At 49.5% G+C, this 57,671-nt stretch carries 50 protein-coding genes and 3 tRNA genes (2 of these 53 cut by a window edge); 13 read left to right on the forward strand and 40 right to left on the reverse strand.

What is annotated here, in order from left to right; genetic code table 11:
- From LPA26_RS09465 to LPA26_RS09475, 3 genes are all read right to left on the reverse strand, one after another.
- Window positions 1-3,071, reverse strand: partial view of a DUF2126 domain-containing protein gene (locus LPA26_RS09465; protein ID WP_229008113.1) — the 5' portion only. It extends 217 nt beyond the left edge of the window; the window shows 3,071 of its 3,288 coding nt (coding positions 1-3,071); its start codon is at window positions 3,069-3,071; the stop codon falls past the left edge of the window.
- A gap of 168 nt (window positions 3,072-3,239) precedes the next feature.
- The gene (locus LPA26_RS09470) at window positions 3,240-4,079 is read right to left on the reverse strand and encodes an SPFH domain-containing protein (RefSeq protein ID WP_055830386.1); all 840 of its coding nucleotides are present in this window, start codon (window positions 4,077-4,079) and stop codon (window positions 3,240-3,242) included.
- Between the two features lie 80 nt (window positions 4,080-4,159).
- Window positions 4,160-4,600: an NfeD family protein gene (locus tag LPA26_RS09475; protein WP_229008114.1), complete on the reverse strand. Its 441-nt coding sequence runs from the start codon at window positions 4,598-4,600 to the stop codon at window positions 4,160-4,162.
- Between the two features lie 176 nt (window positions 4,601-4,776).
- On the opposite strand from LPA26_RS09475, the gene LPA26_RS09480 reads away from it, so the two are divergent.
- The gene (locus tag LPA26_RS09480) at window positions 4,777-7,674 is read left to right on the forward strand and encodes a valine--tRNA ligase (RefSeq protein WP_229008115.1); all 2,898 of its coding nucleotides are present in this window, start codon (window positions 4,777-4,779) and stop codon (window positions 7,672-7,674) included.
- Between the two features lie 31 nt (window positions 7,675-7,705).
- On the opposite strand, the gene LPA26_RS09485 is transcribed toward LPA26_RS09480, so the two are convergent.
- Entirely contained in the window at window positions 7,706-8,728 is a 1,023-nt protein-coding gene (locus LPA26_RS09485) for a zinc ribbon domain-containing protein (RefSeq protein WP_229008116.1), read from the reverse strand.
- Between the two features lie 131 nt (window positions 8,729-8,859).
- Between LPA26_RS09485 and LPA26_RS09490 the strand changes: the two genes are divergently transcribed.
- Window positions 8,860-9,102, forward strand: a complete 243-nt coding sequence (locus tag LPA26_RS09490) for a (2Fe-2S)-binding protein (RefSeq protein ID WP_229008117.1) — start codon at window positions 8,860-8,862, stop codon at window positions 9,100-9,102.
- Here LPA26_RS09490 and LPA26_RS09495 read toward each other — a convergent pair.
- The 13 genes from LPA26_RS09495 to LPA26_RS09555 form a co-directional block, all read right to left on the reverse strand.
- Window positions 9,099-9,842, reverse strand: a complete 744-nt coding sequence (locus LPA26_RS09495; RefSeq protein ID WP_229008118.1) for a molybdopterin-synthase adenylyltransferase MoeB — start codon at window positions 9,840-9,842, stop codon at window positions 9,099-9,101. The genes LPA26_RS09490 and LPA26_RS09495 overlap by 4 nt on opposite strands.
- A 21-nt stretch (window positions 9,843-9,863) precedes the next feature.
- The gene (locus LPA26_RS09500; protein WP_229008119.1) at window positions 9,864-10,598 is read right to left on the reverse strand and encodes a type II secretion system protein; all 735 of its coding nucleotides are present in this window, start codon (window positions 10,596-10,598) and stop codon (window positions 9,864-9,866) included.
- 10 nt (window positions 10,599-10,608) lie between these two features.
- A complete protein-coding gene (locus LPA26_RS09505; RefSeq protein ID WP_229008120.1) occupies window positions 10,609-11,661 on the reverse strand; it encodes a hypothetical protein in 1,053 nt (350 codons plus the stop codon).
- 116 nt (window positions 11,662-11,777) lie between these two features.
- Window positions 11,778-12,395, reverse strand: coding sequence for a hypothetical protein (locus tag LPA26_RS09510; RefSeq protein ID WP_229008121.1), 618 nt, complete (start codon window positions 12,393-12,395; stop codon window positions 11,778-11,780).
- Window positions 12,392-13,888, reverse strand: a complete 1,497-nt coding sequence (locus LPA26_RS09515; protein WP_229008122.1) for a hypothetical protein — start codon at window positions 13,886-13,888, stop codon at window positions 12,392-12,394. The genes LPA26_RS09510 and LPA26_RS09515 overlap by 4 nt, the downstream gene beginning before the upstream one ends.
- 5 nt (window positions 13,889-13,893) lie before the next feature.
- Entirely contained in the window at window positions 13,894-15,090 is a 1,197-nt protein-coding gene (locus tag LPA26_RS09520) for a type II secretion system F family protein (protein ID WP_229008123.1), read from the reverse strand.
- The gene (locus tag LPA26_RS09525) at window positions 15,087-16,802 is read right to left on the reverse strand and encodes a GspE/PulE family protein (protein ID WP_229008124.1); all 1,716 of its coding nucleotides are present in this window, start codon (window positions 16,800-16,802) and stop codon (window positions 15,087-15,089) included. Before LPA26_RS09525 ends, LPA26_RS09520 begins: the two co-directional genes overlap by 4 nt.
- Before the next feature lie 2 nt (window positions 16,803-16,804).
- Complete coding sequence (locus LPA26_RS09530; protein WP_229008125.1) at window positions 16,805-17,491, reverse strand: hypothetical protein; 687 nt, start codon at window positions 17,489-17,491, stop codon at window positions 16,805-16,807.
- Entirely contained in the window at window positions 17,488-19,353 is a 1,866-nt protein-coding gene (locus tag LPA26_RS09535) for a secretin N-terminal domain-containing protein (RefSeq protein WP_229008126.1), read from the reverse strand. The genes LPA26_RS09530 and LPA26_RS09535 overlap by 4 nt, the downstream gene beginning before the upstream one ends.
- Window positions 19,354-19,538: 185 nt before the next feature.
- On the reverse strand, window positions 19,539-20,519 hold the full coding sequence (locus LPA26_RS09540; protein WP_229008127.1) for a GGDEF domain-containing protein: 981 nt from the start codon (window positions 20,517-20,519) through the stop codon (window positions 19,539-19,541).
- 142 nt (window positions 20,520-20,661) lie between these two features.
- Window positions 20,662-20,737, reverse strand: a tRNA-His gene (locus tag LPA26_RS09545).
- 16 nt (window positions 20,738-20,753) lie between these two features.
- A tRNA-Arg gene (locus tag LPA26_RS09550) sits at window positions 20,754-20,830 on the reverse strand.
- Between the two features lie 37 nt (window positions 20,831-20,867).
- A tRNA-Pro gene (locus LPA26_RS09555) sits at window positions 20,868-20,944 on the reverse strand.
- Between the two features lie 82 nt (window positions 20,945-21,026).
- Here LPA26_RS09555 and folD point away from each other — a divergent pair.
- Both folD and dksA read left to right on the forward strand, forming a co-directional pair.
- Window positions 21,027-21,884 (forward strand): bifunctional methylenetetrahydrofolate dehydrogenase/methenyltetrahydrofolate cyclohydrolase FolD, encoded by an 858-nt coding sequence (gene folD, locus LPA26_RS09560; RefSeq protein WP_055830412.1) that lies wholly within the window; start codon window positions 21,027-21,029, stop codon window positions 21,882-21,884.
- 139 nt (window positions 21,885-22,023) lie between these two features.
- Window positions 22,024-22,446, forward strand: a complete 423-nt coding sequence (gene dksA / locus LPA26_RS09565) for an RNA polymerase-binding protein DksA (RefSeq protein ID WP_229008128.1) — start codon at window positions 22,024-22,026, stop codon at window positions 22,444-22,446.
- Window positions 22,447-22,594: 148 nt separating this feature from the next.
- Here dksA and LPA26_RS09570 read toward each other — a convergent pair whose 3' ends face one another.
- The 8 genes from LPA26_RS09570 to LPA26_RS09605 all read right to left on the reverse strand — a co-directional run bounded on the left by LPA26_RS09570 (window position 22,595) and on the right by LPA26_RS09605 (window position 30,494).
- Window positions 22,595-23,716, reverse strand: coding sequence for a deoxyguanosinetriphosphate triphosphohydrolase (locus tag LPA26_RS09570; protein ID WP_229008129.1), 1,122 nt, complete (start codon window positions 23,714-23,716; stop codon window positions 22,595-22,597).
- A 24-nt stretch (window positions 23,717-23,740) separates the two neighbouring features.
- Window positions 23,741-24,820 (reverse strand): 3-dehydroquinate synthase, encoded by a 1,080-nt coding sequence (aroB, locus tag LPA26_RS09575; RefSeq protein ID WP_055868847.1) that lies wholly within the window; start codon window positions 24,818-24,820, stop codon window positions 23,741-23,743.
- Window positions 24,808-25,350, reverse strand: a complete 543-nt coding sequence (locus tag LPA26_RS09580) for a shikimate kinase (protein WP_229008130.1) — start codon at window positions 25,348-25,350, stop codon at window positions 24,808-24,810. Before LPA26_RS09580 ends, aroB begins: the two co-directional genes overlap by 13 nt.
- A gap of 81 nt (window positions 25,351-25,431) precedes the next feature.
- On the reverse strand, window positions 25,432-27,651 hold the full coding sequence (gene pilQ, locus LPA26_RS09585; protein ID WP_229008131.1) for a type IV pilus secretin family protein: 2,220 nt from the start codon (window positions 27,649-27,651) through the stop codon (window positions 25,432-25,434).
- The gene (locus LPA26_RS09590) at window positions 27,648-28,178 is read right to left on the reverse strand and encodes a pilus assembly protein PilP (protein WP_229008132.1); all 531 of its coding nucleotides are present in this window, start codon (window positions 28,176-28,178) and stop codon (window positions 27,648-27,650) included. The genes pilQ and LPA26_RS09590 overlap by 4 nt, the downstream gene beginning before the upstream one ends.
- The gene (locus LPA26_RS09595) at window positions 28,175-28,822 is read right to left on the reverse strand and encodes a type 4a pilus biogenesis protein PilO (protein WP_229008133.1); all 648 of its coding nucleotides are present in this window, start codon (window positions 28,820-28,822) and stop codon (window positions 28,175-28,177) included. The genes LPA26_RS09590 and LPA26_RS09595 overlap by 4 nt, the downstream gene beginning before the upstream one ends.
- An 8-nt stretch (window positions 28,823-28,830) precedes the next feature.
- Window positions 28,831-29,424 (reverse strand): PilN domain-containing protein, encoded by a 594-nt coding sequence (locus LPA26_RS09600; protein WP_055868840.1) that lies wholly within the window; start codon window positions 29,422-29,424, stop codon window positions 28,831-28,833.
- Window positions 29,421-30,494 (reverse strand): pilus assembly protein PilM, encoded by a 1,074-nt coding sequence (locus LPA26_RS09605; RefSeq protein WP_055830429.1) that lies wholly within the window; start codon window positions 30,492-30,494, stop codon window positions 29,421-29,423. The genes LPA26_RS09600 and LPA26_RS09605 overlap by 4 nt, the downstream gene beginning before the upstream one ends.
- 192 nt (window positions 30,495-30,686) lie before the next feature.
- Here LPA26_RS09605 and LPA26_RS09610 point away from each other — a divergent pair, with 192 nt between their 5' ends.
- Both LPA26_RS09610 and LPA26_RS09615 read left to right on the forward strand, forming a co-directional pair.
- Window positions 30,687-33,125: a penicillin-binding protein 1A gene (locus LPA26_RS09610; protein WP_229008134.1), complete on the forward strand. Its 2,439-nt coding sequence runs from the start codon at window positions 30,687-30,689 to the stop codon at window positions 33,123-33,125.
- 24 nt (window positions 33,126-33,149) lie between these two features.
- Window positions 33,150-33,806 (forward strand): hypothetical protein, encoded by a 657-nt coding sequence (locus LPA26_RS09615; RefSeq protein WP_229008135.1) that lies wholly within the window; start codon window positions 33,150-33,152, stop codon window positions 33,804-33,806.
- Between the two features lies 1 nt (window position 33,807).
- Here LPA26_RS09615 and LPA26_RS09620 read toward each other — a convergent pair whose 3' ends face one another.
- The 6 genes from LPA26_RS09620 to LPA26_RS09645 all read right to left on the reverse strand — a co-directional run bounded on the left by LPA26_RS09620 (window position 33,808) and on the right by LPA26_RS09645 (window position 41,521).
- Complete coding sequence (locus LPA26_RS09620; RefSeq protein WP_229008136.1) at window positions 33,808-35,541, reverse strand: TolC family protein; 1,734 nt, start codon at window positions 35,539-35,541, stop codon at window positions 33,808-33,810.
- Window positions 35,538-36,845: an HlyD family secretion protein gene (locus LPA26_RS09625; protein WP_229008137.1), complete on the reverse strand. Its 1,308-nt coding sequence runs from the start codon at window positions 36,843-36,845 to the stop codon at window positions 35,538-35,540. Before LPA26_RS09625 ends, LPA26_RS09620 begins: the two co-directional genes overlap by 4 nt.
- Window positions 36,835-38,529 (reverse strand): peptidase domain-containing ABC transporter, encoded by a 1,695-nt coding sequence (locus tag LPA26_RS09630; protein WP_055868831.1) that lies wholly within the window; start codon window positions 38,527-38,529, stop codon window positions 36,835-36,837. Before LPA26_RS09630 ends, LPA26_RS09625 begins: the two co-directional genes overlap by 11 nt.
- Before the next feature lie 144 nt (window positions 38,530-38,673).
- Window positions 38,674-40,119 carry an ammonium transporter gene (locus tag LPA26_RS09635; RefSeq protein ID WP_229008138.1) on the reverse strand — a complete coding sequence of 482 codons (1,446 nt, stop codon included), beginning with the start codon at window positions 40,117-40,119 and terminating at the stop codon, window positions 38,674-38,676.
- A 15-nt stretch (window positions 40,120-40,134) separates the two neighbouring features.
- On the reverse strand, window positions 40,135-40,473 hold the full coding sequence (gene glnK / locus LPA26_RS09640; protein WP_018986930.1) for a P-II family nitrogen regulator: 339 nt from the start codon (window positions 40,471-40,473) through the stop codon (window positions 40,135-40,137).
- Between the two features lie 76 nt (window positions 40,474-40,549).
- A complete protein-coding gene (locus LPA26_RS09645; protein ID WP_055830442.1) occupies window positions 40,550-41,521 on the reverse strand; it encodes a TorF family putative porin in 972 nt (323 codons plus the stop codon).
- 254 nt (window positions 41,522-41,775) lie between these two features.
- Here LPA26_RS09645 and LPA26_RS09650 point away from each other — a divergent pair, with 254 nt between their 5' ends.
- From LPA26_RS09650 to LPA26_RS09660, 3 genes are read left to right on the forward strand one after another with little or no spacing between them, the layout of a single operon-like run.
- The gene (locus LPA26_RS09650) at window positions 41,776-42,024 is read left to right on the forward strand and encodes an accessory factor UbiK family protein (protein ID WP_229008139.1); all 249 of its coding nucleotides are present in this window, start codon (window positions 41,776-41,778) and stop codon (window positions 42,022-42,024) included.
- Window positions 42,025-42,069: 45 nt separating this feature from the next.
- Complete coding sequence (locus LPA26_RS09655; protein WP_229008140.1) at window positions 42,070-43,569, forward strand: YifB family Mg chelatase-like AAA ATPase; 1,500 nt, start codon at window positions 42,070-42,072, stop codon at window positions 43,567-43,569.
- An 11-nt stretch (window positions 43,570-43,580) separates the two neighbouring features.
- The gene (locus LPA26_RS09660; RefSeq protein WP_229008141.1) at window positions 43,581-44,084 is read left to right on the forward strand and encodes a DUF1993 family protein; all 504 of its coding nucleotides are present in this window, start codon (window positions 43,581-43,583) and stop codon (window positions 44,082-44,084) included.
- 4 nt (window positions 44,085-44,088) lie between these two features.
- Here LPA26_RS09660 and LPA26_RS09665 read toward each other — a convergent pair whose 3' ends face one another.
- A complete protein-coding gene (locus LPA26_RS09665; RefSeq protein ID WP_229008142.1) occupies window positions 44,089-44,472 on the reverse strand; it encodes a hypothetical protein in 384 nt (127 codons plus the stop codon).
- A 284-nt stretch (window positions 44,473-44,756) separates the two neighbouring features.
- Between LPA26_RS09665 and LPA26_RS09670 the strand changes: the two genes are divergently transcribed.
- On the forward strand, window positions 44,757-44,912 hold the full coding sequence (locus tag LPA26_RS09670) for a hypothetical protein (protein ID WP_200934447.1): 156 nt from the start codon (window positions 44,757-44,759) through the stop codon (window positions 44,910-44,912).
- Window positions 44,913-45,276: 364 nt separating this feature from the next.
- Here the strand turns inward: LPA26_RS09670 and LPA26_RS09675 are convergent, their stop codons facing one another.
- The 6 genes from LPA26_RS09675 to LPA26_RS09700 are packed head-to-tail and all read right to left on the reverse strand — an operon-like array spanning window position 45,277 to window position 52,544.
- Entirely contained in the window at window positions 45,277-49,332 is a 4,056-nt protein-coding gene (locus tag LPA26_RS09675; RefSeq protein WP_229008143.1) for a pilus assembly protein, read from the reverse strand.
- A 13-nt stretch (window positions 49,333-49,345) separates the two neighbouring features.
- Window positions 49,346-50,029, reverse strand: a complete 684-nt coding sequence (locus tag LPA26_RS09680; protein WP_229008144.1) for a pilus assembly PilX N-terminal domain-containing protein — start codon at window positions 50,027-50,029, stop codon at window positions 49,346-49,348.
- Complete coding sequence (locus tag LPA26_RS09685) at window positions 50,019-51,125, reverse strand: PilW family protein (protein WP_229008145.1); 1,107 nt, start codon at window positions 51,123-51,125, stop codon at window positions 50,019-50,021. Before LPA26_RS09685 ends, LPA26_RS09680 begins: the two co-directional genes overlap by 11 nt.
- Before the next feature lie 56 nt (window positions 51,126-51,181).
- On the reverse strand, window positions 51,182-51,595 hold the full coding sequence (locus LPA26_RS09690) for a hypothetical protein (protein WP_229008146.1): 414 nt from the start codon (window positions 51,593-51,595) through the stop codon (window positions 51,182-51,184).
- Window positions 51,589-52,128: a GspH/FimT family pseudopilin gene (locus LPA26_RS09695; protein ID WP_229008147.1), complete on the reverse strand. Its 540-nt coding sequence runs from the start codon at window positions 52,126-52,128 to the stop codon at window positions 51,589-51,591. Before LPA26_RS09695 ends, LPA26_RS09690 begins: the two co-directional genes overlap by 7 nt.
- Before the next feature lie 2 nt (window positions 52,129-52,130).
- Window positions 52,131-52,544: a type IV pilin protein gene (locus LPA26_RS09700; protein ID WP_229008148.1), complete on the reverse strand. Its 414-nt coding sequence runs from the start codon at window positions 52,542-52,544 to the stop codon at window positions 52,131-52,133.
- Window positions 52,545-52,711: 167 nt separating this feature from the next.
- On the opposite strand from LPA26_RS09700, the gene LPA26_RS09705 reads away from it, so the two are divergent.
- Window positions 52,712-52,849, forward strand: coding sequence for a lipoprotein (locus tag LPA26_RS09705; RefSeq protein ID WP_229008149.1), 138 nt, complete (start codon window positions 52,712-52,714; stop codon window positions 52,847-52,849).
- The gene (gene lysA / locus LPA26_RS09710; protein ID WP_229008150.1) at window positions 52,846-54,090 is read left to right on the forward strand and encodes a diaminopimelate decarboxylase; all 1,245 of its coding nucleotides are present in this window, start codon (window positions 52,846-52,848) and stop codon (window positions 54,088-54,090) included. Before LPA26_RS09705 ends, lysA begins: the two co-directional genes overlap by 4 nt.
- 119 nt (window positions 54,091-54,209) lie before the next feature.
- On the opposite strand, the gene purU is transcribed toward lysA, so the two are convergent.
- Complete coding sequence (purU, locus tag LPA26_RS09715; protein ID WP_055830464.1) at window positions 54,210-55,064, reverse strand: formyltetrahydrofolate deformylase; 855 nt, start codon at window positions 55,062-55,064, stop codon at window positions 54,210-54,212.
- 104 nt (window positions 55,065-55,168) lie between these two features.
- Between purU and ispH the strand changes: the two genes are divergently transcribed.
- A complete protein-coding gene (gene ispH, locus LPA26_RS09720; protein ID WP_229008151.1) occupies window positions 55,169-56,140 on the forward strand; it encodes a 4-hydroxy-3-methylbut-2-enyl diphosphate reductase in 972 nt (323 codons plus the stop codon).
- A 415-nt stretch (window positions 56,141-56,555) separates the two neighbouring features.
- Here ispH and LPA26_RS09725 read toward each other — a convergent pair whose 3' ends face one another.
- Window positions 56,556-57,671, reverse strand: partial view of an efflux RND transporter permease subunit gene (locus tag LPA26_RS09725; protein WP_229008152.1) — the 3' end only. It continues 1,971 nt past the right edge of the window; the window shows 1,116 of its 3,087 coding nt (coding positions 1,972-3,087); the start codon falls outside the window, past its right edge; the stop codon is at window positions 56,556-56,558.

Genomic DNA, 57,671 nt, shown 5'->3' on the forward strand with positions numbered 1-57,671 from the left:
GTATCTACCAGGTCAAACACCAGCGGTGCCTGCACATCAATGGTCGGATGCAAAGCAGACCATGGATGCCAGGCACGGAACCTTACACCGGCAACATACTCGCCTGCCACGCCGGTGGATTGCAAAGGCAGTGGCCGCCCATTGCAAGTCACTGTATAGCGCCCTTCAGTGAGACCGCGAACACGTAATTGCATACGTTCAACCGATGAATCCACATAGCGCGCGGTGGCGCCTGCCGAGACCTCTTCGCCCAGTACGTTCCATGGCTCAATCGCCTGCCGCAATTCCATTTCAATTCCGTGATAAGCGACCGTACCATAACGTGGAAAGCGGAACTCGATAAATGGATCAAACCATCGTTGCTCAAACGCATAACCTTCTTGACGCAGCTCATTGACGATATCGGCCATATCCTGGGCGATAAATTGCGGTAACATCCAGCGGTCATGCAACTCGGTGCCCCAATGCACCAGTTTCCCGGTGTAGGGTGTTTTCCAGAAACGTGCCACCAGCGCACGAATGAGCAGGCTTTGCAGCAAACTCATCCTTGAGTGCGGCGGCATCTCAAACGCGCGAAACTCCACCAGCCCCAGCCGTCCGGTTGGGCCATCTGGTGAGTATAATTTATCTATAGAGAATTCCGCCCGGTGTGTATTGCCGGTCAGGTCGACCAGCAAGTGACGTAGCAATCTATCTACCAGCCATGGCTGCTTGCTCTCTTTACCGGCCGGCACCACTTTCTCCATTTGCTGAAAAGCGATCGCCAGCTCATACAGGTTGTCATCGCGCGCCTCATCCACGCGTGGCGCCTGGCTGGTAGGGCCAATAAATGTGCCTGAAAACAGGTAAGACAGTGCCGGATGATGTTGCCAGTAAGTAATCAGGCTGCGCAGCACGTCCGGACGACGTAACAAGGGGCTGTCCGCTGCAGTTTCTCCCCCTAATGTGACATGATTACCACCACCGGTGCCGGTATGACGCCCATCCAGCATAAATTTTTCAGTCCCCAGGCGGCAGAGGCGTGCTTCTTCATAGAGCATAGTCACATTGGCTACGAGTTCGCGCCAGTTTTTGGCTGGATGAATATTGACTTCAATCACGCCCGGATCTGGCGTCACACTCAATAATTTAAGGCGGCTGTCTCTTGGTGGCGGATAACCCTCTAACCACAATTTGAGTTTTAAATCGCTGGCAGTCTGCTCAATCGCGCTGAGCAAATCGAGGTAATCTTCAAGCCGGGTGACCGGCGGCATAAACACATACAACCTGCCCTTGCGCACTTGCACACATAATGCCGTGTGTATGACCTCGCGCGCCGTGGGCTGAACTGTTTTATGTTTTGCGCGCACGATGGGTGCACGCGATTCACCCAAGGCAGAGGTTTCCGCAAAGGGATCGAGCGGAAAGTCAGGCTCGATGTCAGCAGGCAATTGCCAGGGTAATGAGGCTAAGGGCAGGCGCAAACCCATGGGGGAATCGCCGCCCAGCAGATACAAATGCTCACGCCGTAATGGCCATTTACTGGTCAGCCACTCTCCTGCCTTTTGCTGCTCGACTGGCTTGAGTGGCATGATAAAGCCGACCACAGAACCGAGACCCTGGTTGAGTAACCGGGCCAGGCGTTGACGTTCGGCACTATCTTTCAGATCCGCTTTAAGCGGATCCACGTTGTCAGGTAATTGCTGCTCTTGCAGGGTAAGTGCGACGGCATCTTCATACGCCGGTATCACACAGGCCTGCGGGAAACCAAGCATATCAGCCAGGTGATTGGTAAATGCCTGTGCCTGTAAATGCGTGTAGCCGTCATCCGCGCCTTCGGCGGAAAACAGGCTGGCATCGTGCCAGGCAGGTTTGCCATCGGGACGCCAGTAAATATTAATCGCCCAACGTGGTAAAGCTTCACCCGGATACCATTTGCCCTGGCCATAATGCAGGAACCCTTTGGGCGCTACATGTGATTTCAGGCGCAACGCCAGCTCACCCGCCAAAGTGCGTTTATGGTCACCGAGCGCCAATGTATTCCATTGTGCGCCATCCATATCATCAATAGAAACAAAGGTCGGCTCGCCACCATGTGTGAGGCGTACATCCATGGCCATCAGTTGCTCATCAACCTGGTCGCCCAGCCCGACGATGGCCTGCCAGTCTTTTTCAGTGTAAGGCTTGGTCACGCGCGGGTCTTCGTGGATGCGTGTCACCGTCATTTCATGTTTGAAAGTGACTTCCGCCATATCGGTGAACCCCACTACTGGCGCGGCGGATGAAGGTAAAGCGGTACACGCTAATGGAATATGCCCTTCTCCCGCCATCAGGCCTGAGGTGGGGTCCAGCCCGACCCAGCCAGCGCCGGGAATAAATACCTCGGTCCACGCATGCAGGTCAGTAAAATCCTGGTCGGTGCCACTTGGGCCATCCAGCGCCTCAACATCGGCTTTAAGCTGGATCAGGTAGCCGGAAACAAAGCGGGCGGCCAGGCCCAGATGCCGCATAATCTGCACCAGCAACCAGGCAGTATCGCGGCAAGATCCTGTCAACTTTTGCAGGGTTTCTTCCGGCCTTTGGATACCGGGTTCCAGACGTACCGTATAACCGATATCGCCTTGCAGGCACTGGTTCACACTCATCAGGAAATCGACGATGCCCATACCCGGCTTGATGACCTGGCTGCGTATTTTTTCTATCCAGCTTTGCAGTAGAGAACCAACGTTATCGGGCTGCAAATACGCTGTCAGTTCAAACGCCTGCTGTTCGGTGTAATTAAATGGATATTGCTCGGCATATTTTTCAACAAAAAAATCAAACGGGTTGATGACCGTCATATCCGCCACCAAATCGACCGTAAAGTCGAGTTCGCGCACCATTTCAGGGAATACGCAGCGTGCAATATAATTACCGTATGGGTCTTGCTGCCAGTTGATAAAATGCTTCTCGGGCGTGACCGTCAGCGAATAAGCCAGCACCGGGGTACGCGCATGCGCGGCTGGCTTCAGGCGGACTTCGTGAGGAGAAAGATTGACCAGGCGGTCAAAGGTATAGCTGGTGCGGTGATGTAACGCCACGCGAATTGCCACTGCGACCCCTCTTGGAAATGATTGTTTTAAGCAGTGGGATGCATGAAATATGCCAGCTGCTCAGGTTTAAAGCATGTGTAGCTGTATCACAAGATAATAAACTCAGGAAAACGTTTCAAAGTGACTGATTGGCCATCTCAAATCATGGCCAATCAGTCACATGACAGCTTACTTTCCGCCTATCAGATTTTTAACGGCACCGACCACATCACCCGGTATTAGCACCAGCTTGCTATTATGCGATTCAGCGAGTTTTTGCAGCGATTGAATATACCGGTCACCCAGCAAGAAAGTCGCTGATGTGTCATTTTCTTTCACGGCCTGCGCAATGAGTTTAATCGCCTCGGCAGAGGCATTAGCTGCCACTAGTTGCGCCTCGGCATCTTTACGTGCACCTTCCAGACGCGCTTCAGCATTTAAAATCAGTGATTGCTTGGCACCTTCCGCTTCAGTCACAACCGCTACACGCTCACGCTCTGCAGCAGCCTGGCGCTCCATGGCATCCTGCATGTTTGCTGATGGCTTGATATCCTGAATTTCCACACTTTTTACTGTTAAGCCCCAATCAAGTGCTTCGTCAGCAATGGCTTGTTTCAATTCGGCTTTAATGCGGTCACGCGAAGTCAGCGCGTGATTCAAATCCATGCCACCGATAATTGATCGCAGATTTGTCTGCACCATATTACGCATAGCTTCCCTGAAGTTCTCAATACCATAGACAGCGCGTTCGATATTGGACACCTTCATAAATGCCACTGCATTGGCAAGGATGACCGCATTATCCCGGGTAATCACTTCCTGCTGAGGAATATCCAGAATGATGTCTTTGGTCGTGACTTTATAACTGACCCTGCTTAAAATCGGGTTGATCACATGCAATCCCGGGCTGATGATGCCGGCAAACTTACCCAGGCGCTCAACCACCCACTCTTCGCCCTGCGGGACGATGCGCACGCCTTTAACAATGGCGATAATTGCCAGTATCAATAAGATAATGCTGATTTCCATGTGAACTCCTCTGTTTAATATACTGATGGGCTGCTGAATTGCGCATCCCGATGAATGATCGATTAATTAGCCTAGAAGTTTTAGGCCAGCGGTGCAACGCGTAAGCTATTGCCTTCCACCGTGATGATGCTGGCAGGTTGATTGATGGCAATCTCCACATCAGCAACCGCTGTCCACTCCTTGCTACCCATCACGCCCTGGCTAAAACGAATTTTGCCTGGCTGCGCCGGACTTACTGTGGCAATAATCACACCCTGGCGACCAATTTCCTCACCTTGCGCTTGCCCTACACGCGGCGTTGGATTGCTTTTTTCACGTTTGCGCCAGATAAGCACTGCTAATACGGAAAAAATGGCATACACCACTATTTGCCATGCCGTACTGAATGCCGGCAACGACCAGGAAACCAATCCCATCACCAACGCCGCCATCCCGGGCCAAAGCAGATACAAAGTGCCGGATAGCATTTCCAGACACAGTAAAATCAGGCCCAGACCAAACCAAACCCACATGATATCCATGCCAAATACTCCCACTGAATCCACCAATGTTGAAGATTAATTTTACATAGTAGCATTCTCTGCTGATTGCAGATATGACGCCCGCTCAATGATTGATGAAGATTCGCCTGCAGAATCTGCTACAAAGGCGAGCTCAGGCATCAAAGCGAAGCGCGGCCTATGGTAAAATCAGGCGCATGAATACCCCTACACAAAATTCCAATCCCGCACGCGAACTCGCCAAATCCTTTGACCCGAAAACCATTGAAAGCCAATGGTATGCCTTCTGGGAAAGCAAAGGCTTTTATGCCGCTGGCATGAACCCCGAAGTCAAAGATAATTTCTGCATCCTGTTACCACCGCCTAACGTCACCGGCACCCTGCATATGGGCCATGGTTTCAACCAGACCATTATGGATGCGCTGACCCGTTATCACCGTATGCGCGGCGACAATACCTTGTGGCAACCGGGTACAGATCATGCCGGTATTGCCACACAGATAGTGGTAGAGCGCCAGCTGGATGCGCAAGGTGTGAGCCGCCATGACTTAGGTCGCGAAAAATTCCTGGAAAAAGTCTGGGAGTGGAAAGAGTATTCCGGCGGCACCATCACTCAGCAAATGCGCCGTTTGGGTACTTCGCCTGACTGGAGCCGCGAGCGCTTCACCATGGATGCCGGCCTCAACAAGGTAGTGACTGAAACCTTTGTCCGCCTGTTCAATGAAGGCCTGATCTACCGTGGCAAACGCCTGGTGAACTGGGATGTGAAGCTGGGAACCGCCGTGTCTGACCTGGAAGTGGTGCAGGAAGAAGAAGATGGTTCCATGTGGCATATCAACTACCCGCTTGCCGATGGTTCTGGCCAGCTGACTGTCGCAACCACCCGTCCGGAAACGATGCTGGGTGATGTGGCAGTGATGGTGCACCCGGAAGACGAGCGTTACGCCCACCTGATTGGCAAACATGTAGCATTGCCGCTGTGTGACCGCAACATCCCGGTGATTGCCGATGACTATGTAGACAAAGAATTCGGCACCGGTGTTGTGAAAGTGACGCCGGCACATGACTTCAACGACAATATGGTCGGCCAGCGCCAGGGATTGGACAAGGTGGTAATCCTGAACCTGCAAGGCTTTGTTCCAGAAACCGCAGAAGTCTATGCCGCTGACGGTAGCAGCAAATCACCGATTGCCTTACCTGCCAACCTGGTCGGCCTGGAGCGATTTGCTGCGCGTAAACAGGTGGTGGCCGATCTTGAGGCCGGCGGCTTCCTGGTCAAGGTTGAAAAACACAAATTGAAAGTGCCGCGTGGTGACCGTACCAATGTGGTCATTGAGCCTATGCTGACTGACCAGTGGTTTGTCGCGATGAGCAAACCGGGTGAGGATGGCAAGAGCATCACGGAAAAAGCCCTGGAAGTAGTCGCCAATGGCGAGATCAAGTTCTACCCGGAAAACTGGGTAAATACCTATAACCAGTGGCTGAACAATATCCAGGACTGGTGTATTTCACGCCAGCTGTGGTGGGGCCACCAGATCCCAGCCTGGTACAGCGATGATGGCAAAGTGTATGTTGCGCATGATGAAGCGGAAGCCAAATCCATGGCGGCCAAAGATGGGTATAACGGTGCTTTGACACGTGACAATGACGTACTCGATACATGGTATTCGTCTGCGTTGTGGCCATTCTCCACATTGGACTGGACCGGCGACGAAGTGGTTGACGCGCAGAATCAGGCTCTACAGCAGTTCCTGCCATCCTCAGTACTGGTCACCGGTTTTGATATTATTTTCTTCTGGGTGGCGCGCATGGTGATGATGACCAAGCATATCACCGGCAAGATTCCGTTCAAGCATGTATACGTGCACGGCCTGATCCGCGATGCGGAAGGCCAGAAAATGTCCAAATCCAAGGGCAATGTGCTGGATCCGATAGACCTGATTGATGGCATAGACCTGGATTCACTGTTGAAAAAGCGTACGACAGGCTTGATGAACCCGAAAGATGCAGAAAAAATCGAGAAGCGTACACGTAAGGAATTTCCGGAAGGCATTGCAGCCTATGGCACCGATGCACTTCGCTTCACCTTTGCCAGCCTGGCTTCACCAGGACGCGACATCAAGTTTGACCTGCAACGCTGCGAAGGTTACCGTAACTTCTGCAACAAACTGTGGAATGCCACCCGCTTTGTGCTGATGAACACCGAGGGCCAGGATAACGGCTTTGGCGTGGAAAGTTGTGACGACGGCGGCCGTAAATTCAGCCAGGCTGACCGTTGGATAGTCAGCCTGTTACAACGCACCGAAGCAGAAGTGGAACGTGCGTTTAACGATTATCGTTTTGACCTCGCAGCGAAGGCGATTTACGAGTTTGTCTGGGACCAGTATTGCGACTGGTACCTGGAAATTGCCAAGGTACAGATCCAGGGCGGCAGCGAAGCCGAGCAGCGTGCCACCCGCCGCACCTTGTTACGCGTGCTGGAAACCATCCTGCGCCTTGCCCACCCGATTATACCGTTTGTGACCGAGGAAATCTGGCAGACCGTGGCACCGATGACGGAACTCAAAGACAAGTCTCGCGGCACTGAAAGTATTATGCTGCAGGCTTACCCCAAGGCTGACCTGGAAAAGATTGATGAAGAAGCCGAAGCCTGGGTGGCAACCCTGAAAACGGCGGTAGAAGCCTGCCGCAGCCTGCGTGGTGAAATGAGTATATCGCCGGCGGCGAAAGTACCCTTGATTGCAGCGGGTGATGCCGGACAACTGGAAGCGTTTGCGCCCTACCTGAAGTCACTGGCCAAGCTGGAAAATGTAGCTATCGTAGCTGAATTACCTGAGGCGGATGCGCCAGTGATGCTAGCCGCAGATTTCAGGTTGATGCTGAAGGTGGAGATTGATGTTGCCGCCGAGAAAGAGCGTTTGGGCAAGGAAATCGCCCGCCTGCAAGGTGAAATCACCAAGGCCAACAGTAAACTGGACAACGAGAGTTTTGTCGCCCGCGCCCCGGCTGCCGTGGTTGAGCAGGAAAAAGCCCGCCTGTCCGAGTTTAGCGCCAACCTGCAAAAACTAGAGGCTCAGCTCGCCAAACTGAAGTAGGACTTAATCTTTGTGATGCCGTAGCCTGCTTTCAGGCTACGGTACCGCACTTATGGCAAAACTTGGCAAACGCATTTTTGCGTGAGTGGCAGGCGATGCAATAGTTATGCAGGCAAATGCCGCAATGCGTACAAAAATCGTTGCTTTCATTTTTTAAATCCACGTTGCGCTCGCAACCAGGGCATACGCTCTTGGCTAATCTGGCCAAGGCCGTGTCGTATCCAAGCTCTTCACGCCGCTTAAATTCTGGCTGTGACTCGGCCAGTTTTTGTTGTTCAAGATAATTCTGTAACGCGGTAATCGCATATTTGCCCCCCACGACAGTAATCACGATACCAACAATGTAACGTACATAACCACCATAATCCGGCAGGTAAGGTACCAGCTCGACAAAAAACGCCATCAGGGCAAAGATAATAAATCCCCATACAAACGGCCAGTACGGGGATTTGCGTTTGTTGACGAATAACCAGGCAGCCAACCCCAGCAACGGCAAGGTCAGCAACAAGCGGTATAAAAATACGCGCATTTCCTGATCTTCATATGCATCGTCAAACTGCTGCCGCGCCAGCTCTTCCAGATTATTGACCTGGGCCAGCAACTGATTTTCCCGCTGTGAAATATCAGTCTGTTTCTGCTGGATGTCCTCAATCGCCCGCTCAGCGTCGCGCTCCAGTTTTTTTAATGTATCCAGAGTCTTTGTGCGGCCAACCAGGTCGTCTACCTCATCGGTAACATCCCTGGCAGAGACCCAGTTATCAAACGTGGTGCGGGCGGCCTGGTAATCTTTCTGCCGGATAATCAGCTGTAAATTGACTTGTTCAAGCTGATCGGCAAGCGTTTGATGCTGACGGGCAAGCACCTTGAGCTCTGTGCGTAACGGATCTATTTTGCTGTGATTGACGAAATGCTCGGTGGTATAGCTGGTTTCTACACGCGGAAGATCACCAATAATATTGGTGCCCAGGCCGGTGAGAAACATGGCAAAAATAATTGCCACCATCCACAAGGCTCGGTTAAACCATTTTTCTGACAAGCGGACGCCTTTGCTCATGACATACCCCAAAGTGATATTGCCAACGATGCTAACGGGCTTTTACGTTTGCGGCAAGCGCTAGTCATGTGACTACGCTGGTATGCGGGGAACACAGGCGGTAAAATGCGGTTTTAATTCCCTGGCTGGCAATGGCTGAACTTAAACAAGACTCGCCCGATGAAGTGATGTGCAGTTGCAGTGGCACCACGCGCGGCATGATCCAGAACCTGGTTAAACAGGGCAAGGACCTGGATGGTATTTCGCGCTATTCTGGCGCGCTAAGCGGGTGCGGCGGTTGCGAGTGGGATATTGGCGAACTGGTGAAAGAATTAATGGCAGATTTGCCGGCCGCGCCAGATCAAGAAAAACCTGATCAAGAAAAACCTGATTAACCGCAGACTTTGCAGCCAGGGTCTTTGGATAACTTGATCGTACGCCATTCGGCAGATAAGGCATCCAGTAACAACAAGCGGCCCTGCATGGTTTGGCCTATTTTCAATAGCACCTTAATCGCCTCAGTTGCCTGCGCAGAACCTATCATGCCAACCAAAGGAGCAAACACCCCATTATCGGCACACCTTAACTCCTGGTCATCGCCTACATCTGGATACAGGCAGTGATAACAAGGCGACTCAGCATGCCGAAAATCGAACACACTTAATTGCCCTTCAAAGCGTATGGCAGCGCCCGACACCAGTGGCGTCTTAGTGTTAAAGCATAATTGATTGAGCAGATAGCGGGTGGCGAAATTGTCTGAGCAGTCGATCACTACATCGGCAGCAGAAATACGTTCAGAAGCTTCTTGTTCAGTCATTCTCGTCAATACGGTATTGACGGTAATTTCCGGATTTAACTGTGCAATCGTCGCCTGAGCGGATAGCGCTTTATTCTGCCCCACGGCGGCTGTGGTATGAATAATCTGTCGCTGCAAATTTGTCATATCCACCTGATCAAAATCGCAAATGGTGAGCGTACCTATGCCTGCGGCTGCCAGATACATCGCCACGGGCGCACCCAGCCCGCCTGCACCGATTATCAGGGCGTGACTCTGGGTCAGCGTTTCCTGACCGGCATATTCAATTTGCGGCAGCATGATGTGCCTGCTGTAGCGTAGCAATAAATTGTCTTGCATACCTTATATATCAATCCATTTTCAGGGTAGCCGTTGCGCCTGTACCATTTGCTGGATCAGCACTTTGGGTGAGAGCATGATCAGTTTGTCGTCGAACACCGCACTAGCAGTTTGTTGCTGGGCTTTATCGACAAAAGTCAGATCGCCATCCGCATTTTCCTGCTCATCAGCATGAACCGCTGCGGCCATGGCATGGCTTTGCCCGCCAGACACGGATTGTATGCCACCCAGCCCGTTTTCGCCATGCGAAAGCACGATGGCTGCCGGGCGGCTGGGGATGCTAGTTGCCGCCCCGGTATCTCCCAGCACTTGTACATTGCTCGCACTTTCGGCCGCAGCGACTGAAAACCACTGCGCATGATGAGTGAAAGTGCTGTCAGCGCGATAGCGAAAGTAGCGTCCCCAGGCATCGGTGGCGACGATGCCGAGCTGCATCCATGGCAATATGCCCTCGTCGCCAACACAGCTTTGGTTAGATAATACATTTTCCCAGCCATCGGGCGGACTGTCAGTATCCGGGCATGGCAGGTAATGATGAATCACTGCATGCCCTAGCAATGCTTGCTGCGCTATCTGTAATCTCTGCTCAGTCTGCTGATATTTTTGCAGGCTGTGTTGCACCCGCAATGGCGTCATTAACCAGCCCATCATCAGGCTGAGTATCACCAGCGCAATCGCCAGTTCCAGCAGACTAAAGCCGGCTTCCCCAGGCGTGGGAACAGGATTATTCTGCCTGATAACATATTGATTGGTCATAGAACCAGACTCATCTCTCGAAGCTGTCATTACTGGCTATGTCCATTGCGTTTGAATTAAGTATTTGCAATTTTTGCAACGTACTTGCCTCCAGGTAAGCGGTAATATTACTTTTTTCTAAGGTGGTGTTCCGCGATTGTGACGTTAATTTTTCACCCGCCATGACAACTATGGCATGAGGTGATGCCGGCTGGTAAAACACCTGCTCACGCCAGCCATTTTGCTGAAACCAATGATGCCTGGCATCACCATCCAGTATATGCTGCAAAGCCAAAGGCCAATGGGCAGCAGCATCCAAGGGCAGTCTGCCCAACCCTGATAATGCTGGCGAACACTGCCCGGCAACCAAAGATTGGCCCCCCAAACAACTGCTATCTGAAATGGCTGCAGCCGTCGGCAATGCAGCGCAAGGGCTGGCGTTACACCGCAAAGCGCGTTTGACCTCCGAAAGTACCTGTTGCTGCATATGCCTGTGCATGATTGTTGCGGTTACTGGCCATACGACATCATTAAAGTTGATGGAAATTGGCCCCTGTACAAATCCCCTGAGAGAATTTTCAAAGGCGTTTGCATTGTCTCCAGCGTCGGTCGTATCCAGATAATTCTTGATATCGTCAGCACTCGCGTCATTGCGTTGTTGGGCCCAACCATCCTTGCGTATCAGTGGTTGCATAGGTGCAATAATGACGGCGACCACTCCATTGCCCTGTGTCGCGTCCCAGTTAATTTCATTTATGGAAATGACACTCCAGCTGCCTGCGGTATCAGTATTTAACGGCAATATGCGCGGATTATTTTTATACCTCTCTGAGACTGCATACCACAGGCGCTCCCCACTGCCATCCCGGATATCGCCCACACCCAGCGTCTTCCATGGCAGCCGCCCGATGCGGGAAGTGTTGCTACAACTGGTTTCTGCGAGGCCATCGTTGTTGCGGTCGGGGCAAGGCAAGTCACCGGGCCGCTGGCAATTCATTTCACACTGGGTTAGGCCAAGCGGCTGATTGGCATAAGCGAGTAATGCCTGCTGAGCCAGAGCAAGTGAAGCCAGGGTCTTTTGCATCACCAGCTGCTTGGGTGGATATTTCAATGAAACTTGTATTGCAAATCCGGCTAGCCCTGACAATATCAAAAGGATGACCCATGCCGTGACGCCACGTTGAAGCTGAATTATCTGCTTCATGACGCACTTAACAACTGCGGAAATACATCGGGAAAATTAAACCAGCGTAATTCGCATTCTGCAGCAATCAAGTCTGTAGACTCCGCAACGGACCAGGTACAGCTATGCACCAGCAACATATCAGCATATTGATGCTGTAACTGTTGTAACCAATCGAGTACTTCTGCCTCATGATTGACTGACCATCGCATATTGACCGGTGTCACAGTCATTGATAATCGAGCAATGGTATTGCCTGGAAAAAACTGATTGCAGGCTGAATTTCCACAGGTTTTGGGAGGCTGAATGTCGAACTGCATGTGAGACAGATGTGCTTGCTGTTGCAGTGTCATCCAGGCACTAACCCACAAAGCAGGGTTGGCTGCTTTACTTAATCCCTGTCGTTGCCAGCGCGCCTGGTTTGAGAAATAGAAGCTAGCTTCCCTCTGATAGGTTGCCTGCCGGTTAATTTGCTGAGCTAATGCATATAACTCCTGCTGAAGCTTTAAAGATGTCTCGTGTACTTCGGCTTGCTTGGAAAAGATAATACCGATAGATATTGCACCCAGAATACTCACCAGCAACCAGCCGAGCAAAAACCAGCGCAGTCCCAACCAATACGGATTGTGTATCATGCCGCTGTCTTTTCCTGCGGACGTAACCATATATCAATAGATGGCTGATCATCGGGCCGCGATAATTGGCGAGTATCCCCCCGCTGTTCAGGTAGGCCATAGGTGGGCGAAGAATGTATTTCTTTTAGCTCGAATACTTCAGGATGCTGGCGTAGATTCTCAAGCAATAACTGCCATTCCTGGTGCGCATTTAAAGCCATGGCATTTTCTTTTTTGAAAAACAGGACCGACACTGTTTCATACCATTGGTTATCCGGCTGCACAGATTGATCAATCATTGGCCCATAGCGCCACTCAACTTTTTTTACCTGCCAAAACTTCTGGTGGGTCATGACTCCTTGCAGCATCGCCAACGCCCTGTCCGGCAGAAGTGTAGCAGTTTTAATCCGCTGTACGCCCGATGATAATGTTTGCAGACGTGGCAAATCCTCTTCAGCGAATCCCCATGCCGGCTTGGCTGCCTGCCACTGACCTATTTTTGTTTCGGTTTTCTGGATGCTCAATTGGGTATTTTTAATGGATTGTTGACCCAGCCAGCCTACGATCAGGCATACGCTGACCATCATCCCGCCCGCCAGTATGATGTTGTGCTTTCCTCTCTGAATACGATCACCCAACAAATTAACCTCTGGTGCAAAATTTGGCAGATGCCGTTTACGCAACACGACTTGCACAGCGACCCATTCCACTTCATTGAATGCGGGTGCACGCCTTCGGCCAGAGTGACCAATTACATCTGGAAAAGCTTTAAATGTTTGTTTAATAGCTGCAGGTAATTGCTCAGATGGCAATCCGCTGGCATTCGCACCTTCACCCAACCAAACCATATGCAATGGTTCTTTTTCTTGCAGCCAATTCTGGCTGATCAAATATAAACGTGTTTGAGTGACCTCGTTACTCAACCGCGAGCGCAGCGACTCATCAATTGACAGTGTCAGCAGGCGGCTAAACAGAAGCTTTGCCTTATAGTGATAATGAATGCGCAGTTGCTGCTTTTGAAGATAAATATACAAACAATGCGTATCGGCTGATTGTGAATTTGAAATCACACATGGAAAACATAATGCCTGGGTATATACACCTCGCACGCGCATATTTTTCTGTTGCAGCGCTTGCAGCCAATCACGCAATGGCGGGTAATGGATAGCTGAAAACAGGTAACGGTCTTCTTTCCGTACATTTTGTACAGTGTCTAATATATGTACAGCATGCAATCCCTGTGTAAACGGCCAGGCAGCTAACCTGCGTGCAAGTAATTGTTTACCCGCAGCGCCGCTGACATGTGGCAATACCTCAACATGGTAATGCTCATCGGCAATATCGGTAAGGAAATACACCGTTGCTTCTGCATGTTTTTTAAGCAAATCCAGTAGCAGTGGCTGATTTTCCGCATGCGCAGAAAACTCCGTTAGGGAGTGATATCGCCCACCCCTGAAATGCGCCACTCGCCATTGATCATGTGTTATCAAGACAACAAGTTGCAGTTGCGCCATATCCATTACCGTAATGTCGAAAAGCTGTCATAAACGGGGAGCATGACCGCGGCCATCAGAAACAGCAGCATCAACCCGAGTAACATGGTCAGTACTGGTTCCAACAGTTGCAACAGGGACTGCATGTTTGCCTGCACCTCTCTATCGTAAAAAGTCGCCTGCTGGGACAACATGCGATCCAAGGAGCCGGTAGTTTCACCAACACGGATCATGCGCACCAGCAAAGGTGGAAACCAGCCGGCCGCCGCAAAACTGGCGGCTAGCCCTTCACCACTTTGAACGCGCTGATGCACCTGACCCAAAGCCTGCGCCAACACTCGGTTGTGCAATAGTGGCTGACACCACTCAAGCGCCTGTAATAGTGGGATCCCGGTTTGGTACATCAACCCTAGAAAACGACATAACCTGGTCAGCACTAACTGATGCAGTAACCGACCTAACACGGGCATTTTTAATATTTTTTGATCGCAATAGAGTGCGAATACAGGTGAGCGTTTAAGTGCGAGCCGCAAGCCAAACGCCAGCATTATCAACAAAATCAAACAGATTGCACCATAAGCGATTACCCAATCAGACAAGCCCAGCAACAAGCGGGTTGACCATGGTAATTCCTGACCTAAGCTTTGCAGGAAACCCACCATCTGCGGAACCAGGAATGTCAGCATAACGACGGCGGCCACACAGACCATCACGCATAACAACGCCGGGTAGGTAAGGCCGCGTCGCGTTTGCGACATCAAATCGGCCTGCCACTGCAAGGTCTGTGCGAGATGTCCAAAAATTTCCGGTAGTTGCCCTGTATGCTCGCCCGCAGCGACCAGATTGCTGATGAATGCGGGGAATACATTTGGCTGCGCTTGCAACGCTAGTGACAGTAGCTTTCCGGCTTGCAATTCATGCCGTAATGCATTGAATGCCGCAGACATTAATCGGTGCTCGCATTGCCCAGCCAACTCTTCCAGCGCGTGTAATAAAGGAACACCGGCTTGCAGCAACTGCTCCATCTGAATGCAGAACTGGATCAAATGATGCGCCTTGATACGTGGTTGAAGCCAGTTGACCGGTTGCCCGATTTTGATTGTGAGTAATTCAAGTCCCTGCATTTTCAGGCTAGCTTCAAGCGCCTGCTCACTGCTGGCTTGCAGGTTTCCACGTTGCAGTCGGCCCTCTTTATCGATTGCGGTGTAGCGATAAGAAGTCATGCCTCTGCCTCTTCAAAACAGGCACTGATATCTACGACCCGGCGCAATTCCTGCAAGCTGGTTTCCCCTGACAGTACAAGTTGCAGCCCTTCTTCAGCCAGTGTGGTATAGCCATACCGCCTTGCCTGTTGATGTAAATGTGGAATAGAAGCTTGCCCTGCCAGCAATGCATCCAATGTGGGATGCATGGTGAGTATTTCCATGACGACCAACCGGCCACGGTAACCGCTCATGCGACATTGCTCGCAGCCTGCCGCCTGAAAAAGAGTCATGCTTTCTGCGGCATGCGATGGAAACAAAATTTGCAACAATGATGCTGTCTTTGCATCAGGCAAAGTTTGCACTTTGCAATGGCGGCATAAACGCCTCAACAGGCGTTGTGCAATGACTCCAACCACGCTACCCGCCATCATGGGCGGGCTGATACCAAAGTCTGTTAACCGGGCAAAGGCTGCAATTGCATTATTCGTATGCAAGGTTGTCATGACCAGGTGGCCGGTCATTGCGGCACGGATTGCCATCGCAGCCGTTGGCTCATCACGCACTTCACCGACAAGTATGACGTCGGGATCCTGCCTCAAAATGGCCCTGATCCCACTCACAAAATCTACTTTGTTCGCGTTAATCGATGTCTGTCGCATCAACATATGCGGGTATTCCACCGGGTCTTCCAGCGTCATGATGTTTACATGGGGATGGTTGAGGTGCCCGAGCATTGAATAGAGCGTGGTGGTTTTTCCGCTACCGGTAGGGCCGGTCAGGATCAATAATCCTTCAGGTTTTTCCAGCATATTCTTGAGCAATTGCAATTGCGGCAGGCGCAAGCCCATAGTATCCAGGGGAATAATAGATTTATCCCTATCCAGAACACGCAGTACGATATTTTCACCATGTAGCGTGGGATGGCTTGATACCCTGAAATCAATCTGCCTGCCACATAAAAACAGGTTAACACGGCCATCTTGCGGGCTACGTTGTTCTGCAATATCCATCCCAGACAGTATTTTCAGCCTCACGCACATCGCAGGCCAATAACGGTCGTGCACACTGCGAATTTGCCACAACACACCATCAATCCTATAGCGAATCCTGAGAAACGCCTGCTCGGGCTCAAAATGGATATCCGATGCACCTTGCTTAACTGCATCCACCAGCACGGCATTCACTAATCGGATGACTGGCCGTGTATCCTGCTGGGAAAGAAATTGAGCTTGCGTGGTTTCCTGTTCTATCTCATACAAAATGGCATCCAGCGATAAACTGTGACCATAAAATTTATCCAAGGCCTGCTCAATGTGAGCTTCAGTCGCTAACACAGATTTCAGCTGGATTTCACCGCCTACTAAATAACGTAATTGATCCAGCACCATGACGCGATTCATTTCCGCCATGGCTACGCGCAAAACCTTTTTGTCTGCAGAAATATCCAGTGGCAGCACCCGGTGCTGTTTGGCAAATGCCTCAGGTACCATAGCCAGTACTTCGTGATCTGGAATCACTTGCTGTAAATCGATACTTTCCTGCGCATGGTGCTGGGCTAGCACATCCCGGATGACGGCATCTGTCACAAAATGCAGTCGCACCAATTGTTGTCCTAGCAACAAACGACTTTCCTGCTGCTCTATCAAAGCGATTTCCAGCTGATCGGCAGTGATCATGCCTTTAGTCAGCATACATTCACCCAAGCGCGCTTTGTCAGCAGTGATTAACATGGTTAATCTATTCCGCTGATGAGAGATTCATTGCGATCAAAATCATAGTCTGGAATTTCCAGGCGCAGCATTTCCAGGTACTTTTGCTCACTTTCGGCATCGCCAAGTTGCCTGAAAGCCAGACGCATCCCTTCCATGGCTTCTACACTATGCGGGTCTTCGGTTAATAATGCTTGAAAAACTCGCTGGGCTAAACTCACATCTCCAGCTTGCAGTTGCCTTGCAGCATTGGCAATTTCATTGTTAGCCAGTTTTTCCGAAAGCGCAGGACGTTGAATGTGCAATTGCCACTGTCGTATATAACGCGGAGCAATCTTTGGTCTACCATCTCTTTTGATTGAGCTTTCCAAAGGTGTGATAGCAGGTACACTCTGTTTGGCTTGTTGAAACAAGCTTTCACCATTATTTTCTTTTAATACTATCTCTGGCTTTGCCAACTCAGGAGCAATATTGTTTGCTATGCGGGGTGGCAGTCGTAAATTGGTATTCAACTCCACATCAAAAAACAGTATTTTCATATGTAGGCATGTCATCAAAACAATCAACCCAACACCTAGCCACGACAAGGCTAATAACATTTGTTCGTCTTTGCATTTCGATGCAATCAATGCACCTCGATATGGATGACTGAAAGTCTTATCAATTGCCAGACGACCGATAAATTGAGCAAATGTCGATGCCACATTCAAGATGGTTCTCCTATCCCGAAGTCAATGTCATCCATAGGCAATGATTCTGGCAACAGCGGCTCAAACGCTTTCAGGTCGCCGGCCTTCACATCCGCCAGGCCGATAACGGTAGGCCTCAAAAACACCACCAGTTCTGTTTTTTTAGCTGCCTGATTTTTGCCTTTAAATGCATAGCCGACAATAGGTATATTGGCTAACCCTGGCACACGGTCGGTAAAGTCTCTTTGATCTTCCTGCATTAACCCGCCCAGGATCGCAACGTTACCGCTGGGGATATTGAGCACAGATTCCATCTCGCGCACTTGTATTTCCGGGATGCTGCTGACAATACGGGTGCTGCCATTTCCTAACTGAGGATTGGGGTCTTCGATATAGCGCAAGACTTTTGAGACGGTAGGTCGCACATTCAGATTGACCCGCTTTTGACTATTAATTTGAGCGGTGACCGCCATGACCAACCCTACGGGTACTGTATTGGCTGTAGTAGTCACCGCCTGCAAATTTGCACCGTTATTGCTGCTACTTTGTGAAATCTGGGATTGAATGGTGAAATAAACCAGGTTATCCACTACCTTCAGAATAGCGGTCTGGTTGTTTAGTACCATTAATTTGGGGCTGGAAAGTACTCGCGTTTTTCCGAACTGTTCTAGCAAGGTGACACTGGCGCTTAAATTCCCAAACCGGCTAAACGGGTTGAAATAGCCAAACATAAAGGCCACGCTGCCATTATTCTGGCCAAGTGCGTTTTTACTATTATTGCTTTCGAAACTTCGGCTGGTGGTATTGAATTGTGCGGCTTCGCTGCCCAACGATTGCGAAAACACGACTCCGCGCTGCTGGGCGGATGAGGATAAGCGGCTCCAGTCTATGCCCATCTGAAAACTCTTGCTTAATTCAACTTCGACGATTGTCGCTTCGATCAACACCTGCCTGGCCGCCACTTGCATGACGGATTCCAGATAGGATTTGACCTGTGCCTGCTGGCTATGCGAAGCGCGTATGGTCAGGATGCCGGTCTCGGGATTAGCGATCAATCGCGAAGCACGCCAACGGACATGGGCTTGCTGGGTTTTTTCTGATTTCGATGAAGTTTGGGGTGGCTGTGCATTTGGGCTTTCAATACTTTGGCGGGTTCCATCGCTGCCGTCTGAAATCTCAGGAGAAATGCTATTGAATAAGGGTGCTGTACTTTCTAATACCTCATCCCTGGCAATATTAGCTTTGTCTGTCTCTTCCAGTAAAATCTGTAAATTCTGTACGACACTTTCCCACAGATGATAACGGGATTGTGTTGCTACAGCCGTTCGCGAACTATTGCTATTCCCTGCCCCTGATACCTGTGATTGAGTTGATGCGTTACTATTATTTTGCGCAGAACCGCTTGCCGGCCTGCCTGCGCTATTGATTTCACTGGCAACTCCGATGAAGCCAGTCGTGTCACGCGTCATATTTACGTAATTCAGGCGATAGCTACGTAAAACCGGCATATCCGGCGCGATCAGCCAGACGCCATTTCCCCACTCGTAATACATATCGACCTGCCTGGCGATACGCGACAAAATCGCAGGAATGGATTGTTGTATTGCATGTAAAGACACCTTACCCCTTAAACCTGGATGAATATCCATATTCAAGTGGCTTTCTCTGGCAAGCGCTTGCAGCACCTCCTGCACCGGCGCTTCTTGTACGACCAGATTAACCAGCAGAGTGGGTGAAGCAGATTTTAAAGGTGGCTTGGTAATGACTTGTGCTTCAACATCCGTTGTTTCAACTTCAGGATAAACGTGAAGCGGAGTTGAATAAGGCAAGTCGGGATTGAGTTCAGGCAGGTGCAGCTCAGAATGGTGTTTAGCTTCTTGCATCCCGCGCGAGACACAGGATATCAAGCAAAAACACATCAGTAGCATGGCAGCAAGGCGCATGCTCTCCCCTTTTAAATTGATTATTATTAACATATATTAAATATAGTTAATAACAGATGTCAACTTTCAGGGAGTTTATTAGTGTTTCGGATCTATATGTAAGAAAGCAAAGAAGGACTAAATATTTAGAACAACTCTATATCACCCTCAATAGTGCTGTCCTGGATGTTGCCGCTTTCTACCAGTTTCTCGTAAAAGCAAATCTGGTCACGGCCATGTTCTTTAGCGTAATACAACGCTTCGTCCGCGCGTTCGAGCACAGTATTAGGAAGGATATTGAGCGCCATTTTTGAACACCCAACACTCATGGTAACCTGGCCCACCTGCGGAAATACATGTGCATTCAACGTTTCCCTGAAGCGCTCCATCAAGCCAACGATATCATCCTCTTCAGCGCAGGAAAACACACCGACAAACTCTTCACCGCCAAAACGGAATAGTAAATCGCCTTCACGGAAAGTTTCTTGCATCAGCCTTGAAAGCAGCAGCAAGACTTCATCCCCAATCAGGTGACCATAGGTATCGTTAATTTTTTTGAAAAAATCGATATCAAAAATCGCCAGGAAATGATGCAGCGGAAATTTGAATTCAGGCTTGTAATCATTGAACAAAATTTTGCTGACGCAATGATCAAAGGTTTTGCGGTTAAGCAAACCGGTCAATGCGTCGCGCTCATTCTCAATAATCAGACTGGCATAGTGGTGGAACATATCCAGACATTGCTTGATCAGGTCAACCGCTTTGCTATCCAGCGTGTCATGCTGTATCAGCAAAATGGCATGCTTGTGTGCAATGCTTTGTTGCAGAGGAAAAATATGCAGCTTTTCGTTATTCGTTTCTATGCATTCATACTGTTGCGCGCCTTTATCCATACATGCCAGCAGTAATGCATAGTTTTCGGATTCCCAGCCCTCAAATGCCAGAGGTTTATCATTGCTTTCAAAAGCATCGATAACAGACATCAATTGGCGCCGGGATAACACTTGCATCCTGACCGGTTCACTTTGGGTGGCAAAAACATTTAACCAGTGCTGCATGAGCGATAGCAAGGCTGGATCCAGCGCAAGACTCTCCCTGACCTTGGTAAGATCAGTAAGACTCTGCATAAAATTGCTCAGATTTAGGGGAGTAGTCATGTGTTCGGCGTAGGGATTTACGAACACTTTATCAGCAGCGATGCGCACAGTTATTGGCAAAAAGAGCCAATATTTTCAATTAATTTGGAGTTTAGCTTTTGAGGAAAGAAGTTGGGGTGGCTGATGGGGCTCGAACCCACGACAACAGGAATCACAATCCTGGACTCTACCAACTGAGCTACAGCCACCATAGAGACTTTTAATTGGCCTGCCCGACAGGAATCGAACCTGTAACCCCCAGCTTAGAAGGCTGGTGCTCTATCCAGTTGAGCTACGAGCAGATAGGTGTTACATGACGATTGGGCAATCCAGAGAAACTGGTCGGCGTGGAGAGATTCGAACTCCCGACATCCTGCTCCCAAAGCAGGCGCGCTACCAGACTACGCTACACGCCGAAAGCAGGAATATAACCGATTTTCTGAAATCGTGTCAATGTTGATGTGATAAAATTCTATTTTTAACGATGATTTTTTGCTCATGAGCGCACACATTATTGATGGTAAGCAAATTGCCAGTCAACTTTTAGACGATATAAAAAGCAGCATTGACCAACGCCTGAAATCCGGTAAACGTGCGCCTTGTCTGGCGGTTGTACTGGTGGGTGATGATCCCGCTTCTGCTATATATGTGCGCAACAAACAGATTGCCTGTGAAAAAGTGGGCATTGTTTCCAAAGCGCACAAATTACCATCCAGCATTTCACAAACTGAGTTATTCAGCCTGATTCAACAATTGAATCAAGACCCCAGTACAGACGGCATTCTTGTGCAGTCTCCTCTGCCGCATCATATTGATGAAACCGCCATTCTGGCATTGATCGACCCGGCTAAAGATGTGGATGGCTTTCATCCTTACAATATTGGTTTACTGGCTGTGCGTCAGCCGCAATTACGTTCTTGCACACCTTATGGCGTTATTAAAATGCTGCAAGCCAGCGGCATTAACCTCAAAGGGCTGGATGCTGTGGTGGTGGGTGTTTCCAACCATGTAGGCCGCCCGATGGGGCTTGAACTGTTACTGGCAGGCTGCACAGTGACCAGTTGCCACCGTCATACCAAGGACTTGGCCGCACACCTGCTGCGGGCCGATATCGTAGTCGCGGCGGCCGGGAAAGCTGGCTTGATTAAAGGCGAATGGATTAAGCCTGGCGCAATTGTGGTGGATATCGGCATTAACCGTTTACCTGATGGCAAACTTGCCGGCGACGTTGAATTTGAAGTTGCCAAGCAACGGGCTGCGTATATTACTCCAGTGCCTGGTGGTGTGGGCCCGATGACGGTAGCCACGCTGATGGAAAACACACTGAAGGCTCTGGAACTGAGAGAACAGAAGTAACTGGATGCCACGCATCGAGAAAGATACTTTGCAAGCCTATAAAATCGGTGTAAACTCGCGCGATTATTGATTAACGTAATGCAATAAAAAGCGCCCTTGAGGCAAGTAATATCAAGTAGTTTCGTCCTTTGGAACCATCATGGCAGACACCGTTAACAAATCTTTTACCCCTTACCAGCCAGCGACCGGTGAGGAGTACATGAACAAAAAACAGCAGGAACATTTCAAAAGGATCCTGAATAACTGGAAAGCAGAACTCAGTCACGATATCGACCGCACGGTGCATACCATGCAAGATGAAGTGACCAGCTTTGCCGACCCGAATGACCGTGCCAGCCAGGAATCGGACATGGCTTTAGAGTTGCGTAACCGTGACCGCGAGCGTAAGTTGATCAAGAAGATTGACGAGACATTGCGCAATATCGAGGGTGGTGACTACGGTTATTGCGAGGGCTGTGGGATTGAAATTGGCCTTAAACGCCTGGAAGCACGCCCGACTGCAACATTATGTATTGATTGCAAAACGCTGGATGAAATGCGTGAAAGGCAAGTCGCTAAATAAATAGTGACGAGCAAAAAAGCGAGTGGTTATTGCCCACTCGCTTTTTTATTTGTAGCTTAGCCTTTCAACTTAGGCATTTAAATAGCGTCAAGGCTGCAACAGTTATCTCTGACTAGTCACCTAGCTGGACTTTTCCTTCAAGCCAGCTTTACCAATTTTCATCAACAGAAAAAAGTCGCTTGTGCTCGCGAATGGCATAACGGTCTGTCATGCCGGCAATGTAGTCAGCAACCGCTCGTGCCTGATCCTGTTTGGCCGCAAGCTGATGTTCATCCGGCATTAATTTGGGTGATTGCATAAAAGCGGAAAACAACTCTTCAATAATCCGTCTAGCCTTGGCGCTCATGCGGTTAACTTTGTAATGCTGGTACAAGTGCGTGCGCAAAAATTGCTTAAGTTCCAGATTCTTATCAGCTATCGCTTGACTGAACCCTACCAGATACGGCGCTTTGCGTACCTCGTCAATGGTGGCAGGATTGAGTTTTGTAATCGCCTGCTGGCTTTGTTCACACAAATCCACCACCAGCACATTAATCATGCGACGTACAGTTTCATGGATCAACCGTTTTTCTTCAATTTCGCCATACAGGTGCTTCACTTCTGCCATATTTTCGGCAAACAGCTGGATATCGGATAGCTGCTGTATTGTAATCAGGCCAGAGCGCAGGCCGTCATCTACATCATGATTGTTGTAGGCAATTTCATCGGCAAAATTGGTAACCTGGGCTTCAAGACTGGGAGATTCTTTGCGCAAAAAACGCTCACCGACATCGCCTAACTGCTCGGCATTTTTTTTGGAACAATGCTTGAGGATGCCTTCACGCACTTCAAAGGTCAGGTTTAAGCCATCAAAGCTTGCGTAGCGGTTTTCAAGTAAATCTACTACCCGTAAAGACTGCAAGTTATGCTCAAAACCACCAAAGTCACGCATACATTCATTGAGCGCATCCTGCCCGGCATGGCCAAATGGCGTATGCCCAAGATCATGCGCCAGCGCAATTGCTTCGGCCAGATCTTCATGCAAGCCCAAAGTGCGAGCAATTCCGCGCGTGAGTTGAGCGACTTCAATGCTATGGGTCAGGCGGGTGCGGAACAGATCGCCTTCATGGTTTACGAACACCTGGGTTTTATATTCCAGGCGGCGAAAAGCGGTAGAGTGAATAATGCGGTCACGGTCACGCTGGAATACATTGCGCGTGGGTGACTCTTGCTCAACGACCTTGCGGCCACGCGTTTGTTCGGGATGCGCTGCAAAGCGTGTTAAGGTCATTTTAATCTTTAATCTCTATTGGTATCAGGCAGCCTGTGACAGTGTCTGCTTGAGTTTATCGGCATCATAATCGGCTGTAATCACTGCCTTGCCTATGCCTTGTTGCAGGATAAGCCGAATGCGGCCATCCGATACTTTTTTATCCAGCTGCATCAGCCGCAAGTACTCTTCAGCGCCAAAGTCTGGCGCATCGAGCGGCAATTTAGCGGCTTGCAGAATTGCTTTGATACGTTGAACCTCTGCAGCATTCAGCCAGCCCATGCGTTGGGACAAGTCTGCCGCCATCACAGTTCCGGTCGCCACCGCTTCACCATGCAACCACACGCCATAACCCATGGCATTTTCAATGGCATGGCCAAATGTATGGCCCAGATTTAGCAAGGCTCGTTCACCTTGCTCATGCTCATCCGCCGCGACCACTTCAGCCTTGTTCTGGCATGAACGATAAATGGCATAGCTAGCGACGGCAGGATCCAATGCCATCAATGCAGACATATTGGTTTCAAGCCAGTCAAAAAAATCGGCATCGCGGATCAGGCCATACTTGATCACTTCAGCGACACCTGCAGATAACTCACGTTGCGGCAATGTTTTTAGCGTATCAATATCAGCCAATACCAGTTTTGGCTGATAAAACGCGCCTATCATGTTTTTACCCAATGGGTGGTTAATACCGGTTTTACCACCGACACTGGAATCCACCTGTGATAGTAAAGTCGTAGGCACCTGGATAAATGGTACGCCGCGCAAATAAGTCGCCGCCGCATAACCGGTCAAATCCCCAATGACGCCGCCACCCAATGCGATTAGCGTGGTATTACGCTCACAGCGGTTTTGCAGCAAATGATCATAGATAATCTGCAGGGTATCGTTATTTTTATACGCCTCGCCATCCGGCAGAATAATTTCAATCACACTCACGCCAGCATCTCTTAAAGGCTGGGCAAGCGCATGCATGTACAAAGGTGCTACGGTGGTATTGCTGACAATCGCCACTTGCTTGCGTTTGAGGTGCGGCAGAATCAGATCGACCTGCCCTAAAAGGCCGTTGCCGATATGAATGGGATAGCTACGGTCAGCCAGGCTAACAGTTAGGGTTTGCATGATGACTCCAGCGCGCGCAATGCAGTTTCTATTTTATGAATAATGACGGTCACCGGTTGATGCCCGGTATCGACGATTAGATCGGCAGTCTCGGTGTATAGGGGGTTACGGGCATGAAACAATTGCTCCAGCTTGGCTTTTACATCTACGTTTTGTAACAAAGGGCGATTTTTATCGTTGCGGGTACGCAGATACAGCTCATTGACGTTGGCACGCAGGTAAATCACATAACCATATTTTTTTAGTATGGCGCGATTTTCCGGAGCGATAATCGCCCCTCCTCCGGTAGCCAGCACGATATTATCCTGCTGTCCAAACTCTTCCAACGTGGACGTTTCGCGCTTGCGAAAGCCAGCCTCCCCTTCCAACTCGAAGATAGTGGGGATTTTAACGCCGGTGCGCTGCTCGATCACGTGGTCGGTATCATAAAAGGTTTTACCCAGAGTTTTGGCAATCAATTTGCCAACTGTGGTTTTGCCTGCACCCATTAAACCGATTAAAAAAATATTATTTGGTATACGCTCACCCATAAAAAAGCCCAACCGATCCAGTTGGGCATTTTAAGGCAAAGAGGGTCCGCTGTCAGTAACAGCGGGGTTTGCAACAGGTAATTAGTTCAAGGCTAGCGTTTCATCCATAACTTTAGGTGTGATGAAAATCAGCAACTCCGTTTTGTCTTCCTGCTTGGTATTGCGTTTGAACGCGTACCCAACCACTGGCAAATCGCCAAAGAACGGTACTTTGTCAGTAGCCTTACGCGATACTTGCTCGTAGATACCGCCTAGAACCACCGTTTCACCATTGCCTACCAGCACTTGTGTTTGCACGTTCTGGGTATTGATTGCGACACCACCGGGCAGCGTTTCCCCTCTACTATCTTTGCGTACATCCAAATCCATAATAATTTTCTGGTCTGGGGTAATCTGGGGGGTGACTTCGAGGCTCAATTCAGCTTTTTTGAAGCTTACCGCTGTTGCACCACTGCTGGTCGCTGTCTGGTAAGGGATTTCCACGCCTTGAGCAATACGTGCTTTTTGCTGGTTGGCAGTAGTCACGCGCGGGCTCGAAATTACCTTACCGCGAGCATCGGCTTCCAGTGCAGACAACTCAAGATTCAACAGCAAGTTGGCTGACAATTTAAGCAGGCTTAAGGCAATGCCACCATAAGCATTGGTCACTGGCAGGTTGGACATCAAATCAGGCAGGCCATCCGAGCTGGTCAATGTACTGCCATTATTGCTCGCGGTCTGGATACTGCCGTTATGTGTACCTTGCGTCGCCACACCTGTAGTTGAAATTTCGGTGAAGCGGTTGCCTAAAGAGCCGCTCACTGTCATATTGGTATTGCTGCCTGGCGTTCCCGTTTGGGTAATCCCGAAACGTGCGCCTAAGGCTTTCGAGAAAGTGTTGGAGGCGATCACCATCCGCGATTCAATCATCACCTGTTTCACTGGTACGTCTACCTTGTTAATGATTGCCTGAATCTCTTCCAGTTTTTTCGGTGTGTCCTGGACAAAAATCGTATTGGTACGTACGTCAAAAGTGACGCTGCCTCGCTGTGACAGGATGCGGTTCATTCGCCCCGCAGAAGATCCGGTAGAGCTTCCGGTTGATGCCCCAGCTGCCATACCAGGCCCGCCTCCCAGCAACATACTTCTGAAATCAGCCGCCTTCTGGTACCTGAGTGAAAAAACTTCGGTCCGCAAGGTCTCCAGCGTTTCCCGCTCGGCATCTGCAGTCAATTGCGCTTTTTCTTTAGCAGCAAATTCTTCTGCCGGGGCAATAGAAATCACACTGCCATTGACGCGCATATCCAGGCCCTTGCTTTGCATAATGACATCCAAAGCCTGGTCCCAAGGCACATCCTTCAAGCCTATCGTTACACTGCCCGAAACCGAGTCACTGACCACAATATTCTTACCGGTGAAGTCAGCAATAACTTTCAGCACATCCCTTACATCCACACGTTGGAAGTTAAGCGACAATTTTTCACCAGCATAGCCCTGTTTAGAGCCCTGGATCAACTTATTAGGGTCTTTTACCAATGGGCGGATGTCCACTACCAGCTTGCGGTCAGCCTGATAGGCAGACTGCTCCCAATCACCTTGCGGCTCAATCACAATTTGTGCCTGGTTATTGTGGCGCAGGGCATCTACATAGAGCACTGGTGTGTTGAAGTTGATTACATTCAGGCGGCGCTGCAACGACTCTGGTAACTCAGTGTTGGTGAAATCAATCACCACTGTTTTACCGGCATTCCGCACATTCACACCTACATGACTGTCGGAGAGGTCTACTACAATGCGTCCTTCACCATTTTTTCCCCGTACAAAATCTATATTCTGAACACGATGCTGAGCAAGCGCGACAGGTTCGGAGAATCGTTTCGCAGCTGCAGTTGCTGGGGCCAATTCGCCGCTTTCTTGAGCAAGTGCAATCACCAATGCACTTTGCTGTAATTGCAACTGATGTTGCACCGGTTTAGACAGATTCAGCACGACCCGGCTTCGATCATTTGCCTGCACTATCTGCACAGTTTTCAGTGCGCCCTGATTAACAGCAACCACATTCTTGCCGGTAGCATTGCTTGTGCGCGGAATATCGAAGACGACTCTGGGTGGATTCGATAAGGTAAAGCTCGCCGGTGCGGTGGCCAAAGGCTGTGACATTTGCAGTTGTACGTTCAGTCGGCCGCCTGGTAGCGTTGTTACCTCAATGGCTTGCAGTTGATTATTACCTGCAGGCATTTCTGCAGCCATTACCGGTTGCGCTGTCATCACAACGAACAGTAGTGCTAGCTTTGTAGCAAAAGAAATATATGTTTTCATCATTGATGTTCCTGCAATTCCAATGTCGTCATTTGCTCGGCCCATTCACCGGTCACCTGGTCCTGAATGGTCTCTTTAATTCTTAATTCATACTTTAATGTCTGTTTGTTTTCTGCCAGCGAAGTGATTAGCCCCAGCTTTTCTCCCATGTATTGCCCAGGCTTAACCTGGTACACCATGTTGTCAGGCGTTTGTATGGCGGCAAATATTTTGTTCTGTTTGCTCAATACACCAACAAACTTGAGCCCTTCTAGCGGATAAGCTTCCAGTGGCTCTTTATGCCGTTTAAGATCAGGCTGCAAAGCACTTTTTACTGTGGCTTTGCGTGGCACAAAGGGGTCATGCAAAGCAGCGTCTGCGTTATATTGTTTAGGCGAAAAACCTTGCACTTGCGGCAATGGCTCAATCGGTGCTGAAGCAGACTGACTAGCGTCATTCATGAACTGTGTCAGGTCATCCTCCTGCGCTTTACCGCATCCCGTCAGCAATATGGCCGACATCACCGTTAACAAATATTTATGACGTATCATTTCTTAACCGCCTTGGCATCTTCTTTTGCCTTGCGTGCAGCCACTTCTTCCGCATCCAGGTAGCGATAAGTTTTCGCAACAGCTTCCATTACCAGTACCTCTTTATGGAGATGTCTATCATCCTTAGCCATCGGCTGTATTTGTAAATTGTGTAGTGTCACAATCCGCGACAGCTTAGCCACCTCGGTGACAAAAGCACCCAGCTCGTGATACCTGCCCAACACTTTAATATTGATGGGCTTTTCGGCATAAAACTCTGCAAACACCTCCGGCTGCGGGACAAATGCTTCAAAAGATAATCCCTGACTTAATCCAGCCTGGTTGATATCGGTTAACAATCCATCCATTTCCGACCTATCCGGCAGCTGTTTCAGCAATACGCCAAACGTACGCTGAATCTCCAGAACTTGTTGCTCATAGGCTTTAATCTTGATGGCCTGCATATTTTTCGCCAGGTACTCATCGCGTAAGCCTTGCTCTTTTTCTTTTTCAGCACGCAGTTCTTTAAGATTGGGATTCAGTAAAAACATATAACCCAGTACCAGAATCATCACAGCCAGTATGCTTAACAGCACCACTTTCATGGGCAATGGCAAGTTGCCGGCATTTTTTAAATCTATATTATTAAAATCCGAAAGTTGCATGATGCGGGCTATCCTTTTGGCGAAGCGGGCTTTTGCTCGGCTTGGTTACCAGCGGGTTGATCCTGCTTGAGCGTGATCCTGATAACAAATTCATATATCTTGAGATCCTGCGCAGAATTACTCGCCTGGATCTCCACCAGGTTAGGGTTATGGATAACAGAAGACCCGCTCAGGTTATGCACTAACGAAGCCACACGGCTGTTGGTGTCAGCAGTGCCTTTCAGCTCTATCTCATTCTCAATCTGCTTGATGCTTTTCAGTGTCACGCCTTCCGGCAACAACCTTGCCAGTTCATCCAGTATCTGTACCGCCTGGTTTCGGTCACTCTGCAATCCTTCAACAATTTGCTTGCGCTCCAGTACATGCTGGATCTGTTCTTTCAAGGTTTTGATGATGACGATTTCCTTATCCAGCCTCACCATCTCATCCTGCAAGCGCTGGTTACGATTCTGCTGGGTGCGGATCTGGGCGTTGATATAACTCCAGCTGACAAACACTATCGCGGCTGCCGCAATCGCGACCAGTGATGCCAGCAGGCCAAACTCGCGCTGGCGTTCGGCACGGCGAATCTGGCGATGCGGTAACAGGTTGATCTTAATCATGCGTCTACACCCCGCAATGCCAGGCCACAGGCAATCATCAATGCAGGGGCGTCGGTTTCGAGTTGCGATGGTTTTACTTTATTCACCAGCGTCATGCCTTGAAACGGATTGGCAACCAGTGTATGTATCTCGGTTTTTTGCTGAATAAGCGCAGCCAGGCCTTCTGTTGCAGAAACACCGCCAGCCAGCAGCAAGTGATCCACTTTGCTGTACTGGGTAGAGTTGGTAAAAAAAGAAACCGCACGTGCTGCCTCGCCTGCCAGAGTTTGCAGAAACGGCTGCAATACTTCCTGGTCATACGAATCCGGCAATCCACCCTGGCGTTTGGCAATTTCACTTTCTTCAGCCGAGAGGCCAAACCGGCGCTGTATCTCTTGTGACAGCATGGCACCGCCGAATGCTTGTTCTCTCGAATAAACGGAATGCAATCCAACCATCACGCTGATATGGGTAACATGCGCACCTATATCGAGAATCATGGTGACCGTCTTTTTGTTATGGCCGGGCAATTGCCTGAAAATCTGGCGGTAAGCCGTTTCAGTAGCGTAAGCATCCACATCCATAATGCTGACTTTCAGGCCAGCCTCTTCTGCCACTGCCACACGGTCATCAATCTTTTCTTTTTTAGCGGCGGCAATCAGCACTTCCACTTCGTCCGTGCTCTTACCAATCGGCCCCAGTACCTGGAAATCCAGATTCATCTCGTCGAGCGGGAAAGGAATGTATTGATTCGCTTCAGCCTCAACTTGTAATTCGAGGTCTTCATCACTCAAGCCTGCAGGCATAATCACACGTTTAGAAATCACTGCCGATGCGGGCAAAGCCATGACTACCTGTTTCGCACGCGAACCCAGCAATCGCCATGTAGAACGTATGGTGTCTGCCACCTGGGTTAAATCATTGATATTGCCATCGCTGATTACACCTTTAGGCAGGGCAATATTGGCGTAACCATCCAGTCGGAACTGCTGCTTGCCAATCGCCGTTAACTCCACCATCTTGATGGCGGTTGCGCTGACATCCACACCGATAAAACTGGTTTTTTTGCGTTGTAAAAAGCCTAGGCTCAACTGAATCGCCCTTAAATAGAATTAAATGCTTAGAGGGTTATGCATCAACCGTGCCAACCACTCCACTTTTAAATGTGTTAGTGAATTACTGCTACACCCATCGCGAGACGGGCCCCGACTATTTGCATGATTCCATAATTAACTGCCAATGCATCGGCAAAAAAAGATTACAATTCAGGGGTAATTCTCACGATGGCAACACTAGGCATGAATTCAAAACGCTGGCTACAGTCTTTTCTTTTTATCTCCATCATCGGCAGTTTGATCGTCGCAGCACTACTGGTATTGATGATTAGTATCCTTTACCCTTCGCTGCCGTCGCTTGAAGCGCTGACCGATTACCACCCCAAATTACCGCTGCGGATTTACGATGCCGAAAGCAACCTGATTGGTGAGTTTGGCCAGGAAAGACGCGCGTTTGTGCCGATTGAACAAACACCCAAGGTCATGAAAGATGCCATCCTGGCGATTGAAGACCGACGCTTTTACCAGCACAACGGCATTGACACCACTGGCATTCTGCGGGCGATCCGCAACAATATGACTGGGCGTGGCCATGAAGGCGCCAGTACCATTACCATGCAGGTGGCGAAAAACTTTTTCAGCAGCCCGACAACACCACGCAACATGTGGACCAAAATTAAAGAAGCGCTACTGGCAATTAAAATTGAAAATGCCATCAGCAAAGATAAAATCCTGGAGCTTTACCTGAACCAGATTTACCTGGGCGAGCGTGCTTATGGCTTTGCTGCGGCTTCCAGGACTTATTTTGATAAGGATTTGCGGCAGCTTAATTTAGCTGAAGCCGCCTTGCTGGCAGGTTTGCCCAAAGCGCCAAGCAAGTATGACCCCTACATACACCCGGACTTTGCCATCAGACGCCAGCATGAGGTCCTGCGTGACATGCGCCGCTACAACATGATTTCGCAACACGAATTCGATGAAGCCATGCAGGCACCACTCAAGTTCCAGTCTTCCAAGCGCATGGTGCCAGCCCTGGGCGCAGAATATGTGGCTGAAATCGTCAGGACCAGCCTGTATAAACGTTATGGCGAAAAAGTCTATAGCAGCGGATTCAAGGTTTACACCACCATCCATAAACAGCATCAGGAAGCGGCAAATGCAGCCGTTATCCAGGGCATCATCAACTTTGAATTGCGCCATGGGTTCCGCGGCGCAGAAAAAGTAATTTCCCTGCCATCCGGCAAAATGAAAGCTTCGGAAGCCAGGGAATTACTGCGTGATTTTGTCACTTACAACCAGTTTGTGCCCGCCTTGGTCACCAAGGTAGAGCCCAACTTGCTCACTTTGGTCACTCAGCGTGGCACGGTGCTCAAGTTGCAGGACAAAGCCATTTTGCTGGTTAAAAATCATATGCCGCCGGCCAAGCGTACCCCACTTACACTCACCGCAGGTTCAGTCATTCGCGTCTACCAGCAAAACGATAACTGGATGGTGGTGCAGTTACCCGAGGTGGAAAGCGGTTTCATTGCCCTCAATCCGGAAACTGGGCAGGTGAATGCATTGATCGGTGGATTTAGCTTCCAGCGCAATAAATATAACCATGTAACGCAAGGGCGTCGCCAACCAGGCTCGAGTTTCAAGCCGTTTATTTATTCTGCTGCGCTAGAAAAAGGGTATTCACCAGCCAGCGTATTTGAAGACGCGCCTATCAGCTTTGCCTCGACCGAAACCGGCAGCAACAGTAACTGGGAGCCACGCAACTACGATGAAAAGTACGCAGGGCCTATGCGTTTGCGTGAAGCTTTGGCACAATCAAAGAATACGATTTCTATCCGCCTGATGAATGCCATCGGTGCGCGTTATGCGCAAAACTACCTGCGTAAATTCGGCTTTAATCCGAAGGACCATCCGCCGTATTTATCAACGGCGCTGGGTGCAGGTTCAACCACTTCCTGGCAGCTAGCCGCCGCGTATGCGACATTCGCCAACAGCGGTTACCAGGTGCACCCTTACCTGATTGAAAAAATCACGGATAGTCGTGACAAGGTTGTGATGGCTGTGCAACCAGGCAAGCATATTTCGCAAGAGCGCGTTATAGACCAGCGTAATGCCTTCATCATGACAAGTATGCTGCAAGATGTGGTGCGTGACGGTACGGCACGAGCTGCATTATCCCTGCGCCGCCCTGATATTGCAGGTAAAACCGGCACCACCAATGACCAGTTTGATGCCTGGTTTGCCGGTTATCATCCGAAAGAAGTCGCGATAGCCTGGGTAGGTTATGACAACCCGCGTAACCTGGGGCGTGGTGAAACCGGGGGGCGTGCTGCCTTGCCAATCTGGATCAAGTATATGCAGGCTACACTGAAAGGCGTGCCGATTTATCAGTACAAAGTACCTGAAGGTATACTGCAACTGAAAGTAGATGCTTACACCGGCGCGCAAATCGACGAGGATGACCAGGGCATTTATGAGTACTTCTATGAAGAACACTTGCCACAATCGCAACCGGAAAACCTGCCCGGATTGTTTGACCCGGAGAGCGAGCAAGCCCCGGAACAGGATGAACCTTCATTTCTGGAACGTTTAATTGGTGAACATTCCGGCGGTGATGAAGACAGAAAAGTACCGGTCAACCCTGCTGCAAAATTATTGAGTCCTAACTAGATACTGATTCGTAAAAGCGCGTTTATGTTTGACGATTTTCCAAGTGACCTGCGCCAGGAAATAGCGCAATCGGCTGCCAGGCTGATGTTTGAAGAAGGCATTAGCGACTATGGGCGCGCCAAGCGCAAAGCGGTGAAACTGCTGGGGATACAGCAGGATGCCCCGTTGCCGACAAATGCAGAGATAGATACAGCTTTGCGCCAATACCACGCGCTTTATGCCGATGAGGCCGATGCCGCCCATTTGCATGATCTGAGGCAGGCCGCACTGCTGACCATGCAGTTATTGCAAAAGTTTAATCCGCACCTGACCGGCCCTGTACTAGACGGCACTGCCGGACCTTATGCAGATACGGATATCCATGTGTTCGCCGAAAGCGCAAAGGAGCTGGAAATATACTTGCTGAACCAGAATATCCCTTACCACGGCGACGAACAGCAATACCGGATGTCAGATCGCCCAGGCAAGCAGAAACATGACCTGGTGCGTAAGCGTGTGCCTGTGGTGCTCGTAGAAACCCGGTTTGGTACGCAGCGTATCAGTATTTTTGAGGCGGATGATATCCGTACAGCGCCACGTAAAAATGGCGAGAAGTCCGGCATAAACCGGATGAATTTATCGCAGTTTAGCGAGATGGTGCGTTCGCAACAGTCAATGAATACACCATTGCCAAATCAATAGCTTATTGCAAGCTAATCTGGCCGTGACCTAATACCGTACCGGTCGCATACGCCACATCGACCAGCGATATCTGGTAATCACTGATGGCGCGGATTTCCTTCATTTGCGCCTCACCCAGTCGAGTCAGTGTTTCCAGCACTTCTGTCATGGTCCGCAGTCCCTCATTAAACTGTTTGAGCTCTGCTTCGTAGTTGATTCCCGCGACCAATACCTGCTGGCGTGCCGCGATAATCCGTTGCCAGTTCTGGTCTATCTTATCGAGTGCATCGTGAATCTCGCGCTTGACCGTCAATGTCTGCAGCGTCTTGGTGGTTAAACGCTGCATGCGCTGCGCAATCGCGCGATCCAGCTTGGCTTTGCGCGCCTCATTGCTTACCGGCATCTCGAACTTTAAGCCTAATGACCAGTCGCGGTAACGGCCATCAAACAAATCCTGGCCGATATCACTGAAGCGCTCACCTGAGCCGGACAAAGCACCATATTGATAATCGAGCGAAAACATCGGCAAAGTCTGGTTTTGCAGATAATCAATTTGAATCAGGTCAGCACTTAACTTGAGTTCCTGATCCAGCAACTCGATACGACTGTCCAGTGCATCGCGGATCAAGTGCGCACGGTTAAATTCGAATTTCACCAGCTTTGGCGGACTGGCGGGCACCCAGGGCGATTGTTTTTCCTGATCATCCGGCAAATCATTCAATAAAAACTGTAATTGTCTATGGGCAAGCTTGAGATTGGTTTCAGCGACAATCAGTGCTTCCATGCGATCTGCCACGCCAATTTCAGCGCGGTTGATTTCGACCGCAGCCGTCAGGCCTTCCTGCACCCGGCGTTTGACCATAGCCATATTCTGGCTGGCATATTCAAACTGGTTTTTCCGGACATCCAGCGCCGCCCAGGCTTCGTATAACTCCCAATAAGCCTTATCCACCATCGCCACAATGCGGATCGTCTGCAAACGGGTGCGCAATTGCACCCCATCCCGGTCGAGTTCGGCTATGCGGATACTGGCCTCATTCACATCACGCCCGGCATTGCGCAACAACGGCTGACTAAAGGAAAAACGCAGCGCACTACGGTATTGGTCGCTGGCAAATTTACCCAGACTTTGCCGGTTTTCCAGCGGCGCACTCAGGGTTACGGTACCACCGGTACGCAATGGCACCTTGATGCCAGCCTCCACATCCCAGTATTCTTTTTTCTGGGCATCGAGGTTTAATTTAGCCAATTCACCATCCAGCAACGGATTGTCGGATTTGAAAATCACTTTGTCACCAGACATCGGTGGCGTGTCTTTCTCGGCATATTTGGCATAAGCGAAAATCACCTGGTCAAATTTGGCCTGCTCTTCGCGCAATGACTGTTTGGCTAGTTCAGGATCCATCCGGGCGACTTTCACCTGTAAATTGTTTTGCAGTGCACGTTGGCGGATATCGGCAATGGTGACCTGCTGACCTGGCGCTTCGGGCAGCATGCTGTCGTCTTCAGGATTATCAAATGGCAGCAAAGCCCGCTTGAGGTCTACCGAGACTGAAGGCCTGCGTTGCTGTAGCTTAACCGCATCATGCAAGGGTTGCGGAGGTTGCTGACTATATTCTTCCAGTGCCCTGCCTTCAGGCTTTTCCAACCGTTGCCGGGTGCGTGTATCACTGACTTCGTCTGCGAAAACCTGATTGCCTACACTGATCATCATCCATAGAATGGCAGAGTGCCAAATGCCGGTCTTATCCCTCATGCTGGTTTAGCCGTCCCAGTGTTCAACGGTGTTAACTCATGCGGGATACGCGGTGGAAAGCCGTTCAACAAACGCCAAAGTTCATAGCCGATAGTGACGCGCTCCAGCAACACCCAACCCTTGGCACTGATACCCTGCCGCAAGAATCTCGGTGACGGCCATTCTGGCGAGCCGGGTTTGTGCACAACCATAATGCGGAAGTGACCGCTGCCATTATCGGTAGGGTCAACAAAAGAAATTTCCCCTTCAAAGGTACCGACGCCCACCTGTGCCCAGCCCGGCACCTGAATAGCAGGCCAACCTTCAAACTCCAGACGAACGACACTCTTCTGGGTAATCAAAGGGGCATCCCGGCCATCGACCCACAACTCGACGGCACGTTGTGACGTATGCGGCACGATGATCAATAAGGGGTCGCCTTGTTTGATGATTTGTGATTGCGAATTCACCGGCAAGCGGAAAATAGTGCCGTCACGCGGTGCAACGATCTTTTGCATGTTTTGCCGTGCTAACGAGATTTCGGAACTATGCAGGCTATTTTCACTATCGGCCATTTCACCTTTAATCTTATTGATGGTCGCAGAAGTGGAGTCCAGGTAAGCCTGGGTATCGGAGCGGATTTGCTGAATATCGGCACCGGCAGAACTGGCTTCTGCCTTCGCGGATTGCAGCTGTGCCTGCGCCGAATTTAAGTTACGACTGGCAATAATATGGTCGCGTTCGGCTACTTCCAAGTCACGTTTGGACACAAGACCGTCATTAAATAAACGTTGCAGCCGCGCCACTTGCGAACTGGCTGCATCAAGTGTGGCCTGTGCAGAATTCACCGCCTCCTGACTGCTGCGGATTTTTTGGTTGGCGACATCAAGTTTGTATTGGGCAGCGGCGATTTTGGCATCGCGGGCGGAGGTCAGGCTTTGTTTTTGCAATTCATAAGCACTCAACTCATCCTGCTTAGCCATGAATTTGCTTTGCAGATTGTCCCTTTGTGCTTCCAGGCGCTGCTTGAAATTAGGGTCGGTATCACTGATTTCCAGCAGCAAATCGCCTTCTTTGACTTGAGTACCTTCTTGCACATGCCAGCGATTGATCAAGCCACTTACCGGCGCATCTATGGTTTGCACACGCTCCGAAGGAGAATAAGCCGTAACTTTACCCAAGGCCGTCACGTTTTGCTGCCACGGTAAAAACATAAAGATGGTCGGCAATACCAGCAACAGCCAGGCCATGCGCTTGATCCACAGGCGTAAGCGCTCTGGTGTTTCAACGCCGCGTACCAGAGGGGTGGGCAGCTTAATTTGCATGTTCAGCCCCTGACTTGCCGTTGCTGCCTGGCTTATTATTGGCAGATTCCAGGGTAATCACCTGCTGGAACTGCTCTGCAATATGCTTGAAGCGAGTAGTCACAATCAGCATCCAGTTTGCCTCGTAGCGTTTCAGCATTGCCAGCACCTGATCCAGTTCGTACTGGGCCAAGCCATCAAGCAACCCGTCGATAATCATCAAATCCGGAGCGCCGATAATTGCCCTCGCCATCATCAACCGCTGAAGTTGCGTGTAAGACATGGGGGCGCCATAGTCGGTCAGTTCGGTTTCTATCCCATTCTCAAGCTTACTGATGTCTTCCCATAACCCCAGTATCTGCAATACATCGACAATGACGTCAATCTCAATATCATTTCGGGTCAAGCGCAAATTATCGAGGATAGTACCTTGCTGCCATTCTACCTTGCCCGCCACACCGATACGGTCACGCAAATGATCCAGATCCAGTTGGCGCAGATCAATGCCGTTGTAAGTCAAATGCCCTTGGGCCGGTTGACGCAGTCCTGTGATCAGCTCAAGCAAAGTGCTTTTGCCGGTCCCCAATGCCCCAAGAATCGCCAGGCTCTGTCCGCGCCGCAGGGTAAAGTTAAGGTTGTTCACCAGCACCGTTTGCTGCTGGTGCTGATAACATAAATCGACCACCTGCAATTCGCGGTAGCCATTTTCGTTTGATTGATGCTCGCCTGACACTTCTACTGGCAAGGTTTCCAGCACACCGAGCTTGTCTACCGCGGCAAGTAGATCATAAAAGTATTCCAGCTTGGTGATAAAGCGTACAAAAGCTGACAGCACGCCAAAAATGATCAACTCGGCAGCCACAAACTGGCCGAGGTTGATTTGGCCCTGGATCACCAGCGTACCACCCAGAACCAGCATACCAGTACCTATCAGCGCATACATGCTGACAGCGCTGATGAGCTGCGTCATTAACACGCGAAAATGATCAGTCCTTGCGTTAAGGTAATACTCGGCCAGATGCTCGGTAGTTTTAAGGGTACGTTGCCGGGCGCCATAAAATTTGGACAACCACTTGTTTCTGGCAATATTCTCCAGCCAGGCAGCCATGGTGTATTTGGTTTTGGATTCTTGTATTGCAGTCAGTTCGGCCTGCTTGCCGAGCCAGAAAATCACTGCCCACAGAACGACCAGCATAATAATGACCAGGATGCCAAAATACAGGCTATAAAAAAGTAGCACAATGCTGCCTATCAAGCCTTGCAATAAGGCTGTCAGGCCAATGGTAAGCAGTGTCGCAACGGATTTCTGGACCGTCTGGATATCGAAGTAGCGGTTGACCAGCTCAACTGGGTTGTTTTTATCGTAAACAGATATATGGATTTGTTGGGTGTTGTGCGCTATCAATAAGCTATTACGCACAAAAATCCGCCGCTGGATCAGTTCCACCAGGAAGCTTTCAATGACGTAGATGGCGCCGGAAAGACCGAGCAGGCAGAATAGGATAAACCCGACGACGTAGAGCGGTTGCAATACGCCACCCATGGTCACCAGATTGACCATGGTTTGCACCGCGACAGGGGTCGCGATGCCCAACAGGCCATAGCCCATGGTCAGGTAAACCAATAACAGGATATCCTGTTTTTCAAAACTGATTAACTGGGAAACTCGTTGAAGAGGTGTTAATTCGGACTGTGCTTTTGCCATAATAAAGTTATTGTAATTCAGGCCCACTGCATTGGTGTGTGACAGTATGGATTAAGTTCCAAAAAAAACGGCTCAAGAAGAGCCGTTTTTCCTATCTTGCCTGCAATCCAGGTTCGAAATTAATTACTGCGATCTATCACTATATTAGAGGCTGTACGCACGCTCACCGTGCTCAGTTGTATCCAGGCCTTCGCGCTCGTACTCTTCACTAACACGCAGACCCACTACGACATCAACCACTTTATACAGAATCACGCTTACAACACCAGTCCAGATCAGCGTTACGACTACAGCGATGATTTGAGTAGTTACTTGACCGCCCATGGTTACGCCTTCAGCATAGCCTACACCACCCAGGCCAGGCGCCATCAGTACGCCAGTCCCTACCGCGCCCCAGATACCAGCCAGGCCGTGCACACCGAATACATCCAGTGAATCGTCGTAACCCAATGCGCCTTTCAGTTTAGTCACGCCCCACAAGCTTACGAAGCTGGCAGTGAAACCGAGGATGATAGAACCCATAGGGCCGATGAAACCACATGCCGGTGTAATTGCTACCAGGCCAGCAACCGCACCTGAAGCAGCACCCAACATGCTTGGCTTGCCTCTGAACAGCCACTCAGCAAAGATCCAGCCGATGACCGCTGCAGCTGTTGCCAATTGGGTATTAATCAATACCATACCGGCAGTCGCATCTGCAGCCAATTCGCTACCTACGTTAAAGCCGAACCAACCCACCCACAGCAATGAAGCACCAATCATGGTCATCACCAGGTTGTGCGGAGGCATCGCTTCTTTACCGTAACCGATACGCTTGCCTAACATCAATGCGCCAACTAATGCAGCCACACCAGCGTTGATATGTACGACAGTACCACCGGCAAAGTCTTTGGCACCCAATTCAGCAAGGTAACCACCACCCCACACCATATGCGCGATTGGGATATAAGCAAATGTCACCCATAAAGCAGTAAATAGCAGCACGGCAGAGAACTTGATGCGCTCAGCAAAACCACCGACGATCAAGCCAGGTGTTAACGCAGCAAAAATCATCTGGAAGGTCAGGAACACATATTCAGGGATCGTGCCGGACAAACTGTCAGTCGTGATGCCAGACAAAAATGCCTTGCTCAAGCCGCCGACAATCATATTGCCCTCAGTGAATGTCAGGCTGTAGCCATAAGCCGCCCACAACACAGAGATCAGCGAGAACACCACAAAAACCTGCATCAATACTGACAACATGTTTTTCTGGCGTACCAAACCACCATAGAACAGTGCCAGGCCAGGAATCGTCATCAGGATCACCAGCACAGTCGCGATAATCATGAATGCGGTATTGCCGACATCCAGTGTCGCAGGTGCAGCGGCGGCCTCAGCGGGTGCGGCCTCAGCGGGTGCGGCCTCAGCGGGTGCGGCCTCAGCGGGTGCGGCTTCTGCTGCTGGCGCTTCGGCTCCAGGTGCAGCATCAGGCGTCACTGTTTCCGTCACAGTAACAGTTTCTGTCACAGTTTCTTCAGCATAGGTGACTGGAGTTGCTGCCAAACCCATCAGGGCGACCAGCGATAATACAGAAAGAATTTTCTTCATAGCTGAAGCCCTCTCCTATAACGCATCCGGACCGGTTTCACCGGTGCGGATACGATAAACTTGTTCCAAATCGAAGACAAATACTTTGCCATCGCCAATCTTGCCAGTCGCCGCCGCTTTCTCGATGGCATCTACCACCTGGTCCAGCATATCGTCTTTAATGGCTACTTCGAGTTTTACTTTTGGTAAAAAGTCCACGACATATTCAGCGCCACGATACAACTCGGTATGCCCCTTTTGGCGTCCAAACCCCTTTACTTCAGTGACGGTGATGCCTTGTACCCCAATGTTGGACAAAGCTTCACGCACTTCATCAAGCTTGAACGGCTTGATTATTGCGGACACAAATTTCATTTGCTTCTCCTGTTGTTAACTCTGGCAGGCACCGTGCCCGCCAGATGTGTTTACAGCACTTATGTTTTTACAACACTTAGAACGTACGAGTCAGAGTAAATACCAAGCGACCTTCGTTCAAATCTTTACTTTGGGCACGAGTTGCATCGCCTTTACCGTTAAAGCTTGTACCGCCGTAACCGTTTTCACCCCAGTACTGCCTATTGCTGGCACCTACGTAGTAGATACCGCCGTTCCAGCCTTCAGAGGCACCGATTTTAAACGCTTTGCTCAACCCGATTTTGTAGTCAGTGTAATCAGGGCTGGAAGCACCTGAAAAGCTTGTACTTGGACCGTTGATACCACCATCACTTGTAAACGTAGTATCCAGTTTACCATTGACATTCAATTGGCCCACGTGACCTACCAGTGTCAGGTCCCACCATGGCAATGGATAGTTTGCGTTCACTTCAAAGTAAGTACTGCCTTTTGTACTTCCATCCCAGCCGGTTGCGCGCTCAGCACCAAACCAGTCAGTCAATGTTACAGAAAGCTTCGTGCTCAACCAGCCATAAGCCAAACCAAAGTTAACTTCAGCGGTATCCCAGCGGCCACCACGTGGTGTTAATACAGTGTTTGCACCATCTGGTCCAAGAGCAGCAGAGCTTCTGTATTTTTTCCATGAACCACCTGGATACAGGTAACCGATCAAACCAACGCTGTAGCCTAAACCTTCAACGCCAGGTACGGACCCATTATAACCACCGTAGACATCAACTTCAGCCGTTGCATCAGGGAAAGTGTTTGGTGTGACGTTAGAACCCCATGCGCCGACGTAAAAGCCGCTGTCATGCGTAATATCCAGGCCACCTTGTACAGAAGGTTTGTGCCAGTTTTGTGAAATACCACGTGCGTAGTAATCAGACACGAAGCCAATGTTGGCTGTCGCTGCCCATGGAGATTTTGCTTCTACAGCCGCGGGCGCTTTTTCTTCAGCTTCAGCTGCATAAGAAACTTGTGCGAGTGACAAGGTGCCTAATACTGCTGTAAGTAAAATAGATTGACGCATTTATGAGTCCTCTCTCTATAAAGTCTTGATCGAATTGTTGTAAACGAGAATGAAACAACATTGACCACTAAGCAAAGCATGTGCCAATCAACATAATTGTTTAAAATCATATATTTAAGTTATTATTTAAAATTTTAATTTCTTATACTTTTATAACCATTTGATTTTTATAGTTTTTATATAAAAATTAGGCGTTAATTTTAGATTTTCTGTTGCTTTACATGCTAGAATTCCAGAAAAAGGAGCAATAAATTATGTTATTTTCAAATGAGAGAATCAGAGAATTATCTTTTAAAATCAAACAATTAATTGAATCAAGCCCAATTTCAGAGCTTGAAACAAATATTCATGCACTAATTCAGGGCATGCTCACCAAAATGGAACTTGTTTCCCGCGATGAATTCGATATCCAGTCGGCTTTACTCGCCCGTACCCAGCAACAATTACGAGTACTGGAAGAAAAAATCAGCACCTTGGAACAAGCTCACATCTCAGAAAAGTAAAAAATAATTTACAATTGTTAGCATTCCGTTAAGCAGGAGTGCAGCATGAGTCTGGCAGTGTTATATAGTCGCGCTTTAAGCGGGATGGAAGCACCAGAAGTGGTCGTAGAAGTACATTTAGCTAATGGCTTGCCCAGTTTTACCATAGTTGGGTTACCGGAAACCGAGGTCAAAGAGAGCAAGGATCGGGTTCGCGCCGCGATCCAGACCGCGCAATTCGAATTTCCGGCCAGAAGGATAACCGTCAACCTGGCCCCTGCAGATTTACCTAAAGAAGGTGGTCGCTATGACTTGCCTATCGCTCTAGGCATTCTGGCCGCCTCCGGCCAGCTTCCCAAAAAGCATTTAGCCAGTTATGTGATTGCCGGCGAGCTGGCCCTTACGGGTGCATTGCGTCCGATTCGCGGCGCACTCGCCATGACTTATCAATTACGACAGGATACCGAAAATGTACGGGCGGCGATTCTGCCCCAAGAGAGTGCATACGAAGCAAGTTTGGTCGAAGGCTCAACGATTTATGCCGCCGACAGCCTACTAGCCGTATGTGCGCACTTGTCTGAAAAACAGGCGTTGTCACAGCAACCCGCCATGGCTCACAGCGAAACACCCATATTGGCGGACTACCGGGAAGTGAAAGGGCAACTGCGCGCCAAGCGGGCGCTGGAGCTGGCGGCCGCCGGGCAACATAGTTTGTTAATGAGCGGCCCGCCCGGTACCGGAAAAAGCATGCTGGCGCACCGGTTTATGAGTATCTTGCCGGCGATGTCTACACAGGAAGCGCTGGAGAGCGCGGCCATCTTGTCACTCAATAGCCAATTCCCCGCTTCAAGCTGGAAACAGCGATCTTTTCGCGCCCCACACCATACTGCCTCAGCAGTCGCACTGGTCGGCGGGGGCAGCGTGCCGCGTCCGGGAGAGATCAGTCTTGCCCATCATGGCGTGTTATTCCTCGATGAACTGCCTGAGTTTGACAGAAAAGTATTGGAGGTTCTGCGCGAGCCACTAGAAAGCGGCACGATTACGATTTCACGCGCTGCCAGGCAAGCCACCTTCCCGGCACAGTTTCAGTTACTAGCTGCCATGAACCCCTGCCCTTGCGGCTATTACGGTCACTATAACCAGCGCTGCCGCTGTACGCCGGAACAGATAGCGCGTTACAAAAACAAGCTTTCCGGCCCGCTGCTGGATCGCATCGATATGAACATTGAAGTCCCTGCGCTCAAACCGGAAGAGTTAAGCCATAGCCAGGTGGGCGAAGCCAGCGTCAATATACGGGAGCGTGTGATGCTGGCAAGGCAGAGGCAGATGCAGCGCCAAAATAAACCGAATGCCGCGCTTGGACCACTTGAAATCGAAGCACACTGTCAGCTAAATGATAAAAGCCATGTGTTGCTACAGGCGGCGATGAAGAAATTCTCGCTGTCTGCGCGTAGTTATCACCGCATCCTCAAACTGGCGCGCACGATTGCAGATTTAGCTGAGAGCCCCACGATTAGTGATACACATATCGCTGAAGCGTTACAATATCGACGTTATGAATATTGAAAGCGCTCTCTATGCATTTATATGATGTCAGCATCGCGCCGTTGGTGCGCAACCTGCAAAACCTGAAACACATCCTGCAGCAAGGTGAACTGTATGCCGAGCAGAAAAAAGTGGAGCCACAGGTAATACTCAATAGCCGACTCTCTATCGATATGTATCCGCTGACGCGGCAAGTACAGCTGGTTAGTGATATGAGCAAAGGTGCTGGCGCCAGGCTGGCCGGCCTCGAAATCCCGCAATATGCAGACGATGAAACCAGTTTTGAGATGCTGTATGCGAGAATCGATAAAACAATCGATTTTTTATCGAAGATTCAGCCCGCACAGTTAGAAGGCGCAGAGAGTAAAGAAGTGGTGCTGACAATCCGAAAAATCGACCTGACTTTTACCGGACTAGATTACCTGCAGAAATGGGCGATGCCGAATGTCTATTTTCACATCACCACGGCTTACAACATCTTGCGTCACATCGGCGTGCCGTTAGGCAAAACGGATTACCTGGGGCAAAAACGCTAATCTTTCATGAACGCTGGCGCCAGTAATTGGCGCCATCCCCTGCATCTTTTAACATGGCCTGCCTGCGCAGCGTTTCAAAAGCTTCATCCTGGGAAATATTTTGCGCATGTGCAATCTCGCTAGCGCGTGCCTTAGCACTGGAAACCCATGCTGGATTTTGCTGATAGCCTCTATCCTGCATGCAACGATCCAGCACGCGGGATTGCCTGGCAAACTTTTCCTGTTTCTGGAATGGTAGCGCCTCAGGCAACTCAGCCGCCGCCTTACTGGCGATTAGATCGCATTGATTGATTGTTTGCGCCAGCTCACCATGCACGACTTCCGGCGCGTCTTCATGCATATTTTGCCAGTAAAGCACGCCTGCGCTTATAACCAATATCACAGCCATTAGACCTATCACTTTTAGCGTTTTCATTGTGTAAAGCTCTCATCTCTCGCAGTCCATATCGCTTATTTTGCGCGCATTCAATGCTTTATACCAGCCATCAAAAAACAATCTTTTGACACATACATTGCATATTTGCTTCATTAAATTTTCATACAAGGCCAGTAAGCTAAGCATCATTAAAGATCAATCGCAGTAGCGGCAATGAATGATTATGTGACTGCTATCAAGATTTGATCTGACATGACGTTATTAACTTATTTAGAAGTGCATCTAAAGGAAATATCATGAACAACTGGCAGGAAGAACCGCTGACTTATACCGCTAGCATGCCTGAACTGATGACGGCACAGGATATTATGTATCTTGCTGAAGACATTGTTGCTGACAATAATATACTGGCTATTTACAAGCCAGCTGAACTGTCACTCGAAGTCGTTTAATCAACCCTCTTTTCTTTCACAGATTGTTGCGATGCAATCTGTGTCACAAAGGCGTTAAGCCTTTTTAAATTTGCTATTGCCGATACAGTTTGTGTCACCAAACCGGCCATCATTCGCTCATGTAAAGTCACCTAGTTGTAGGACTCAAACGCATAGACAGCCGAAAGATGTTTGCCTAGAATAAACTTTCCTCAACTATCACGACAGGAGGCAGGTATGTTTCAAGGCGCCATTGGAATCTATGCACTGATTGGTATTGTTGTAGTGATTTGTGCGATTTTGTATGTGTTCGCAAAAAATGTGAAGTAACGCATTAGATATAAAAAAGCCCCTGACCGGGGCTTTTTTATTGTGCTTGATACTGTTATTGAATCAGCTCATGCCAGCTTTGCTTGGTGCCGTAGCTGCCGTTTTCTCTTCGTTTAAATATGTTATCAATTACTCCCGGTCCGCCACTCGTTTTACCAAATACTTGTTCATCCATATTGACTTGCCTTGGCGTAGGGTCGTCACTGCCTGTCACCAACACATGCGGCACATTATTCTGATCATACACAATATTGAAACCTACGGCAGGGGTAGTCAGGCGCTCAGACACAACCCCGCTAGGCAACATGCTACCGCCTTTTTCATAATTGAAATAATTCAAAAAACCATAACCGGCACCACTGCATGCTTCACTGTTTGGCACTAATGTAGACAAAAGCATAACCCCGTTTACTGCCCTCGGATCCAGATTCACGCGCTCTCCTGCCGGAAAATCCAGAAACCAGCCATATCCGGAATTAAAGTCAACAGCTGCGCCTGAAGCCACTATACGGTCTTCACCCAGAGTAAATCCTACAAGCTGGTTGCGACTGATAGCCGTATTCTGTCCATCATCCTTAATGGTATAGACGGAGTTCTGCGGTGTATTCGTCAAGTCCGCGACTTCCAGGAATTTGCCGGTACCAACGATTGCGGCGATTTTTTTACCAACCCTGACCATGTAAGGTTGAGTTGTCAGCTTTTGTACATTGCCGCTAGCATCCCGCAAGCTAGCCATTTTGGTGACCTTATTAGTATTAATATCAAAACGCCAGATATTCCCGTTCAAGTCGCCGCCATAGGCATTAACCGCAGTATTGTTCTCAAATAGCTGATCCACAAAAGTCGTGATCTTTGATAATCCGCTAGGGTTGCTGGCATTACCTTCTCCTGTGGAAAGCACTTTTACTAAAGCACCACTACCTGCGTCCATTACATAGAGATAACCACCCCCATCTCCCATCGGGCTATTATTTACAAATGTACCGTCGTTAAGTTTTCGGGCATATGTCCCATTGTTATAGCCGGAGGTCAACAAAACGACCCAGCGCCCGTCCTGCATTTTTGTAATCAGCGGATTGCCGAATGTATAGCCCAGGTTAACCCCTACGCCGAGGTTTTGCGCGCTAAACTCCCACAGCAAAGTGGGTGCAGAAGGGTTTGTCACATCCAGTGCAAAATAACCTCTACCGCCGCCATTCAATCCCGATACCAAGATGGTTTTCCATAAAGCGCCAGCCCCGTTACAGCCTGAAACGCAGACATCTGCAACAACCGGACTGCCATTCGCATAGTTTGTATGGTAATTAGCGCCATACTCCTTGTCAGCCAGATTGGCCAGATTACTGATCACCGGCGTAGGAATAAACGCCCAAAGCTCATCGCCAGTAGTGGCATTAAAAGCATGCAACATGCCATCGTTAGAGCCAACGAATACTGCCGGTGTTCTATTTGCAAGTGCTGCATCCCGATAGGCTTTATAACCAGCATCGAGATAGGTCATAATTGAAGCCTTGAAATAAGCGGGGCGTGACTGCGAAATATCGCCCAAAGTTGCCTGGCGTTCGCGGAACAGACGGTTAGCAGCGACCGTATTCAGACTGGTATCTTCGTAAGTTTTGTTACCACGCAAATAATCCACCAGCTTGTTGACTTTATTCGCGTCCGAAATTCTAGGATCAGAAGCAGGCAATCCCTGCATCTGGCTTAATGCCAGATAACCATTGGTTAATGCAGTTTTTTGCGAGGCAGGCAAATTATCTCCGGTAAACGAGACCAGTGCATTATTAGCGTTGAAGTAAATTTTCCGGCTATTATTTGCCACTTGAGCCTGCAACCTGCCGGTACAACTACCCGAAATCTGCACATAACAGGACGAACTTTCATTTGTACTCAGTTCCGAACCTAATTTCCCACCCAAACCATCACAACTGGACTGATTTGAACTAGTAGTTTTGCAATAGATAGAGGTACTACCATTCCCGGTAATTCTGGTTTCAACTGCAGGCGATGTACATGAGGTAGAAGACACGTTTTCCGCACACCAGACTGCACTTTCAGAGGTCTCCAGCGACTTTACATTCACTGTTCGGGCCTCAAGATTACCCGTCCACTTCACCGTCTGATAACTGGCGACATATTGAAAGTTGTCTCCATCTGTAGGTGCCAGGCTGCTTGCCGCTGCTGCCGCGGCAGCACCCTGCACTGACTTGATTTCTGAAAGCCCTTTCGCCAGCGACTCCCTTAATAATTTAGGGTTACTCGCACTGTAATAGGTGCTGTTTGAATTGACTGCGGCATGCCATAGATCGTCAATACGGGTTCCATCTTCGTTAGCGGTAGGATCTGGCCAGTTTTTGGCACCGGTGGTCACATCTCTAAAATCCCCTATTACCTGGTTTTTGTAATCCTCGGTGTAAACCAGTGTGCCATCAATCCCCAAACCTAGCGTCATAGTGATTATATTTTGCTTGGGATAATCATTTGTAGTGCCACACACTGAAGAGCCTAGCGCACCATTGCAATTGGATAAGCTGCTATCTCGGATATCCGTGTCGTAAAAATATTTTGAAACATCTGCCAGGGTATTGGACTTGTTACTGCTATCCAACTGTGGCCTGGGTGTACTGCCACCATCAAGATTACCGATGACGGTTGAACCGTTCGCTCTTACTGGATTAGTACTGTCATTCCAGTAGCCATCGGTTGTTAATAAGGTAAAGTTCGATTGACATGCGTACTGGACAGGGTCATCGTTACCCAGTGTTTTCTTGCCTGCGAAATGCCGCCCTACACTGGAGAGAGCGGTTCTGAGAGGTGTACCACCACTAGGCGATACTGCAAATAGTTTTTCATACCAAGACTGTTTCTGGTTGGTGTTGAATGGTGCAATTGCAAGATAATTTGAGGAGGCGTTATTAATAGTCACCAGGCCCACGCGGTAGCGCGAATCCAATGATTTAAACGCCTGGCTGGCCGCTGTTTTCATCGATTGCATACGTGTACGATAATAGGCCCACCAATTGGAAAAGTTGGTCATTTCCTCATTGTAGGTACACGTTGAACCCGCACAATCAGTACGATCAACCCCTTTTGTTGCCAGCCCTGGTGCAGTATAGCTGCTGATGCTGCTGGTAATCTTGACATACACCATACTGCCGGGAATATCGTTGGTTGTATCTGTTGCAAGCTGCGCACTAAAAGTTCCGCCGCTCATTATGACTTGAATAGGGGCTGCCGTATTGACAGGATCACCGGCCGGTGTGTCAATCGTCAACACATTACTGCTGCGTGTGACAGTAGTGCCGCTGAGATTACAATTACCCGAAAGGCTTGTCCGACAGATAGCACTGAGCACCGATGCTGCCAGGTCATTACTGTTGTCAAATGAATTGGCTGACACACTCTGGGAAAGGATTTCTATATTATTAATTTTGATGCTTTGTACCGTGGCATTATTGCTGCTTTTGGTGAGCGTCAAGCGGTAAGTTGCGATGGGCCTGCGCAAAAAAGTATAGGTATTGCTGTCATTGACGGTAGCGCTGGCATTACGGATTTTCTGACAGCGCTGTGAGCCTGACAGTGTGCGTCTGGCAGCTGCGGTGCTGCTGTTGCACCAGCGGATATCTGCAGGGTAGGTGTAAATACCCGTAGGTACTTTAGAGATAACGCAACTGGTCAAGCTGGGCGTAGTGCAATACTCACCAGGGATAAACGCATAATAAAAAGCACTGTTTCGCAGATCAGATGTACCGTTCTTGGTATTACCCAGATCATTCACTTCGTTTGATACCGTACCAAAGCCGCTCTGGTTTGCCATATTCACCCCCTGATAGGTCAGAGGTGGGCTATAAATGACTTCAGGATCGTAATATTGGGTGTTGTAATCGGAATTCTCCCTTAACCAGTCTGAAGAAGAGTTCGCCCAGTCAGGTGAGTAATCCCAGCCCATACTGCCTGAGTTATCCAGCACGAACATCAGGTTCGGCTTTACATCAGAGCTTCCGGAAGTCTGCAATGGCATGGAAGCCAGATCCAGAAACTCCGCTTGCACCAGACAAGGAAGCATCATGCTCAACCAAACCAGTTTTCTTACCCAGGAATAAGTTTTCATCGTGCCACCTGTTTTAGTTGGAGATAAATGATTGCATATACGTCAGCGTATTTTTTGGTCCACTAATACGTAATGTGAGGCGGTAAATTGGTGATGTCGCTTGATTGGGACATGGACGATCATCTCCTGCTGTACCCCCATTACCCGGAGGTTCACAAGCCGTTGCACTTGCCATCAGGCAACGAGCCGCGTCCATTGCAGCGTTACCGGCATTGATTTCAGCTTGATTGAAATTGCACATGCGCTCAATCACATACCTGATCTGATTCCCTTGCCGGTCAACACCGTTACGGATTTCAGCGTTTCCATCCGTCTGGTCAGGAACCAGGCGGCTATTAGCATCATCCCAAGCCATGGTGGTCAGCCGGCTACCATCGCAAACCGATGCATTCGGTTGCATATCGAACATGCTGCAGTTAGCATAGTACCCTTGAGCTGGAATATGCCGGACACTATTCGCCAAGCTGATATTTTTTGCGATATTTTCGGCGACTCCTTCCAAGGCCACATTAGAGGCCGCACTGGCTGACTGCCTGAATACCATATTGCCGGATAGCAATGCATTGGTATCCACACTGCGAATCAAAGCTACCGCGGCAATCGACATCACTGCAAGTGCCAGCAAAGCAAAGAACAGTACTATCCCGGCCTGTGCAAGTCTACAATCGAAAACCGATTTAACAGATTTATAAGGCATCGCGATTCCAGAGTATGTTTCGGAGCGGCACAGTCACTTCGAACGTGCGGTAACGAAATCGCTGCCAATTGGGGATATGATTCAAATTGACATTAGCAGGCGTAGCATCATTGGTCCAAACGCATACCCTGCTGATGCCGATAGCATTCCCGTTACAAGCCTGGCTGACTATTTCCCTTTGCAAACCACCATCCCTGGCGACGACTGCGATACGCACTGCCCGTATCTGGTTTCTGTTGACCAGTCCCATTCCAGGACCGAATGCGCCTGTAGCATCTGTCCATTGATCCACCCGGTTGAGAAAACGCGATCCGGTAGGGGATGCTGCCCAAGCAGGATCAGGATTAACCGTATTGGCTACCCCATACTGGGCCTGCAAAGAGACAATATCACTGACAACCGGGATTGCGGCACTATCAGGAAAAGGGTTGTTACCAGGCGTGCCGCCGGTCCGGGTAAGTTCCAGGTTGGCATTGACTGTGTACTCATACTGATTCCACACTCCCAGACATGAAAAACGCACCCATTCGGCACCATTTAAATTAGCCACTGGCCTCTCCGTAGGGGCAGTATTGATCTCAATTAGATTACTAATCGTCCGATTTGCAGTGAGGCTCTGAATACGCGCAAGACTACAATTAGGATTTGCCTTGGTCTGGTGGAACAGCACGACATCCCCTACCTGGCAACCAAGCAGGGGGCCATCTAACGCCGGTACAGCCAAGTTACCAGTCACACGCACAGAAGCTCCGCCGCTTGGAGGGTTGCCATAACGGATTCGCACAATATCTTGTCCTGCGCCCCCATCCACGATAACAACAGGTGAAAGATTAATCACTACTCCGCCCTGGTTGATTGAAGTGTCCATAGGGCACAGTAGCGGCGAGGGGTCCTCGGAATTATATAAAGGCAGCCCATAACCGGCATTCTGTGCATCGCGTTGTAAATAATATAAAGCCAGTACGCCGCTGGACTGTGCATCAGAACCACCGGAAATCATACGCTTGCGTGCTTCAAAACCACTGAACAAATTACCGATTGCCAATGTTGCAACCAGCCCAATCAATATGCCAACCAGCAGCTCAACCAGACTCATCCCTGTTTGCCTTGCAGGAGATCGTCGATGATATGTGCTTATGTAAGAAATCCTTTTCATTGGGAAGTCACATCGAACAAATAACTGGACGCATTGACCTGGTGTTGCCTTCCGCCAGGCACTTGCCAGCTAACGGTCACTGTGATCATGCTGTTAGTAATGGCAGAGAAATTGACTGCCCCATTGGGTAATTGTGATGCAATCCTAGCTCGATTTACTTGAGCGACATAGGTGGCGGCATCACTACCATAAGCCATCATGTTTGCCAGATGCGTTTGGGCAATCAACTGCGCCTCTGCACGGTAGCGGTTATCGCTGCTATTTTTCTGCATGGCGCCTTGCAATCCCACAAGGGACAATACACCCATACTGAAGATGACTACGGCAACGAGGGATTCAATCAGTACAGAGCCATATTGCCTGGATAACAGACGCGGCATACTTTTTTTGATAGGACGGGAGCTTAACATCTGCGTGTATCCCCCACTGCAGTCACGGCAGGATCACAGACTCTTGCATGACCACCTGCTGCCAATATAATCCGCAAATCCTTTAGCTCAGCCTGATCTACCTGATTATTAGATACGTCCACGCGCGAAAGCCCATTGGCAACAGCAGGGTCTCGTGCGCCAAATCCGGTAAAGACAACGGATGGATTGTCGGCAACGATAATGACATTTGCAGAAGAACCCTCTGAAGCACTTTTCTGACTGATAATAGCCGGACAAGCAGGAACAGCGGCCGCGGTGGCCGCATCAACAGGCTGCGCCACACATCCCAACTGCCAAGCGCCATTCGCCTGCAGTGTGAACCTGACTCTGGTATTACGTTTGATTGCCTCTATCCTCGCCTGCTGCAAACCATTTTTAATGGACTCAGTCACCGTCCGGATTTGAGAGTTACCTATAGAAGTTTGAAATGCCGGGATGGCGAACATAGAGACCGCCATCAGTACGACCACAGTCACCACCAGTTCAATCAAGGAAAACCCCTGTTGCTGCATGCTTAACAGACACCTGAAGAACTGGTTAACCAGCAGGAAGCCCCGGTCGTACCGTCATATCTGGAGGTTTTGACATTATCCTGGTTCACCGTGAACTCGAAATTCCCCATATTCTGGGCAGATCTTCCTGTTGCACGTAAGGTATAGGTTGTCGCCGTTTGGTTATCGATAAAGTAATCAAAAAACCGTGCGTCTGTCGAATTACAGGCAAATCCCACGTAGGTAAGGTTATCTTGGAAGAACTGCTCAGCCTGCACGCGGCAATTAGCAAGGTTAGAAGGTGCCTCAACCGCATTTCCGCTCCGGATATAGTCCTGGTAACCAGGAACAGCGATGCTGGCCAGTATGCCCATGATGGCGACCACGATCATGATTTCAATCAGGCTAAACCCTTGTTGATTTGCGCTGCGCTTCATATTGAGACCTTTTTGACAATGCACCTATCATGCGAATTGCACAGCCCTATGTCCAGCATTGGCTGACCAGTGGCGATGTTCAGCCGATAAGCGGTTAACCATCCCTGCCATCAAGCGCTTGCGGTTTAGTGATAAAATGCTGGTCTGTTTAAATCGGACTGTGGATTATGCTTTCCTTCTGGACGCGACTATTAGCGCTTGGCCTGTTACTGGCCCATTTAAGCGCATGTGGGCTTAAAGGCGATCTATATATCCCTGAACGCCAGTACCCTCAACCTCAACAACAAACAACGCCTGCCAAGTGACCGCTTTTAACAACAAGAATGGCCTGCTACATGCCGAAAATGTAGCGTTGCGCGATATCGCAGAACAACACCAGACGCCGACTTATGTGTATTCAAGAAGCGCGCTGACTGAAACTTTCAAGCGCTTCCAGGCTGGCCTTCTAGGCCATGAACATTTGATCTGCTTTGCAGTGAAAGCCAATCCCAGCCTGGCTATCCTCAACCTGTTTGCCCGCCTGGGTGCCGGGTTTGATATCGTCTCCGGTGGCGAGCTGGCCCGTGTCATTGCGGCGGGTGGCGACCCGAAAAAAGTGGTGTTCTCTGGTGTGGGCAAATCACATAGCGAGATTCAGTATGCGCTGGAAGCGGGCATTCTCTGCTTCAATGTGGAATCCATTAATGAATTGCACCGTATCCAGCAAGTGGCTGCCAAACTTGGCAAAATCGCACCGATTTCTTTACGGGTTAACCCGAATGTGGATGCCAAAACGCATCCCTACATTTCAACCGGCCTTAAAAACAACAAATTCGGCGTCGCGTTTGAAGACGCGTTGGATTTATATCAGCAAGCCGCCCAGATGCCGAATATCGCTGTGCATGGCGTGGATTGCCATATCGGTTCACAAATTACTGAGTTGTCGCCTTTCCTGGATGCACTGGATAAAGTGCTGGGCTTGGTGGATGCACTTACTGAACGCAATATTCATATCCAGCACATTGATGTCGGCGGCGGCGTGGGCATTACCTATAACGATGAAACCCCTCCCGAGTTTGCGACTTATACGGCAGCCATCATGCAAAAACTGGCAGGCCGTGGTGTGAAAGTATTATTCGAGCCGGGGCGCGCTTTGGTAGGTAATGCAGGTGTACTGCTGACCAAGGTTGAATATTTAAAACCGGGTGAAAGCAAGAATTTTGCGATTGTCGATGCGGCGATGAACGACCTCATGCGCCCGGCGTTGTATGACGCTTATCACAACATCACAACAATTGCCGAATCTCCAACACAAGCACAAACTTACGAAGTTGTGGGCCCCGTCTGTGAAAGTGGCGACTTCCTGGGTCACGATCGCAGCCTGGCGATTGCAGAAGGCGACTACCTTGCAATTCACTCTGCCGGCGCTTACGGTATGAGTATGTCCAGCAACTACAACACGCGTGCACGGGCGGCTGAAGTGCTGGTGGATGGTGACCAGGTACATGTCATTCGCGAACGTGAGCAGATCGCGGACTTATTCAAACTGGAACGTACTTTGCCATAACAACGCATATGCAGTAGCCATAAACAAAAAAACCGAAGCTTGAGACTTCGGTTTTTTATTGGATATTAATTTACGACTGGACTATGCAGATTTCGCCGCTTAGCCGTTCAAGATAGGGTTTAGTCGAAAATTACTGTTTTGTTCGCATATAGCAAAATGCGGTGTTCAATATGCCAGCGCACGGCTTTCGAAAGCACAATGCGCTCCAGGTCACGGCCTTTCTGGATCAGGTCTTCCACCTGATCGCGGTGCGAGATCCGCGCCAGATCCTGCTCAATAATCGGCCCTTCATCCAACACTTCGGTGACGTAATGGCTGGTGGCGCCTATCAGCTTCACGCCACGCTCAAACGCGCGGTGGTAAGGACGCGCACCAATAAATGCCGGCAGGAATGAGTGGTGGATATTGATAATTTTTTGCGGATAACGTGCCACAAACTCCGGCGACAGGATTTGCATGTAACGCGCCAGCACAATCAAATCAATCTGGTACTGATCGAACAAGGCAAATTGTTGCGCTTCAATATCCGCCTTGGTTTCTTTGGTCATCGGCAGATAATGGAAATCAATGCCATAAAAAGCCGCCAGCTTTTCAGTATCGCGATGGTTACTGATAATCAGCGGAATATCGCAAGCAAGCTCGCCGCTATGGTGTCTATGCAACAAATCCGCCAGGCAATGGTCGTATTGCGAAACCATGATCGCCATGCGTGTTTTTTGCTCGGAAAGCTTCAATTGCCAGGTCATCGCAAAACGCTGCGCAACCGGGGTAAAGGCTTGCTCAAAATCTGCCACCGCAACATTGAAATTGCTCAGGTCCCACTCCACCCGCATTAAAAACAGATTATTTTCCGCATCCTGATGCTGGTCTGCGTGTAAAATATTGGCATTGTGCTCATACAAAAATTGCGCAATCGCCGCCACAATCCCTTTAGTATCCGGGCAGGTAATCAGCAAGGTAGCAGTGTTTTTCATAACATTTAGCAGTTAACTGGCAACAAAACGCCGATTATACCTGATGCCGCCAGCCCTTGTGACACGCTGTGCAAATGCGGCAACCACCTTTACGGAATTGATTTATGCAAACAAATGATACACCGAATATTGTCCTGGCTAATCCGCGCGGATTCTGCGCCGGGGTAGACCGTGCCATCATCATCGTCGAACAGGCGCTGGAAAAATTCGGTGCGCCTATTTATGTCCGCAATGAAGTCGTCCATAACAAATTCGTGGTCGGCCAACTGCGTGACAAAGGCGCTATTTTTGTCGATGAACTGGAAAAAATTCCGGCAGGCAATATTGTGATTTTCAGTGCGCATGGGGTTTCCAAAGCGGTGCGCGCAGAGGCAGAGTCCCGCGGATTAACCGCTTTTGATGCGACTTGCCCTTTAGTGACCAAAGTGCATATTGAAGTAGCGAAAATGCGCAAAGATGGTCTTGAGATCATTATGATCGGCCATAAAGGCCATCCGGAAGTCGAAGGCACCATGGGTCAATCTGAGGCTGGCGGTATGTACCTGGTAGAGACACCGGAGGACGTCGCCGCCCTGCAAGTCACTGATGCAGAAAAACTGGCGTATGTGACGCAAACGACGCTATCGGTAGATGATGCAACGCAAGTGATTAATGCGCTGAAAAATCGTTTTCCTACTATCAAAGCACCCAAAAGCGACGACATTTGCTACGCCACACAAAACCGCCAGGATGCAGTAAAAATCATGGCGAAGGATTGCGATCTTGTCATTATTGTTGGCTCGCCAAATAGCTCCAATTCCAACCGCCTGCGCGAAGTGGCTAAAAACCAGGGCGTGGAAGCCTATATGGTTGACAACGCCACACTGCTGAACCCGGAGTGGTTAAAAGGCAAGAAGAAAGTAGGCATCTCTGCCGGTGCTTCAGCACCTGAAGTACTGGTGCAGGAAGTCATACAAGCTTTGCATGCGATGGGTGCTGCACAGGTGGAAGAACTACAAGGCGTGGTTGAAAATGTCGTCTTTCAACTACCTAAAAATCTGGTGAATGCAGAAAAGCGTCCCCAAAACAGCGCTTAATTTGAAACAGCATTTAAAGATTATTTAACCTCAAATTCTTAACCTATTTTCAAAAGCGCCAGCCGGCAATCATCCAATTCACAGTTGAGCGCACCCTATCAATAAGCAAAAAAAACCCAAGCGCTAGGCTTGGGCTCAAGCAATATCCTCGGGAAAGGATAATCGGGAAAACAATTGCTCGTTGTTGTTATTCAACTTCGCGACAACATTTACCACTTTGGAGATGACCACTACTAATGAAGATATTCAAAATTAGTAGTACATCTACAGTAGAGCATCAAATATGCCAACCTAACCCATAATGTAAGGCATTGATTAAAAATGGAAAATTATTTCATTGGCAATGATCGAAGATATAAATGGTTGCTTTAAACCACCAATTCGGTTTTAAAAAGCCAATTATAGATTTGTAAACTTAGCGCCTGCGCTCATCTGTAAACATAGGGAATAACAGCGGCAGCAGCAGCAAAGTGAAGAGCGTAGCGGTAATCAAGCCACCAACAATCACCACGGCGAAAGGCCTTTGCGTTTCTGAGCCTATGCCATGTGATAACGCCGCTGGCATCAACCCTATGCCTGCCATCAACGCAGTCATCAAAATCGGGCGCAACCGAGCTACGGCGCCTTCAATCACTGCTTCACTGGCGAGTTTACCTTCACGCATCAGGTGCTTCATCTGCTCAACCATAATCACGCCATTTTGCACGGAGATTCCCGCGAGGGCGATGAAGCCTACCGCAGCAGATACAGAAAGATGCAGGCCCGCCACCGCTAGCCCAGCCAAGCCACCTACCAGCGCGAACGGAATCATCAACAAGACCAGCAATGCATTTTTGACTGATTTAAATGCCCAGAATAGCAGGATAAAAATCAACAGCACCGATAACGGCACAATTACCATCAGGCGCTTCATCGCCCGTTGCTGGTTTTCAAATTGCCCACCCCAGGTCATGGTGTAGCCTGGAGGCAGTTTGACTTTATCCTGCACGACTTGCATCGCCTCTTTAACGAAGCTGCCCTGATCGCGGTCCGTGATATTGGCCTTGATTGACACTATGCGTGACCCTGCTTCGCGGCTGACGCGCGACGCACCCTGCTTGATGGTCACCTCGGCCACTTCACTGAGCGGAATACTGCCAGCCCCATTCGGCAAGGCAATCGGCAACTCGTCAATATCATCGACCGAATCTCGGTAAGAGCGCTCCAGCCGCAACGTCACATCAAAGTGCCGGTCACCATCATAAAAAGTGTTTGCCGCATTGCCTGCCAGCGCGGTCTGCACCGTATTATTAACGTCATCGACCAGTAGGCCATAGCGGGCCAGCTGACTACGATTGAGTGTGATATCCAGCTCGGAGTTACCGGAAATCCTCACCGCCGCCACATCAGTTGCACCACGTACACTATTGATAGCATCCACGACTTCTCCCGCTTTTTGCTCAAGGATAGTCAGGTCACGGCCAAAAATCTTGACCGCAATTTCACCTTTAACGCCCGATAAAGCTTCTTCAACACTATCCTGGATCACCTG

The sequence above is a fragment of the Methylophilus sp. Leaf408 genome, from assembly GCF_916856905.1.
GTDB lineage: Bacteria > Pseudomonadota > Gammaproteobacteria > Burkholderiales > Methylophilaceae > Methylophilus.

What these genes read in the sequence shown, in the direction of transcription:
- LPA26_RS09470 (WP_055830386.1), bottom strand. Translation starts at nt 4,079, where the DNA reads ATGGAAATCAGCATTATCTTATTGATACTGGCAATTATCGCCATTGTT.
- LPA26_RS09475 (WP_229008114.1), bottom strand. Translation starts at nt 4,600, where the DNA reads ATGGATATCATGTGGGTTTGGTTTGGTCTGGGCCTGATTTTACTGTGT.
- LPA26_RS09480 (WP_229008115.1), top strand. Translation starts at nt 4,777, where the DNA reads ATGAATACCCCTACACAAAATTCCAATCCCGCACGCGAACTCGCCAAA.
- LPA26_RS09485 (WP_229008116.1), bottom strand. Translation starts at nt 8,728, where the DNA reads ATGAGCAAAGGCGTCCGCTTGTCAGAAAAATGGTTTAACCGAGCCTTG.
- LPA26_RS09490 (WP_229008117.1), top strand. Translation starts at nt 8,860, where the DNA reads ATGGCTGAACTTAAACAAGACTCGCCCGATGAAGTGATGTGCAGTTGC.
- LPA26_RS09495 (WP_229008118.1), bottom strand. Translation starts at nt 9,842, where the DNA reads ATGCAAGACAATTTATTGCTACGCTACAGCAGGCACATCATGCTGCCG.
- LPA26_RS09500 (WP_229008119.1), bottom strand. Translation starts at nt 10,598, where the DNA reads ATGACCAATCAATATGTTATCAGGCAGAATAATCCTGTTCCCACGCCT.
- LPA26_RS09505 (WP_229008120.1), bottom strand. Translation starts at nt 11,661, where the DNA reads ATGCAAAAGACCCTGGCTTCACTTGCTCTGGCTCAGCAGGCATTACTC.
- LPA26_RS09510 (WP_229008121.1), bottom strand. Translation starts at nt 12,395, where the DNA reads ATGATACACAATCCGTATTGGTTGGGACTGCGCTGGTTTTTGCTCGGC.
- LPA26_RS09515 (WP_229008122.1), bottom strand. Translation starts at nt 13,888, where the DNA reads ATGGCGCAACTGCAACTTGTTGTCTTGATAACACATGATCAATGGCGA.
- LPA26_RS09520 (WP_229008123.1), bottom strand. Translation starts at nt 15,090, where the DNA reads ATGACTTCTTATCGCTACACCGCAATCGATAAAGAGGGCCGACTGCAA.
- LPA26_RS09525 (WP_229008124.1), bottom strand. Translation starts at nt 16,802, where the DNA reads ATGTTAATCACTGCTGACAAAGCGCGCTTGGGTGAATGTATGCTGACT.
- LPA26_RS09535 (WP_229008126.1), bottom strand. Translation starts at nt 19,353, where the DNA reads ATGCAAGAAGCTAAACACCATTCTGAGCTGCACCTGCCTGAACTCAAT.
- LPA26_RS09540 (WP_229008127.1), bottom strand. Translation starts at nt 20,519, where the DNA reads ATGCAGAGTCTTACTGATCTTACCAAGGTCAGGGAGAGTCTTGCGCTG.
- folD (WP_055830412.1), top strand. Translation starts at nt 21,027, where the DNA reads ATGAGCGCACACATTATTGATGGTAAGCAAATTGCCAGTCAACTTTTA.
- dksA (WP_229008128.1), top strand. Translation starts at nt 22,024, where the DNA reads ATGGCAGACACCGTTAACAAATCTTTTACCCCTTACCAGCCAGCGACC.
- LPA26_RS09570 (WP_229008129.1), bottom strand. Translation starts at nt 23,716, where the DNA reads ATGACCTTAACACGCTTTGCAGCGCATCCCGAACAAACGCGTGGCCGC.
- aroB (WP_055868847.1), bottom strand. Translation starts at nt 24,820, where the DNA reads ATGCAAACCCTAACTGTTAGCCTGGCTGACCGTAGCTATCCCATTCAT.
- LPA26_RS09580 (WP_229008130.1), bottom strand. Translation starts at nt 25,350, where the DNA reads ATGGGTGAGCGTATACCAAATAATATTTTTTTAATCGGTTTAATGGGT.
- pilQ (WP_229008131.1), bottom strand. Translation starts at nt 27,651, where the DNA reads ATGATGAAAACATATATTTCTTTTGCTACAAAGCTAGCACTACTGTTC.
- LPA26_RS09590 (WP_229008132.1), bottom strand. Translation starts at nt 28,178, where the DNA reads ATGATACGTCATAAATATTTGTTAACGGTGATGTCGGCCATATTGCTG.
- LPA26_RS09595 (WP_229008133.1), bottom strand. Translation starts at nt 28,822, where the DNA reads ATGCAACTTTCGGATTTTAATAATATAGATTTAAAAAATGCCGGCAAC.
- LPA26_RS09600 (WP_055868840.1), bottom strand. Translation starts at nt 29,424, where the DNA reads ATGATTAAGATCAACCTGTTACCGCATCGCCAGATTCGCCGTGCCGAA.
- LPA26_RS09610 (WP_229008134.1), top strand. Translation starts at nt 30,687, where the DNA reads ATGGCAACACTAGGCATGAATTCAAAACGCTGGCTACAGTCTTTTCTT.
- LPA26_RS09615 (WP_229008135.1), top strand. Translation starts at nt 33,150, where the DNA reads ATGTTTGACGATTTTCCAAGTGACCTGCGCCAGGAAATAGCGCAATCG.
- LPA26_RS09620 (WP_229008136.1), bottom strand. Translation starts at nt 35,541, where the DNA reads ATGAGGGATAAGACCGGCATTTGGCACTCTGCCATTCTATGGATGATG.
- LPA26_RS09625 (WP_229008137.1), bottom strand. Translation starts at nt 36,845, where the DNA reads ATGCAAATTAAGCTGCCCACCCCTCTGGTACGCGGCGTTGAAACACCA.
- LPA26_RS09630 (WP_055868831.1), bottom strand. Translation starts at nt 38,529, where the DNA reads ATGGCAAAAGCACAGTCCGAATTAACACCTCTTCAACGAGTTTCCCAG.
- LPA26_RS09635 (WP_229008138.1), bottom strand. Translation starts at nt 40,119, where the DNA reads ATGAAGAAAATTCTTTCTGTATTATCGCTGGTCGCCCTGATGGGTTTG.
- glnK (WP_018986930.1), bottom strand. Translation starts at nt 40,473, where the DNA reads ATGAAATTTGTGTCCGCAATAATCAAGCCGTTCAAGCTTGATGAAGTG.
- LPA26_RS09645 (WP_055830442.1), bottom strand. Translation starts at nt 41,521, where the DNA reads ATGCGTCAATCTATTTTACTTACAGCAGTATTAGGCACCTTGTCACTC.
- LPA26_RS09650 (WP_229008139.1), top strand. Translation starts at nt 41,776, where the DNA reads ATGTTATTTTCAAATGAGAGAATCAGAGAATTATCTTTTAAAATCAAA.
- LPA26_RS09655 (WP_229008140.1), top strand. Translation starts at nt 42,070, where the DNA reads ATGAGTCTGGCAGTGTTATATAGTCGCGCTTTAAGCGGGATGGAAGCA.
- LPA26_RS09660 (WP_229008141.1), top strand. Translation starts at nt 43,581, where the DNA reads ATGCATTTATATGATGTCAGCATCGCGCCGTTGGTGCGCAACCTGCAA.
- LPA26_RS09665 (WP_229008142.1), bottom strand. Translation starts at nt 44,472, where the DNA reads ATGGCTGTGATATTGGTTATAAGCGCAGGCGTGCTTTACTGGCAAAAT.
- LPA26_RS09670 (WP_200934447.1), top strand. Translation starts at nt 44,757, where the DNA reads ATGAACAACTGGCAGGAAGAACCGCTGACTTATACCGCTAGCATGCCT.
- LPA26_RS09675 (WP_229008143.1), bottom strand. Translation starts at nt 49,332, where the DNA reads ATGAAAACTTATTCCTGGGTAAGAAAACTGGTTTGGTTGAGCATGATG.
- LPA26_RS09680 (WP_229008144.1), bottom strand. Translation starts at nt 50,029, where the DNA reads ATGCCTTATAAATCTGTTAAATCGGTTTTCGATTGTAGACTTGCACAG.
- LPA26_RS09685 (WP_229008145.1), bottom strand. Translation starts at nt 51,125, where the DNA reads ATGAGTCTGGTTGAGCTGCTGGTTGGCATATTGATTGGGCTGGTTGCA.
- LPA26_RS09690 (WP_229008146.1), bottom strand. Translation starts at nt 51,595, where the DNA reads ATGTTAAGCTCCCGTCCTATCAAAAAAAGTATGCCGCGTCTGTTATCC.
- LPA26_RS09695 (WP_229008147.1), bottom strand. Translation starts at nt 52,128, where the DNA reads ATGCAGCAACAGGGGTTTTCCTTGATTGAACTGGTGGTGACTGTGGTC.
- LPA26_RS09700 (WP_229008148.1), bottom strand. Translation starts at nt 52,544, where the DNA reads ATGAAGCGCAGCGCAAATCAACAAGGGTTTAGCCTGATTGAAATCATG.
- LPA26_RS09705 (WP_229008149.1), top strand. Translation starts at nt 52,712, where the DNA reads ATGCTTTCCTTCTGGACGCGACTATTAGCGCTTGGCCTGTTACTGGCC.
- purU (WP_055830464.1), bottom strand. Translation starts at nt 55,064, where the DNA reads ATGAAAAACACTGCTACCTTGCTGATTACCTGCCCGGATACTAAAGGG.
- ispH (WP_229008151.1), top strand. Translation starts at nt 55,169, where the DNA reads ATGCAAACAAATGATACACCGAATATTGTCCTGGCTAATCCGCGCGGA.